A 57150-nucleotide genomic window follows, 5' to 3' on the forward strand; every position below is an offset into this window, starting at 1 on the left:
AGCTCAGTTCGCGGAGGTGGACTCCAGCTGTTGCAACAGCAAGGCGGCCTGGGTGCGAGTGCGCACGCCCAGCTTGCGGAAGATCGCCGTCACGTGGGCCTTGATGGTGGCTTCCGACACGCCGAGTTCGTAGGCGATCTGCTTGTTCAGCAGCCCTTCGCAGACCATGGTGAGTACCCTGAACTGCTGAGGCGTCAAGCTGGCCAGTCCTTCGCTGGCAGCCTTGGCTTCAGCCGAGACGCTAACCGCCTCGAACGCCTGCGGCGGCCACCACACCTCCCCATCCAGCACATCACGCACGGCGGCCTGGATGGTTTCCAGCGGACTCGACTTGGGGATGAAGCCACTGGCACCAAATTCACGCGAGCGCACCATGACCCAGGCGTCCTCCTGGGCCGAGACCATCACCACGGGGATCTGCGGGTACTGTCCACGCAGCAAGACCAGTCCCGAGAAGCCATAGGCGCCTGGCATGTTGAGATCCAACAGCACCAGGTCCCAGTCGGCCTTTTCATCGAGACGCCCCTCGAGCTCGGCAATGCTCGCCACCTCGACCAGACGCACGTCCGCGCCCAGTCCCATGGTCAAGGCCTGGTGCAGCGCACTGCGGAACAGAGGATGGTCGTCGGCGATCAGGATTTCGTAAGTGGCCATCGATCACAGGATTCCAGGAAATGAAGCCGCTCGGACAGTACCGCCCGATTCGGCGCCAAGAATGCCGACCCCGCTCATGGTGGTCAAGCGACTCCACGGCCAGAGTCGACTCGGATTCGACACAGTGCCCGGAATTATAGGTAGTCGGCCAGGAACCGATGCCCCGCATCCGTCTCGTCGACGGGCTCCTGAAATTTCGCCGCCAGGTAGTGTGCACTGAACACATCCAGATAGGCATCCAGCACTCGCGCTGCCGCCTCGTCCCCGGCCAACTCCAGACACAGCGCGGCCACCTCGGCCGTGCAGAAGTGATCATCACGCTTGGAACGGCGCAAGGTGTAGCGCGACAGTTGCTCAGGCGCCAGGCTCAGCACCGGCAGCGAAGCCAGATAGGGGCTCTTGCGGAACATCTTTCGCGCTTCGGTCCAGGTCGCGTCCAGCAGGATGAACAGCGGACGCCGGCCGGGCTGGGGAGTCACGCTGTTCGTCACCCGCTGCGGCTCGACGAATTCTCCGGGAAAGACCAGGTAGGGTTGCCACTGTAGGTCGGCCAGCAGCGCCAGCAACTGTGGGTCGACACCCACCCGTGACCACATGAAGGCATGGGTATCGGCGATCACGTCCGCGATCAGCCAACCGGTATTGCTGGGCTTCATGGGTTCGACGTCATGCATCAGCAGACACATGGCCGATTGCGCATCGACACTGGGGCGCCAGGCGCACAGACAGTACTGGGGAATGACCCGGCAACGCGGGCAGCGCGGCGCACGCGAACCCCTTGCGGTAAATGGCTGGGTACTGCGCGCCAGACGCTCGCTGCGCAGACGGAAAACGGCATGGCTCATTGCAGATCACGCTGGGAACTGGGGCGTGGATTCTAGCAGAGCTGACCGTGGGAGCGATGCCGATGGTGAGCCGACGTGCCGCACCGTATAATCCGCCTACCCTCAGAGGTGGGTGAACGCCTGTACCATCGACAGGTCATACGCCCACTTGTCTTGCCCGGCTTTTTGCCCAGGAGTGTTTCATGCTGCGCTTTATCGCCCCATCCTTCGCCTTGCTGCTTGCCCTGCCGCTGGCCGCCCACGCTGCCTCGTTGAAGGAGATGGAGCTGTCGAAAAACCTGCAGAAAGTCGCTCAGCAAAGCAGTGTGGGTACGCCGCGCGCAATCAACGAGGACATCCTCGATCAAGGTTTTACCGTCGAAGGCAACCAGTTGATCAACCATCTGAGCGTTCGCGAAAGCCAGGCCGAAGAGATGCGCCGTGATCCCAAAACCGTGTACCTGCAGCTGGGTGCCAGCGTGTGTCGCAACAAGGGATTCCGCAACCTGATGGCACAGGGCGCCGTGATGCGCTACGACTTCACCGAATACAAGACCAATCGCACCATCGGCACTCAGTCCTACACCGCCAAGGATTGCGGCAAGTAATACTCTGAGAAAAGTAACGGTGCTCCTCGACGAGCACCGCTGACTCAACGGCGAAAAGGATCAGTCCAGATCCTTGCCGTTGAGTAGACGGGAAATCAGCTCCATCGGGTAGCCCCGATACGCCAGAAAGCGGGTCTGCTGGGCTCGCTCCTTGGCTTCAATGGGAAGCCTGGCGGCGAACTTGCGCTCCCAGACATCACGCAGCTGTACGCCCCAATCGAATCCGCTTTGACGAAGTGCCTCTTCGACATCAGCCCGCTGCAGACCGCGCTGGGTCAGGTCTTCGCGTATCCGCGCAGGCCCGTAGCCCGAGTTGGCTCGGTAGCGAATGAAGCTTTCCAGATAACGCGCTTCGGACAACAAGCCTTCGTCGGTGAGACGATCAAGCTCGGTGTCGATCATGTCGGGGGAGGCGCCGCGCTGACGCAATTTGCGCGTCAGCTCGACTCGACCGTGCTCGCGACGTGCGAGCAGGTCCATGGCAGACCGTCGCACGGCGACGGGTGTATCCAGTACGACAGGTGGCATGGGCTAATCAGAAATCAGCTTCTGCTTCAGCCGTGTCTGCAGCGGGTGCAGTCGCCGCCGATGCCTTGTCTGCTGCCGCCTTGTCGGTACCACCGGTCAGCAGTTTGTCGCGGATCTGTTTCTCGAGAGTGGCCTTGATTTCCGGGTTGTCTTGCAGGAACTTGGCCGAGTTGGCCTTGCCCTGACCGATCTTGCTGCCCTGGTAGCTGTACCAGGCGCCCGACTTCTCCAGCAGACCATTGGCCACACCCAGGTCGACGATTTCGCCGTTCAGGTAGATGCCCTTGCCGTACAGGATCTGGAACTCGGCCTGACGGAATGGCGGTGCCACCTTGTTCTTGACGACCTTGACGCGGGTTTCGCTGCCCACCACTTCGTCGCCTTCCTTGACTGCGCCGGTGCGGCGGATGTCCAGGCGAACCGAGGCGTAGAACTTCAGCGCGTTACCACCGGTGGTGGTTTCCGGGCTGCCGAACATCACGCCGATCTTCATGCGAATCTGGTTGATGAAAATGACCAGGCAGTTGGCGTTCTTGATGTTACCGGTGATCTTGCGCAGCGCCTGGGACATCAGGCGTGCCTGCAGACCCACGTGCATGTCGCCCATCTCGCCTTCGATCTCGGCCTTGGGCACCAGTGCGGCCACGGAGTCGACAATGATCACGTCGACCGCGTTGGAGCGTACCAGCATGTCGGTGATTTCCAGCGCCTGCTCGCCGGTGTCCGGCTGGGAGACCAGCAGGTCATCGACGTTGACGCCCAGCTTGCCAGCGTATTCGGGATCCAGCGCGTGCTCGGCGTCGACGAAGGCGCAGGTTGCACCGGCCTTCTGAGCCTGGGCGATGACCGAAAGCGTCAGCGTGGTCTTACCCGACGATTCCGGGCCGTATATCTCGACGATCCGGCCTTTTGGCAGACCGCCGATACCCAGCGCGATATCCAGACCGAGCGAACCGGTAGAGATGGCCGGGATCGCTTGGCGATCGTGGTCACCCATGCGCATGACGGCGCCCTTACCGAATTGACGTTCGATCTGACCCAGGGCCGCAGCCAAGGCACGCTTCTTGTTGTCGTCCATTGAAGTCCTCACGTAATCAATAAGGCCTGACGGCCAGAACACCTGTATAAGTAGCCAGTATTATTCCACATACCACGCCCCTCGCCTACCCCGGAAACGGTTTTTCTCCAGCGGCAAGGTGTAACAAACCCTGAAGGGCAGCGACCACGGTTTGCCGGCGCACGGCGTCGCGGTCGCCGGCAAATTGCTCGCGCCGGCTGAACACCCGCGTGCCGTCGGCCCAGGCCAACCACACCGTGCCCACCGGCTTGTCCGCGGAGCCACCACCAGGGCCGGCGACGCCACTGACTGCCACGGCAAAGCGTGCTCTGCTGTGCTGCTGAGCACCGCGCACCATGGCTTCGACTACCTCGCGGCTGACGGCACCGACCTGTTCGAACAGCTTGGCCGGAACCTGCAACTGGGCGGTTTTCTGCGCATTGGAATAGGTGATGTAACCCGCTTCGAACCATGCCGAGCTGCCGGCGATTCGTGTGATGGCTTCGGCAATGCCACCGCCTGTGCAGGACTCCGCCGTAGTGACCTGGGCGCCGAGGCCAAGCAGGCGCTCGCCGAGGTCTGCAGAGAGTGAGGTCGAGGCGTCCATAGCAGCTCCTTGATGAGGCGGCCGACGAGGCTACGCCCTCGCGCCATGCAGGTCAAAAGTCGCCGTGGCCTGCCTGAATACGACCGAGCCGACGGGCATTCGTGCGACTGCGTCTGTGCTGCCAACGTCCTACATCGCAAAAAAAATCCCTGTACTATTGGCGACCTGCCTTACGTCCCCCAAGACACCCGCGAGCTAAGTCCTTGAATGTCCGATTTTTCTAACCACACCCCGATGATGCAACAGTACTGGAAGCTGAAAAACCAGCATCCTGAACAGCTGATGTTCTACCGCATGGGCGATTTCTACGAAATCTTCTACGAAGACGCTAAGAAAGCGGCCAAACTGCTCGACATCACCCTGACTGCCCGTGGGCAGTCGGCGGGTCAGTCGATCCCCATGTGTGGTATTCCCTACCATGCGGCCGAGGGTTACCTGGCCAAGCTGGTCAAGCTGGGCGAATCGGTGGTGATCTGCGAGCAGATCGGCGACCCAGCGACGAGCAAGGGGCCGGTCGAGCGGCAAGTGGTTCGCATCATCACCCCGGGTACGGTCAGCGACGAAGCGCTGCTCGACGAGCGTCGCGACAACCTCATCGCGGCCGTACTGGGCGACGAACGTCTGTTCGGTCTGGCGGTATTGGACATCACCAGCGGCAGCTTCATGGTCATGGAGCTGGCGGGCTGGGAAAACCTGCTGGCGGAGCTTGAGCGGATCAATCCGGTCGAGTTGCTGATTCCCGATGACTGGCCCCAGGGGCTGCCTGCCGAGAAGCGCAAGGGCGCTCGCCGCCGCGCCCCATGGGACTTCGAGCGCGACACCGCGCACAAGAGTCTGTGTCAACAGTTCGCCACCCAGGACCTCAAGGGCTTCGGTTGCGAGAAGTTGACCCTGGCCATCGGCGCCGCCGGTTGCCTGCTCGGCTATGCCAAGGAAACCCAGCGCACTGCCCTGCCCCATCTGCGCAGCCTGCGTCACGAACGCCTGGATGACACGGTGGTGCTGGACGGTGCCAGCCGTCGCAACCTGGAGTTGGACACCAACCTGGCCGGCGGGCGCGACAATACCCTGCAATCGGTCATCGACCGCTGCCAGACCGCGATGGGCAGCCGTCTGCTGACGCGCTGGCTCAATCGCCCACTGCGTGACCTCAAGGTGCTGCAGGCACGCCAGGGCTCGATCAGCTGCCTGCTGGAAGGCTACCGCTTCGAAAGTCTGCAGCCCCAGCTCAAGGAAATCGGCGACATCGAGCGAATCCTCGCGCGGATCGGGTTGCGCAATGCCCGGCCGCGGGACCTGGCGCGCCTGCGTGACGCCCTGGCCGCCCTGCCCGAACTGCAGGTGGCGATGGCCGAACTCGAAGCGCCGCATCTGGCGCAGCTGGCGGCCATCGCCGGGACCTATCCGGAGCTGGCCGATCTGTTGGCCAAGGCCATCGTCGACAACCCACCTGCGGTGATCCGCGACGGCGGTGTGCTGAAAACCGGTTATGACAGCGAGCTGGACGAACTGCTGTCGCTCAGCGAGAACGCCGGGCAGTTCCTGATCGATCTCGAAGCGCGCGAAAAGGCGCGTACCGGCCTGTCCCACTTGAAGGTGGGCTACAACCGTGTGCACGGGTACTTCATCGAACTGCCCAGCAAGCAAGCCGAGCAGGCACCGGCGGACTACATCCGGCGGCAGACGCTAAAGGGCGCCGAGCGCTTCATCACTCCAGAGCTCAAGGCCTTCGAAGACAAGGCGCTGTCGGCCAAGAGTCGCGCCCTGGCGCGCGAGAAGTCGTTGTACGAAGCACTGCTGGAAAACCTCATCGGCCATTTGCCACCCTTGCAGGACACTGCAGCAGCGCTGGCCGAACTCGATGTGCTGAGCAACCTGGCCGAGCGGGCCCTGAACCTGGACCTCAATCGTCCGCGCTTCGTGGAAGAGCCGTGCCTGCGCATCGGTCAGGGCCGCCATCCGGTTGTCGAGCAGGTGCTGACCACGCCGTTCGTGGCCAACGACCTGAGCCTGGACGACAGCACTCGCATGCTGGTGATCACCGGTCCGAACATGGGCGGTAAGTCCACCTACATGCGGCAGACCGCCTTGATCGTGTTGCTGGCGCACATCGGCAGCTTCGTGCCGGCGGCCAGTTGCGAGTTGTCGCTGGTCGACCGTATCTTCACCCGAATCGGTTCGAGTGACGATCTGGCCGGCGGTCGGTCGACCTTCATGGTGGAGATGAGCGAGACCGCCAACATCCTGCACAACGCCACCGAGCGCAGCCTGGTGCTGATGGACGAAGTCGGTCGCGGCACAAGCACCTTCGACGGCCTGTCGCTGGCCTGGGCTGCCGCCGAATGCCTGGCCGGACTGCGCGCCTACACGCTGTTCGCCACTCATTACTTCGAGCTGACGGTGCTGCCGGAGAGCCAGCCACTGGTGGCGAACGTGCACCTGAGCGCTACCGAACACAACGAACGCATCGTTTTTCTGCACCATGTGCTCGCCGGTCCCGCCAGCCAGAGTTATGGTCTGGCGGTAGCGCAGTTGGCCGGCGTGCCAGGCGCGGTGATCCAGCGGGCCAAGGAGCACCTGAGCCGCCTGGAAACCACCAGCCTGCCCCACGAGGCCTCGACGCCCGCACCTGGCAAGACGGCAGCGCCGCATCAGGCCGACCTGTTCGCGAGCCTGCCACACCCGGTACTGGAGCAGCTTGCCAAGACCGATATCGATGGACTGACCCCGCGCCAAGCGCTGGAATTGCTCTATGCACTGAAGAACCGGGTCTAACGCTTATTCCTACAAGCTGCTAGAATCCCGCGCGGTTTGGGAATGCCAACGGCTATTAGCCTGGTCTGCGGCTGCCTGTCCCAAACCAAGCGGCCCTGTGAAGGGCTTCGCTGCCGCCGCCTGAGGAGAGAAATAGAAATGACCTTCGTCGTCACCGACAACTGCATCAAGTGCAAGTACACCGACTGCGTGGAAGTCTGTCCGGTGGACTGCTTCTACGAAGGCCCGAATTTTCTGGTGATTCACCCGGATGAGTGCATCGACTGCGCACTGTGCGAACCAGAATGCCCGGCCCAAGCCATCTTCTCGGAAGATGAGGTGCCCGAAGACATGCAGGAGTTCATCCAGCTGAACGTGGAGTTGGCCGAAGTCTGGCCCAACATTACCGAGAAGAAGGATGCACTGCCTGAAGCCGAAGAGTTCGACGGCGTCAAAGGCAAGATCAAGGATCTGGAGCGCTAAGTCGCCCCTGCTGCCCCGCGCCAGCCCCGTTCGGCCGCGATCACCGAGGTGACGCCCGTTCGAGCGGCTGGTGGTTTGCTTCCCACCCAAAAAAAAGACAAAAAAAGGGGCGGTAATGAGCCGCCCACCTTTCCCTGTCCCTTTTATCCCTGTCATCGTCCTGATGAATCGCGTCACTGCGATATCCCTTTTGGGCACTCGATCCTGAGTACCTGTGTCGTCCCTGAACACGCCTTGATATTAACGTATCCAAGAGTTAAGACAACTGCGGTTAATTCTCGCGGGAAGCTGACTTTGTTGTCAGATTATTGAATAAGTTGCGGTGGAACAGACAGTTGCAACCTGCGGGATTTCAGATTACGGAACTTTGACTCGCTTTATAGCCAAAGGCTTACATAACGTCGCCGGAAATACTGACAATCACCTGCAACATTACAGCGGCCAATAAAAAACGCCCCTGCGAAAGGGGCGTATTCATTGGCTATTTCGGCGAGCCTATTGAAACAGCGACTCGCTGGACAGCCCGTTCTTCTCGAGTATCTCGCGCAATCGCTTGAGGCCTTCCACCTGGATCTGGCGTACGCGTTCGCGGGTCAGGCCGATCTCCAGACCGACATCCTCCAACGTACTGCTCTCGTGCCCTCGCAGGCCGAAACGGCGCACCACCACTTCGCGCTGCTTGTCGGTCAGCTCGGACAGCCACTGGTCGATGCTCTGGGACAGATCGTCATCCTGCAGCAGCTCGCACGGGTCAGTGGGCCGGTCGTCGGTAAGGGTGTCGAGCAGGGTCTTGTCCGAATCCGGCCCCAGCGATACGTCCACCGAAGACACACGTTCGTTGAGCCCAAGCATGCGCTTGACCTCGCCCACGGGCTTTTCCAGCAGATTGGCGATTTCTTCGGGGGACGGTTCGTGGTCGAGCTTCTGCGTGAGCTCGCGCGCGGCGCGCAGGTACACGTTGAGTTCCTTGACCACGTGAATCGGCAGGCGGATGGTGCGGGTCTGATTCATGATCGCCCGTTCGATGGTCTGCCGGATCCACCAAGTGGCATAGGTCGAGAAGCGGAAGCCGCGCTCGGGGTCGAATTTCTCGACCGCACGAATCAGCCCCAGGTTGCCCTCCTCGATGAGGTCGAGCAACGACAGGCCGCGATTGACGTAGCGACGGGCTATCTTCACGACCAGGCGCAGGTTGCTTTCGATCATGCGCTTGCGACCGGCTGGGCAGCCGCTCTGGGAAAGTCGTGCGAAGTGAACCTCTTCTTCGGGTGAAAGCAGAGGCGAAAAACCGATTTCATTCAAATACAACTGGGTCGCGTCGAGCGCCCGTGTGTAATCGATGTACTTGTGCTGTTTGAGCGATGTGGAACTGCGGGCCTTGGTGCGAACCGCGGGTGCAGCAGGTTCTTCGTCCGACATCACATCCAATACGATGCCGGGTTCCATAAGGAGCACCTCATCGTCGATGTCAAACCCCGGCGCTTCTTTGCTGAGAGCCATTGTTATAGTCCTTTGCTGAGTTCGACCTCAAGCTCCAGCGGCGCCAATCTCCATGGCAGCGCTTGAGCCCGTCCCCACTACGTGAAGGAACAGGCTGGCAGTGCAAATCAACGACGTGGCAGGAACTGCAGCGGATCTACGGGCTTGCCCTGGCGGCGAATCTCAAAATGCAGCTTCACCCGGTCCGTCCCCGTTGAACCCATTTCGGCAATTGTCTGACCGACCTTGACCTGCTGACCCTCCCGAACCAACAACCTGCGGTTGTGACCGTAGGCACTGACGTAGGTATCGCTGTGTTTGATGATGACCAACTCGCCGTAGCCCCTCAATCCACTCCCGGCGTAAACCACAGCACCATCAGACGCAGCAAAAACAGGCTGTCCCAAATCACCGGCGATATCAATTCCTTTATTCAAACTACCGTTTGAAGCGAATTTGCCGATCAGAACACCATTGGCAGGCCAGGCCCAACCACCCTGTGTGCGCTCCCCAGCGGGTACCGGCGTGGGCGAAGGCACGGGGATGGCAGCGCTGCTGGTGGTCGTGGTCGGCGCCGTGGTCAACGGTCGGCGAGTGACGGTGGTACGGCTCGAGGACGACGCCGAGGCGCCACTCTGGGTGGTAACCACGGTGGTCGCTGGCGTGCCCGAGCTACCGTCGAAGCGAATCACCTGACCGGGGCGAATGGTATAGGGCACGGGAATATTGTTGCGCGCGGCCAGAGCCTTGTAATCCCAACCATAGCGGAAGGCGATGGAAAACAATGTGTCGCCGCGCTTGACCGCGTATTGGCCGGTGGTCACGGGCTGGCGCTGTGCCGCCTTGGCTGCATTGTTGCGATCGACCACGCTGACCTGGCTGGAGGTGCTGGAACAGCCGGACAGAAAGGCTGCGACCGCAACCCCGAGCATCAGGAGCTTGAAGCTCGAACTACCTGCACGCTGCCCAATGATTGTGAGGCTCACCCGCCGCTCCTTTGTTGTGGTGACAAAAAAATATCCAACTTCACTGCTCGCCTTCGACGCGCCTGGATGCAGGCTCTGGCCGTACCTGCGCCACGACCCGCTGTCAGACAGGCGGCGGGCAGCAGAATTCACTCCGCACGGTCACACCGATCACGCCAGCGGACCGTTGAGCAACGGCACGAAACGTACCGCCTCCAGGACATGCCGGGAGAAGCCGTGCTCTTCGCGTACGATCAGCATCAATTGCTGGACATCGCCGGAGCCTACCGGAATCACCAGCCGACCACCGGGCGCGAGTTGATCGAGCAAGGCTTGCGGAACATCGGTCGCCACGGCGGTCACGATGATGCCGTTGTACGGCGCCAGCGCCGGCCAGCCTTCCCAGCCATCGCCCCAGCGGAACACCACATTGCGTTGATCGAGGGCCTGCAGGCGCTCCTTGGCGCGATCCTGCAGGACCTTGATCCGCTCCACGGAGAATACCCGCTCGACCAGTTGGGCCAATACGGCTGTCTGATAGCCCGAACCAGTGCCGATCTCCATGACCTTGTCCAAGGGACCCGCCGCGAGCAACAGCTCGCTCATGCGCGCGACCATATAGGGCTGGGAAATGGTCTGGTTGTGGCCGATGGGCAGCGCCGTGTCCTCATAGGCGCGGTGGGCAAGGGCTTCGTCGACGAACAGGTGGCGAGGCGTGCGGCGCAGCACTTCGAGCACCTGGGTATTGGCCAGGCCTTCGTCGCACAACCGCTGGATCAGGCGCTCGCGGGTGCGTTGCGAGGTCATGCCGATGCCGTGGTGCTGATTGTCTCTATTGCGCATCAACCGAGCCCCTCGAGCCAGCCTTGAACCTGTTCGAAGGCCTGGTTGAAGGTACGGTCCAGCTGCAGCGGGGTGACCGACACGTAGCCCTGCATGACTGCGTGGAAATCGGTACCGGGACCGCCGTCCTCGGCATCACCGGCCACCGCAATCCAGTAGCCAGGCTTGCCGCGCGGGTCGACCATGCGGATCGGTGCGGCGGCTCGGGCCCGATGGCCTAGCCGGGTCAGGACCATGCCACGAATACGCTCGATCGGCAGGTTGGGAATGTTCACGTTGAGCACGGTGCGCGGCGGCAGGTTCAAGTGGTCACGGGCCTCGATGAGCTTGCGCGCATAGTACGCCGCGGTCGGCAGGTGCTCGGGCTGACGCGACAGCAACGAGAAGGCAAACGAGGTGTGCCCCAGGAAGCGCCCTTCGAGGGCGGCGGCCACGGTGCCCGAATACAGCACATCGTCGCCCAGGTTGGCGCCCAGATTGATGCCTGAAACCACCAGATCCGGCTCGAAGGGCAACAGGCCGTTGAGACCCAGGTGCACGCAGTCGGTGGGCGTGCCGTTGACGCTGATGAAGCCGTTGGGCAGGGTCTGCGGGTGCAGCGGCCGATCCAGCGTGAGCGAACTGCTGGCGCCGCTGCGGTCCTGGTCGGGGGCGATCACCGTGCACTGGGCGTAGCCCTGCAACACGTCGTGAAGCGCGGCAAGGCCGGGGGCGGTAACCCCATCATCGTTGGAAATCAGAATACGCATGGACTTTCCGTCTGCCCTGTCGGCACCAGATCGACGAGTTCGCGCACCACGACAGTGGCGAAGCAACCGGCCGGCAGGACGAAGTGCAACTGCAGGATGTCAGGCTCGGGATAATGCCACGTCAGCTCGCCAATGGGCAGCCGCAGAATGCGTCGCTCCTGTTCCAGACCGGCCCGGGCGAGCCAGGCGCAGAGGGCTGGATGCTGACCGGCCACGGTGTTTTCCAGGTCGGCGCACTGGCCGCTGGCGGCCGAAGCGCCCTCGCCCCACAGCGCTGCGGTGGGGTGCAGGTCGAGGATGTCCAGTCGCGGGTCGCTGCATTCGGCTTCACCGGCCACAAAGAAACTGCGGCTGTCGGTGAAGGCCAGCAGATCACCAACCTGGGCACGGTTCCAGGTACCGTCGGCGACGCGCGCGGCGAGTATCTGGTTGAACAGAAAACTGCGCGCCGTGGAGAGCAGGCGCGAACGCACGTTGCGTTGCTCGGGCAGCGCCTGGCGTTCGGCATACTGCCGAGCGTCGTGCAGGTTGCCGCCCTGGAAACCGAAGCGCTGGGTGCCGAAATAATTCGGTACGCCGGCCTGCCGGATTTCTTCAAGGCGCGCATCGAGTGCTGTGCGATCGGCCTTGAGCGCGGTCAAGCGAACGGTGAAGCCGTTGGCCGAGTGGGCGCCGCGCTGCAATTTGCGCGAGTGCCGGGCGTGCTTGAGGATGACCAAGGTGTCGTTCTGCGCAGCACTCAGGTCCGGATCGGCCTTGCCAGGCAGATGCAGGCTGAACCACTGCCGAGTCAGCGCCTGGCGGTCCTTCAGGCCTGCGTAGCTGACGGTGCGCAGCGGTACGCCAGCGGCCTTGGCCAGGCGGCGGGCCGCTTCTTCGGTATTGAGGTTGCGTTTTTCGACCCATAGCCAGAGGTGCTCGCCCTGACCGGACAAGGGGATGTCCAGCACTTCATCGACCTGGAAGTCTTCGGCGCTGGCCTTGAGTACGGCGCTGCCCAGGCTGTCGCCTGAAGCTCGCGGGCCGAGCAGTTCGAGTTCGGTCATGCGCGCAGCAACAAGGCGACCGCATGCACGGCGATACCTTCCTCGCGCCCGGCGAAGCCCAGCTTCTCGGTAGTGGTCGCCTTGACGTTGACCTGGTCCAGCTCCACGCCCAGATCGGCGGCGATCCGTTCCCGCATGGTTTCGATGTGCGGCGCCATCTTGGGTGCCTGAGCCACGATGGTTGCGTCGACGTTCCCGACTTTCCAGCCTTTCTGTGCCACTACCGACACCACATGACGCAGCAGCACACGGCTGTCCGCGCCCTTGAACTGCGGATCGGTGTCCGGAAAGTGCTTGCCGATGTCGCCCAGCGCAGCGGCGCCGAGCAAAGCATCGCTCAAGGCGTGCAGCACGACATCGCCGTCGGAATGAGCCAGCAGGCCGAACTTGTGAGGGATTCGCACGCCGCCCAGGGTAATGAAGTCACCCTCGGCGAATCGATGCACGTCGTAGCCGTGGCCAATACGCATAGAAAAAAACGCCCTGATTGAGTCAGGGCGTGATTCTACCTGCTTTGGCACAGGTTGGGCGGATCAAAACATCTGTCGAAGATGGTGATGGCCCTTTCGCGGGCAGAGGGCTCGCCGCCCGCCCCGCTCCCACAAAGGTCGCGCCGTCCTAAGGACCACTGCATCTCTTGTGGGAGCGGGCTCTGCCCGCGAAAGGGCCCGTCCAGTCACCCCAAGGCCTTGGCATGATGGTGCAAATGGTCATCGATGAAGCTGGCGATGAAGTAATAGCTGTGGTCATAGCCCGGCTGCATGCGCAGCGTCAGTGCATAGCCTGCAGCCTTTGCCGCCTGGCTCAAGGCCTGCGGCTTGAGCTGGTTCTCGAGGAAGTCGTCGCGATCGCCCTGATCCACCAGCAGCGGCAGATGTTCCGCCGCGTCGGCGATCAGCACGCTGGCGTCCCATTCGCGCCAGCGCGAGCGCTCTTCGCCCAGATAATGGGAAAACGCTTTCTGCCCCCACGGACAATCCATCGGATTGCTGATCGGCGAGAACGCCGAGATCGACCGGTAGCGCCCTGGGTTGCGCAGCGCGCAGACCAGCGCACCGTGGCCGCCCATCGAGTGGCCACTGATGGAGCGTTTGTCCGAGGCCGGAAAGTGCGCTTCCACAAGGTCAGGCAACTCATGCACCACATAGTCGTGCATGCGGTAATGCTGCGCCCACGGCTGCTCGGTGGCGTTCAGATAGAACCCGGCACCCAGACCAAAATCCCAGGCTTTCTCCGGATCATCCGGTACGTCGGCACCGCGAGGGCTAGTGTCGGGCGCCACGATGATCAGGCCCAGTTCCGCGGCCAGCTTGAGACCACCGGCCTTCTGCATGAAGTTCTCGTCGGTGCAGGTCAGCCCCGACAGCCAGTACAGCACGGGCAACTTGCCGCCCTCCTCGGCCTGCGGCGGCAGGTACACGGCGAAGGTCATGTCGCAATTCAACGTTTTGGAACGATGCTTGTAACGCTTGTGCCAGCCGCCGAAGCTCTTCTGGCACGACAGGTTTTCCAGGCTCATGGCAGACCTCAGAAATGAATGACCGAGCGGATGCTCTTGCCTTCGTGCATCAGGTCGAACGCTTTGTTGATGTCTTCCAGACCCATGGTGTGGGTGATGAAGGTGTCCAACGGGATTTCGCCGGTCTCGGCCATTTCGACATAGCTGGGCAACTCGGTCCGGCCGCGCACGCCGCCGAACGCCGAACCGCGCCAGACCCGGCCGGTTACCAACTGGAATGGCCGCGTGGCGATTTCCTGGCCGGCGCCGGCCACACCGATGATCACCGATTCGCCCCAGCCCTTGTGGCAGCATTCCAGGGCTGCACGCATCAGTTGCACGTTGCCGATGCACTCGAAGGAAAAGTCCACGCCGCCGTCGGTGAGGTCGACGATGACTTCCTGGATCGGACGGTCATATTCCTTGGGATTGATGCAGTCGGTGGCACCCAACTGACGGGCGATCTCGAATTTGCTCGGGTTGATGTCGATGGCGATGATCCGACCGGCCTTGGCCTTGACCGCACCGATGATGGCCGAAAGGCCGATGCCACCCAGACCAAACACGGCCACGGTGTCGCCTGGCTTGACCTTGGCCGTGTTGAGCACCGCGCCGATACCGGTAGTGACGCCGCAGCCCAGCAGGCAGACCTTTTCCAGCGGCGCCTGCTTGTCGATCTTGGCCACCGAGATCTCCGGCAGCACGGTGTACTCGGAGAACGTCGAAGTCCCCATGTAGTGGAACAGTTCCTTGCCGTTGTACGAGAAGCGCGTGGTGCCATCAGGCATCAGGCCCTTGCCCTGGGTGGCGCGGATGGCCTGGCAGAGGTTGGTCTTGCCCGACTTGCAGAACTTGCACAGACGGCACTCGGGTGTGTACAGCGGAATGACGTGATCACCCACCGCAACTGAGGTGACGCCCTCGCCCACGGCTTCGACGATGGCGCCACCTTCATGGCCCAGTACCGACGGGAAGATACCTTCCGGATCCGCGCCCGACAGGGTGTACGCGTCGGTGTGGCAGACGCCGGACGCGACCACGCGCAGCAGGACTTCACCGGCCTTGGGCATGGCCACGTCGATCTCGACGATTTCCAACGGCTTGTTGGCTTCGAATGCAACGGCGGCGCGGGACTTGATCATCAATGCTGCTCCTGAAATGAACGGGACTGACCACAGTGTAATTCATCGACCAATACGGAATAATCACCCCTTCGGCAAAACATTGATGCTGTACAGGGATAATCGGATGAGTGACAACCGCTGGGAGGGGATCGACGAGTTCGTCGCAGTGGCCGAGTGCGCTCATTTCAGCGCTGCGGCCCAGCGCCTGGGCGTATCGTCGTCCCATGTCAGCCGCCAGATCGCGCGGTTGGAAGAACGCCTGCAGACGCGGCTGCTCTACCGCAGCACGCGGCGCGTAGCGCTGACCGAGGCGGGCCAGACGTTTCTGCAACATTGCCAACGCCTGCAGGATGGCCGCGACGAAGCCTGGCGTGCCATGAGCGATCTGACCGGGGAACCCAAGGGGCTGCTGCGCCTGACCTGTGCCGTGGCCTACGGCGAGCGCTTCATCGTACCGTTGGTCACGCGCTTCATGGGGCTGTACCCGCAACTGCGCGTGGACATCGAACTGAGCAACCGCACCTTGGACCTGCTGCACGAGGGCCTGGATCTGGCCATCCGGCTGGGACGCCTGCAAGACTCACGGCTGGTAGCGACCCGTTTGGCCCCGCGGAGGATGTTCCTCTGCGCCTCACCCTTGTACCTGGCGCGATACGGACGCCCGCACAGCGTGTCGGAATTGGCGCGGCACAATTGCCTGGTGGGCAGCTCGGACATCTGGCCCTTGCAGGTCGATGGCAAGGAGCAGGCGCAGCGGGTACAAGGCAATTGGCGCTGCAACAGCGGTCAGACGGTGCTCGAAGCAGCGTTGCAGGGCGTAGGGCTGTGCCAGTTGCCCGACTACTACGTGCTCGAACATCTGCGCAGCGGTGCGCTGGTGTCGCTGCTGGACGCCCACCAGCCGCCCAATACGGCGGTATGGGGGCTTTATCCGCAACAGCGTCACCTGTCGCCGAAGGTCAGAAAGCTGGTGGACTATCTGCGAACAGGGTTGAGTGAGAGGCCGGAATATCTGTAGGAGCGATCATCGGCCGCAAACAAGGTCAGCGCGCGCCTTCAGCCGCGCATGGCCCAACGCTGACGCAACCACTCGAGATCTTCCGGTCGGGTGACCTTGAGATTGTCCGCCCGCCCTTCGACCAGTTTCGGCGCAAACCCGGCCCACTCGATGGCCGAGGCTTCGTCGGTAACGGCCACGCCGGCCACCAGGCTGTCGGCCAAGGCTCGATGCAGGGCGCCCAGGCGAAACATCTGCGGCGTGAACGCCTGCCAGATCGTGCTGCGATCCACGGTGTGCTGAACGCGCCCGGTCGCATCGGCACGCTTGAGCGTGTCCCGCGCCGGTACGGCCAGCAGCCCGCCCACGCTGTCGTCGGCGAGTTCGGCGAGGAGCTTGTCCAGATCGGCACGGGACAAATTGGGACGCGCCGCATCGTGCACCAGCACCCAATCGCCTTCGTCCGCGCCCTGGGCATGCAAATGCAGCAAGGCGTTGAGCACCGAATCGGCACGCTCCCGGCCGCCGGCCACGCGCTGGATCAACTCGTTGCGGGCGCTGGGCAGTTCGGGCCAGAACGGATCATCGGCAGCGAGGCTGACGATCACGCCCTTGAGCTGCGGATGCCCGAGGAAACAATCGATGCTGTGTTCCAGAATGGTACGACCGCCCAGGCTCAGGTATTGCTTGGGACGGTCTGCCGCCATGCGCGCACCTACGCCCGCAGCCGGAATCACTGCCCAGAAGGCTGGTAGCGAGGTCTTCATTGGGCCAACTGGTAGAGGGTTTCACCCTCCTTGACCATGCCCAGTTCATGGCGAGCGCGTTCTTCCACGGTCTCCATGCCCTTTTTCAATTCGAGTACTTCAGCGTCCATCACGCGATTGCGTTCCAGCAGCCGCTCATTCTCGGCGTGCTGTTCGGCGATCTGCTGTTTCAGCTCGGCTACCTGCTTGAGACTTCCGTTTCCGACCCACAGGCGATACTGCAAACCACCCAGGAGCAGAAGCAAGACGAGAAACAACCAATAAGGACTGCGCATCACATTACCCAGTGGTTAAAAACTTCAACTCTGCGACCAGATAGCACGAAGCCTGGCATCCGCCAGGCTCCGCATGTCGTCTTTCTACCATCTATTGCTTAGCCGCGAAACTCGTCGCGACCACGGTAGATCGCCTTGGCGCCCAATTGCTCTTCGATACGCAGCAGTTGGTTGTACTTGGAAACGCGGTCGGAGCGGCACAGCGAGCCGGTCTTGATCTGCCCGGCAGCGGTACCCACGGCTAGGTCGGCAATGGTCGAATCCTCGGTTTCGCCGGAGCGGTGCGAGATCACCGCGGTGTAACCTGCGGCCTTGGCCATCTGGATGGCTTCCAGGGTTTCGGTCAAGGTGCCGATCTGGTTGAACTTGATCAGGATCGAGTTGGCGATCTTCTTGTCGATGCCTTCCTTGAGGATCTTGGTGTTGGTCACGAACAGGTCGTCACCTACCAGCTGAACTTTCTCGCCGATCTTGTCGGTGAGGATCTTCCAGCCAGCCCAGTCGGACTCGTCCAGGCCGTCTTCGATGGAGATGATCGGGTAGCGCTCGGTGAGGCCCTTGAGGTATTCGGCGAAACCTTCGGCGTCGAACTTGTGGCCTTCACCGGCCAGATCGTAGGTGCCGTTTTCGAAGAATTCGCTGGCAGCGCAGTCCAGTGCCAGGGTCACGTCGGTGCCCAGTTTGTAGCCGGCCTTCTCGACGGCTTCGGCAATGGCGCTCAGAGCGTCTTCGTTGGAGGCCAGGTCAGGGGCGAAGCCACCTTCGTCACCTACCGCAGTGCTCAGGCCGCGAGCCTTCAGTACCGCCTTGAGGTGGTGGAAGATTTCGGTGCCCATGCGCAGGGCGTCGGAAAAGGTCTTGGCGCCAACGGGCTGGACCATGAATTCCTGGATGTCGACATTGTTGTCGGCGTGCTCGCCACCGTTGATGATGTTCATCATCGGCACGGGCATGGAGTAGACGCCCGGGGTGCCATTGAGGTTGGCGATGTGCGCGTAGAGGGGCAGGTCCTGGTCCTGCGCGGCAGCCTTGGCGGCAGCCAGGGACACGGCGAGGATGGCGTTGGCGCCCAGCGATGCCTTGTTCTCGGTTCCGTCCAGGGCAATCATGGCGTGGTCCAGTGCCTTCTGGTCAACCGGGTCCTTGCCCAGCAGCGCATCGCGAATCGGGCCATTGATGTTGGCCACGGCTTTCATAACACCCTTGCCCAGGTAGCGGCTCTTGTCGCCATCGCGCAGCTCCAGCGCTTCACGCGAGCCGGTGGACGCGCCCGACGGTGCACAGGCGGTGCCGATGATGCCGTTTTCCAGAAGCACGTCGGCTTCCACGGTAGGGTTGCCACGGGAGTCGAGAACTTCACGACCTTTGATGTCGACGATTTTTGCCATTGTTATGAACACTCCAAAGTAGACGAGAACGACGCAGCGGGGGTCTTGGTGGCCCATTCGCGGGCAGAGAACCGCTCCCACATGGAGCCCTGTGAGAGCGGGTCTCTGCCCGCGAAGGGTTCACCACAACAAATCGGGCACTACTTTACCGCAATCAGGCCGTTTCGATCGCCGGGAAACCTTTGACCAGTTCGTCGAGCGCCTTGAGCTGGGCCAGGAACGGCTCCAGCTTGTCCAGACGCAGTGCGCACGGGCCGTCGCACTTGGCGTTGTCCGGGTCCGGGTGGGCTTCCAGGAACAGACCTGCCAGGCCCTGGCTCAGGCCTGCCTTGGCCAGGTCGGTGACCTGGGCACGGCGACCACCGGCCGAGTCGCTGCGACCGCCCGGCATCTGCAGGGCATGGGTGACGTCGAAGAACACTGGGTATTGGAACGACTTCATGATGCCGAAGCCGAGCATGTCCACCACCAGGTTGTTGTAGCCGAAGCTCGAACCACGCTCGCAGAGGATCAACTGGTCGTTACCGGCTTCCTCGCACTTGGTCAGGATGTGCTTCATTTCCTGCGGAGCCAGGAACTGGGCCTTCTTGATGTTGATGACCGCACCGGTCTTGGCCATGGCGACCACTAGGTCGGTCTGACGCGACAGGAAGGCCGGCAGCTGAATGATGTCGCAGACTTCGGCGACCACGGCAGCCTGCGCAGGCTCATGGACGTCGGTGATCAGCGGCACATTGAAGGTCTGCTTGATCTCTTCGAAGATGCGCATGCCCTCTTCCAGGCCAGGGCCGCGGTAGGAGGTCACGGAAGAACGGTTGGCCTTGTCGAAGCTGGCCTTGAACACGTAGGGAATGCCGAGCTTGTCGGTCACGCGCACGTATTCTTCACAGACCTTGAGGGCCATGTCGCGCGATTCCAGCACGTTCATGCCGCCGAACAGGACGAATGGCTTGTCGTTGGCGATCTCGATGTCGCCAACGCGGATGATCTTTTGCGCCATGAGGGTCAGGCCTTCTTCTGATGTTGAGCCAATGCAGCCTTGACGAAACCGCTGAACAGCGGGTGACCGTCACGCGGCGTCGAGGTGAACTCGGGGTGGAACTGGCAGGCCACGAACCATGGGTGATCCTTGGACTCGACCACTTCGACCAGCGCACCATCGCCCGAACGACCGGAAACCACCAGGCCGGCGTCGACCAGTTGCGGCAGCAGGTTGTTGTTCACTTCGTAGCGATGACGATGACGCTCGACGATCACATCGCGGGCGTAGCAATCGTGCACCTTGGAACCGCTGATCAGCTGGCAGTCCTGCGCACCCAGGCGCATGGTGCCGCCCAGATCGGAAGCTTCGGTACGGGTTTCCACGGCACCGGTGGCGTCTTCCCACTCGGTGATCAGACCGACCACCGGGTGGCCGCTGGCGCGATCGAATTCGGTGGAGTTGGCGTCTTTCCAGCCCATCACGTTACGAGCGAATTCGATGACGGCCACCTGCATGCCCAGGCAGATACCCAGGTACGGCACCTTGTTCTCGCGGGCGTACTGCACGGCGGTGATCTTGCCTTCCACACCGCGCAGACCGAAGCCGCCGGGAACCAGGATGGCGTCCACGCCTTCGAGCAGCGCAGTGCCCTGATTCTCGATGTCTTCGGAGTCGATGTAGCGCAGGTTGACCTTGGTGCGATTGCTGATACCGGCATGGCTCATCGCTTCGATCAGCGATTTGTAGGCATCGAGCAGTTCCATGTACTTGCCGACCATGGCGATGGTCACTTCGTGTTCCGGGTTCAGCTTGGCATCGACCACCGCGTCCCACTCGGACAGGTCGGCGCTGCCGCACTGCAGACCGAAGCGCTCGACGACGAAATCGTCCAGGCCCTGGGAGTGCAGGATGCCCGGGATCTTGTAGATGGTGTCGGCGTCTTCCAGGGCGATGACCGCGCGCTCTTCGACGTTGGTGAACTGCGCGATCTTGCGACGCGACGAGGTGTCGATCGGGTGATCGGAGCGGCACACCAGCACATCGGGCTGCAGGCCGATGGAGCGCAGTTCCTTGACCGAATGCTGGGTCGGCTTGGTCTTGGTCTCGCCGGCAGTGGCGATGTACGGGACCAGCGTCAGGTGCATCAGCATCGCGCGCTTGGCGCCGACTTCGAAGCGCAGCTGGCGGATCGCCTCCAGGAACGGTTGCGATTCGATGTCGCCCACGGTGCCGCCGATCTCGACCATGGCCACGTCGGCATCGCCGGCGCCCTTGATGATGCGGCGCTTGATCTCGTCGGTGATGTGCGGGATGACCTGGATGGTCGCGCCCAGGTAGTCACCACGACGCTCCTTGCGCAACACGTGCTCGTAGACGCGGCCGGTGGTGAAGTTGTTGTTCTGGGTCATGGTCGTGCGGATGAACCGCTCGTAGTGCCCCAGGTCCAGGTCGGTCTCGGCGCCGTCGTGGGTGACGAACACTTCACCGTGCTGGAACGGGCTCATGGTGCCCGGGTCGACGTTGATGTACGGGTCAAGCTTGAGCATGGTGACTTTGAGCCCCCGCGCCTCCAGGATGGCCGCCAATGAAGCCGAGGCAATGCCTTTCCCCAATGAAGAAACAACACCGCCCGTGACGAAGATGTAGCGCGTCATGAAAAACCCTAGAAGTCTGCGTTAAAGCGGCAGAAGCCGCCGGGGAAAGCGAAGGAAGGCCGAAGCCCCCGACGGCCAAAAACGGTTTGGCAATCGGCAACGTCCGTGAATCCGGTGGGCTCACAGAAGCTGTATCAAGAAGGGAGCGTAGTCTACCGGATTCCCCCTTTCATCTCAAACTCTGCTCGCCGGTCGGCGGCGACCACGACAGTTGGCCATCGACACTGGACAGCGGCAGGTTGGCCACGGCCACCAACTGGTCGTCGACGAACAGCAGGGGCAGGCGATCACGCACGAAGCCTGGCAGGCGGCTTTCATTGAGCAGGCGTTTGAGGTCTCGCTGCCCGCGAGCGGGCAAGCGCAGGCCTTCGCCGCCCTGGCGGTAGCGAATCTGCGCCTGACCGGACGGCGGACCGCCCTGCCATCGCACCTCACCGTTACCCGGCAGCTGCAAGGCCTGCTCAAGACGCGGCCATGTTTGAACCGCAGGCTGAGCCTGCGACCATTGGCCACTGACCCACCAGATCCGTCCGTGGGCCCTGTGCAGCTCGCCGTCGGTCAGTCGCCAGACGGGCGTGGCTGCGGCATCGGCGTCGCGCAAAGATGTCCATCCGACCCAGTGCTGGGTGTCGGGCAGGCGCGTCAGGCGTGCCAGCCAGAACTGCAGAGCATTGCGCTGACGGCTGTCGGACAGCGCTTGCAGCGGCGCCAGGGCCAGGCTCGGTACGGACAGCCAGGAATGCTCGACCGATGCGCGCGCAGGCTCCAGGTCCGCTTCGGCCAGTTCCTCCAGCAACTGCGCTGCCTCGCCCAGATGGGCCGCGGCCCTGGCAATGCTGCCGGCCGCGTGGGGCCAGCGCGCCGTGATCACGGGCAGCACGTCTCGGCGCAGGTAATTGCGCGAAAAACGGGTATCGGTGTTGGAGGGGTCGTCGATCCAGTCCAGGCCCTCCGCACCAGCGTACGCGACCAGTTCGCTGCGAGGCTCATCGAGCAGCGGCCTGGCCAAGACCCCCTGCCCTTGAGGTCGCTGCTGTGGCATCGCCGCAAGTCCCCGTACGCCAGCGCCGCGCAGCAGACGAAACAGCAGGGTTTCGGCCTGATCATCCTGGTGCTGGGCGGCGAACAGGACATCGCCGACTCCGAGCACCGCATCGAAAGCACGGTAGCGTGCCTGACGCGCGGCTTGTTCCAGGCTGGGGCCGTTCTCGACCTGCACCCGGATAATGCGCAACGGCACACCGAGCTGATCGCACAGGGATTGGCAGTGTGCGGGCCAGGTATCGGCGACCGATTGCAGACCGTGATGGATATGAAGAGCAGTCAGCGGCGGACGCTGGGGCAGACCGGCCAACAGGTGCAGCAGGACGGTGGAGTCGAGGCCACCGGAGAAGGCGACGTACCAGGCAGGGGCTGAGAGGTAGGGTTGCAACCGGGCCTGTAATCGTTGCATCAAGACTGAGGATTCACGCATAAGGTGCGGCCCTCACTGGGCAAGGCGAGGTATGAGCGGTGCGCCCTTCGCGGGCAGAGCCCGCTCCCACAGTGGACGGAGTGAACCCATACCTGTGGGAGCGGGGCGGGCGGCTGAGCCCTCTGCCCGCCAAGGGCGCGCCGCGGTCTCGAACCTTACAACCCGTAGCTCATCAACCGGTCATACCGGCGGCTGAGCAACGTCTCGGTGTCGAAACCCTTGAGCATGTCCAGTTGGCTGGTCAGCTCGGCGCGGATCAGGGACGAGGCGGCGACCGGATCGCGATGGGCGCCACCCAGTGGCTCGTCGATAACTTTGTCGACAATGCCCAGGTGGTTCAAGCGCTCGGCCGTGATGCCCATGGCTTCGGCGGCATCCGGCGCCTTTTCGGCCGTCTTCCACAGAATCGACGCGCAACCTTCCGGCGAAATCACCGCATAGGTCGAATACTGCAACATGTTCAGTTGATCGCAGACACCGATGGCCAATGCACCACCCGAACCGCCTTCACCGATCACCGTGGCGATGATCGGCGTTTTCAGGCGTGCCATCACGCGCAGGTTCCAGGCGATCGCTTCGCTCTGGTTGCGCTCTTCGGCATCGATGCCCGGGTACGCGCCCGGCGTGTCGATGAAGGTGAGGATCGGCATCTTGAAGCGCTCGGCCATTTCCATCAGGCGGCACGCCTTGCGGTAGCCTTCCGGACGCGGCATGCCGAAGTTGCGACGGACCTTCTCGCGCACTTCGCGGCCTTTCTGGTGGCCAATGATCATCACCGGCTGCTCGTCGAGACGAGCGACACCGCCAACGATGGCGGCGTCGTCGGAGAAATGACGGTCGCCGTGCAGCTCATCGAACTCGGTGAAGATGTGCTGAATGTAGTCCAGGGTGTACGGGCGGCGCGGGTGACGCGCCAGCCGGGCAATCTGCCAGCTGGTCAGGTTGCCGAAGATGCTTTCGGTCAGCGTGCTGCTCTTGTCTTGCAGGCGAGAGATCTCGTCGCCGATGTTCAACGAATTGTCGTTGCCTACCAGGCGCAGCTCTTCGATCTTGGCTTGCAGGTCAGCGATCGGCTGTTCGAAATCAAGAAAATTCGGGTTCATAGGCATCCGTCTTGGGTCGACGGCCAAGCGGCCGGCCGGTTGATCCGTTTGGCGCCATACCTTAAAGGAAACGGCGCGTTCAGGTCGAGTTTATTAATTGTGGTCGAGCCCGGCCCGCGGGGCCAGCTCAACGGTCAGGTTCAACGATATTGCAGAAAGACGTTCTCGCGACCGAACTGGTCACGCAACGCTTGAATCAAGCTGTCGGCCGGGTCGATCCGCCAGCCTTCGCCGAACTGCAGCGTCGCCTTGGCGTCGTTGCTGGTGTATTCCATGGTGATCGGGCAGGCGCCGCGGTGCTGACGGCACAATTCGCCCAGCCAGCCGAGCCGATCGCCACCCAGCCCGTCGGCGTGCACCTTCAGACGCAAGCTTTCGGCCAGGTTGGTGCGCGCATCTTCCATGCTCATCACGCGCTTGACGCGCAGGCGCAGGCCACCGGAGAAATCATCGTTGCTGACCTCCCCTTCCACCACCACCATCGCGTCGGTCTGCAACAGCGATTGCGCGGACATGAAGGCATCGGCGAACAGTGAGGCCTCGATGCGCGCCGAGCGGTCGTCGAGGGTGATGAAGCCCATCTTGTCGCCCTTCTTGTTCTTCATCACCCGCAACGCGATGACCATGCCGGCCACGGTCTGGGTTTCGCGCGAAGGCTTGAGGTCGATGATGCGCTGCCGAGCGAAGCGGCGGATCTCGCCTTCGTATTCGTCGATCGGGTGCCCGGTGAGGTACAGCCCCAGAGTTTCCTTCTCGCCGCGCAGCCGCTCCTTGAGGGTCAGCTCCTTGGCCTTGCGATGGTCGGCATAGACATCGGCGTCCGCTTCGACGAACACACCGCCGAAGAGGTCGTCGTGGCCGCTGTCGTGGGTGCGTGCGGTCTGCTCCGCCGCCTTGATCGCGCCCTCCATGGCCGACAACAGTACCGCGCGATTGCGGTCGATGTTGGCTTGATAGGCCTTGGGCTCATCGTGGAAATACGGGCCCAGGCGGTCGATCGCACCGCTGCGGATCAGACCGTCGAGTGTGCGTTTGTTGATGCGCTTGAGATCGACGCGCTCGCAGAAGTCGAACAGGTCCTTGAACGGGCCGGCCTGACGGGCTTCGATGATCGCCTCCACCGGTCCCTCACCCACGCCTTTGATCGCGCCCAGCCCATAGACGATGCGGCCATCGTCGTTGACCGTGAACTTGAACTCGGAGTTGTTCACGTCCGGCGCGTCCAGGCGCAGCTTCATGGTGCGCACTTCTTCGATCAAGGTCACGACCTTGTCGGTGTTGTGCATGTCCGCCGAGAGCACTGCGGCCATGAACGGCGCCGGGTAGTGAGCCTTGAGCCAGGCGGTCTGGTAGGACACCAGGCCATAGGCGGCGGAGTGGGACTTGTTGAAACCGTAGCCGGCGAATTTTTCCACCAGGTCGAAGATGTTGCCCGCCAGGTCCGGGTCGATGTTGTTGGTGGCGCAGCCTTCGATGAAGCCGCCACGCTGCTTGGCCATCTCTTCTGGTTTCTTCTTGCCCATGGCGCGACGCAGCATGTCGGCGCCGCCGAGGGTGTAGCCTGCCATCACCTGAGCGATCTGCATCACCTGTTCCTGATACAGGATGATGCCGTAGGTGGGCGCCAGCACCGGTTTCAGTCCTTCGTACTGGTAGTCCGAATGCGGGTAGGCCAGCTCGGCGCGACCGTGCTTGCGGTTGATGAAGTCGTCCACCATGCCCGATTGCAGCGGGCCTGGCCGGAACAACGCCACCAGTGCAATGAGGTCTTCCAGGCAGTCGGGCTTGAGCTTCTTGATCAGCTCCTTCATGCCGCGAGATTCGAGCTGGAAGACGGCAGTGGTCTCGGCCTTCTGCAGCAACTGGTAGGTCGGTTTGTCGTCGAGCGGAATGAAGGCGATGTCCAGCGGCGCCTCGTTGACCTTGGCCCGGTCGCGGTTGATGGTCTTCAGCGCCCAGTCGATGATGGTCAGGGTACGCAGGCCGAGAAAGTCGAACTTGACCAGACCTGCCGCTTCCACGTCATCCTTGTCGAACTGGGTCACCAGGCCGTCACCGGCCTCGTCGCAATAGATCGGCGCGAAGTCGGTCAGCTTGGTCGGCGCGATCACCACACCACCGGCGTGCTTGCCGACGTTACGCACCACGCCTTCGAGCTTGCGCGCCATTTCCCAGATTTCTGCCGCCTCTTCATCGACCTTGATGAAGTCGCGCAGGATTTCTTCCTGCTCGTAGGCCTTTTCCAGGGTCATGCCGACTTCGAAGGGAATCATCTTGGACAGGCGATCAGCCAGGCCGTAGGACTTGCCCTGTACCCGCGCCACGTCGCGCACCACCGCCTTGGCCGCCATGGAGCCGAAAGTGATGATCTGGCTGACCGCGTTGCGGCCGTACTTGTCGGCCACGTAGTCGATGACCCGGTCGCGACCGTCCATGCAGAAGTCGACGTCGAAGTCGGGCATGGACACCCGCTCGGGGTTGAGGAAGCGTTCGAACAGCAGGTCGTATTCCAGTGGATCGAGGTCGGTGATCTTCTGTACGTAAGCCACCAGGGAGCCTGCGCCCGACCCCCGGCCTGGGCCCACCGGCACGCCGTTGCTCTTGGCCCACTGGATGAAGTCCATCACGATCAGGAAGTAACCGGGAAAGCCCATCTGGATGATGATGTCGAGCTCGAAATTCAGCCGGTCGACATACACCTGCCGACGCGCTTCGTAGTTCTCGGTGGTGTCCTTGGGCAGCAGCACGGCCAGGCGCTCTTCCAGGCCGTCGAACGAGACCTTGCGGAAATATTCATCGATGGTCATGCCATCGGGAATCGGGTAATCGGGCAGGAAGTGCTTGCCCAGCTTGACGTCGATGTTGCAGCGCTTGGCGATCTCGACGGTGTTTTCCAGCGCCTCGGGCAGGTCGCTGAACAACTCGGCCATCTCCTCGGCGCTCTTGAGGTACTGCTGGTCGCTGTAGTTCTTGTTGCGGCGCGGGTCGTCCAGCGCCCGGCCTTCACCAATGCACACGCGAGTCTCGTGGGCCTCGAAGTCTTCCTGCTTGATGAAGCGCACATCGTTGGTGGCCACCAAGGGCGCGCCCAGGCGGTCGGCCAAGGCGACGGCGGCGTGCAGGTACTCCTCGTCGTTGGTGCGGTTGGTCCGCTGCACCTCGACGTAGAAGCGCTCGGGGAACACCGCCATCCACTCGCGCAGCAGGTTGTCGGCATCGCCCGGGTAGCCGCCCAGCAGGGCCATGCCGATCTCGCCCTCCTTGGCCGCCGACAGGCAGATCACCCCTTCGCTGGCTTCTGCGACCCACTGTCGCTCAACGATCACCTGACCATTGCGCTGGCCATCGATGAAACCGCGAGAAATCAGCTCGGTGATGTTGCGATAGCCGACCGCATTCATCGCCAGCAGGCTGATGCGGCTCAGGGGCCCGTCGGGGTCGCGATTGGCCAGCCACAGGTCGGCACCACAGATCGGCTTGATGCCGGCGCCCATGGCCGCCTTGTAGAACTTCACCAGCGAACACATGTTGTTCTGGTCGGTCACCGCCACCGCAGGCATGTTCATGCCAGCCAGCGCCTTGACCAGCGGCTTGATCCGCACCAGGCCGTCGACCAGCGAGTATTCGGTGTGCAGGCGAAGATGAACGAAGGAAACCGACATGTTGATCCTATGGTGACGGGTAGAACGACAAGGCCCGGATTGTACCGGGCCCTGATCAAAACATCAGCCTGCTAGACCCAGGCGGGGGTTTGATCGATGCTTTCGCGAGCCTGCCACGCCGCGCGGACCGGCGCGAACGATCGCCGATGAATGGGCGTCGGCCCCAGGCGGGTCAAGGCTTCCAGATGCACCGGCGTGGGGTAGCCCTTGTGCCCGCCCATGCCGTAGCCAGGATAGATCAATTCGAAAGCGGACATTTCCCGGTCGCGACTGACCTTGGCCAGAATCGAAGCAGCGGCGATGGCCGGGACTTTCGCGTCGCCCTGGATCACTGGGGCGCTTGGCACATCCAGTTGCGGGCAGCGGTTGCCGTCGATCAGCGCCAGTTTTGGCGTGATGCTCAGGCCTTGGACCGCCCGCTGCATGGCCAACATGGTCGCGTGCAGAATGTTCAGGCGGTCGATCTCTTCGACCTCGGCACGGGCGATACACCAGGCCAGCGCTTTCTCGCAGATTTCGTCGTAGAGCAGTTCGCGACGCGCTTCGGTGAGTTTCTTCGAATCGTTGAGGCCCAGGATCGGCCGACGCGGATCGAGGATCACCGCCGCCGTCACCACCGCGCCACACAACGGGCCACGGCCGACTTCATCGACACCGGCGACCAGCTCTTCGACCAGATCGAAATCCAGGCCCATTTGCAGTTGCCTGCTTGTCTGTAGAGGCTTAGCCATCGTTCCTGCCTATCAGTTGCAGCACGGCGTCGGCCGCCTGGTTGGAGGCGTCGCGGCGCAGCGTGCGATGAATCGCGTCGAAACCACTGGTCTGTTCTTCGCCACCGGCCAGCAACGGCAGCAAGCGCTCGACCAGCGCCTGGGGCGTTGCGTCATCCTGCAGCAGCTCGGGCACCAGCATGCGTTGAGCCAGCAGGTTGGGCAACGACACGTAGGGGCTCTTGACCATACGCTTGAGAATCCAGTACGTCAGGGGCGCCAGTCGGTACGCGACCACCATCGGGCGCTTGTACAGCAGCGCTTCCAGTGTGGCCGTGCCGGAAGCGATCAGCACCGCATCACAGGCAGCCAGCGCCGTGTGCGAGTCGCCGTCGAGCAAGGTCACCGGCAGCGTGCGGCCCGCAAGCATCTGCTCCAGTTGCGCCCGCCGCTGTGGGTTGGCACAGGGAATCACGAAGCGTGCATCCGGTTTCGACTGCAACAGCAACTGGGCACTATCGAGGAACAGCTCGCCCAGGCGGCCGACTTCCCCACCGCGACTGCCGGGCATCAACGCCACCAGCGGGAACTCGCCGGCCAGGCCCAGCTGGGTGCGGGCCTGGCTACGGTCCGCCTGCAGGGCGATGGTATCGGCCAACGGGTGACCGACGAAACGCACCGGCACGCCCTGTTCCTCGTAGAAGCGAGCCTCGAAGGGCAGCAACGTGAGCATAAGGTCGCAACCCTGGCGAATCTTCAATACACGCTTCTGCCGCCATGCCCAGACCGAGGGGCTCACGTAGTGCACGGTCTTGATCCCGGCCTGGCGCAGCTTGAGTTCGATGTTCAGGGTGAAGTCGGGTGCGTCGATGCCGATGAACACGTCCGGCTTGCAGGCAATCAGCTCGGCAATCAGCTGCTTGCGCCGCGCCAGCAGTTCGCGCAGACGACCCAGCACTTCGACCAGGCCCATCACTGCCAGGCGCTCCATGGGGAAGCGACTGACCAGCCCTTCGGCTTCCATCAGCGGGCCGCCGACGCCGATGAACTCGACATGCGGATGGCGCGCCTTGAGCGCGCGCATCAGCCCGGAACCCAGGATATCGCCACTGGCTTCGCCTGCCACCAGTGCCACGGTCAGCGGTGCGGGGTGAGACATCAGCGGGTGATGCCGCGAGTCGAGGACTGGATCGACTTGAGGAACACGTCGACTTCAGGGTGCAGCCGCGCAGGCTCTTCCAGATCGAGCAGGGCCTGCTCGACGGTCAGGCCACGGCGGTAGACCGTCTTGTAGGCACGGCGCAGCGCGTGGATCGCTTCGTCGCTGAAACCGCGGCGGCGCATGCCTTCGAAATTCATGCTGCGAGCTTCGGCCGGGTTGCCGAACACCGTGACATAGGCCGGCACATCCTTGCCGATGGCGGTACCCATGCCCGAAAAGCTGTGGGCGCCAATGTGGCAGTACTGGTGAACCAAGGTGAAGCCGGAGAGGATTGCCCAGTCGTGAACATGCACATGGCCAGCCAGGGCCGTGTTGTTGACCAGAATGCAGTGGTTGCCGATCACGCTGTCGTGCCCGATATGGGCATAGGCCATGATCAGGTTGTGGTCGCCCAAGGTGGTTTCGGCGCGGTCCTGCACGGTGCCACGGTGGATGGTCACGCCTTCGCGGATGACGTTGTGGTCACCGATGACCAGGCGAGTTTCCTCGCCTTTGTACTTGAGGTCCGGCGTGTCTTCCCCGATGGAGGAAAACTGGTAGATGCGATTGTGCCTGCCGATGCGGGTCGGCCCCTTGAGAATGACGTGAGGACCGATCACGGTGCCCTCGCCGATTTCCACGCCCGCACCAACGATCGACCAAGGGCCGACTTCGACGCCATCTGCCAATACGGCGGACGGATCGATGATGGCGCGAGGGTCAATCAAACTCATAGCTTGCGTTCCGCACAGATGATCTCGGCCGAGCAGACCGGCTTGCCATCGACCGAAGCCTTGCAGTCGAACTTCCAGATCTGGCGCTTGCAACTGATGAACTTGGCTTCCAGGATCAACTGATCACCCGGCAGCACAGGCTGGCGGAAACGCAGCTTGTCCGAACCCACGAAGTAGTACAGCGTGCCGTCGGCCGGTTTCACGTCGAGCATCTTGAAACCGAGAATACCGGCGGCCTGGGCCATGGCCTCGATGATCAGCACGCCCGGCATGATCGGGTGCGCGGGAAAGTGACCATTGAAGAACGGCTCGTTGATGCTGACATTCTTGTAGGCGCGAATGCTCTGGCTTTCGACGTCCAGCTCCACGACCCGATCCACCAACAGGAAAGGATAGCGGTGCGGCAGGTATTCGCGAATCTCGTTGATGTCCATCATTTCGGGGGGAAGCCTGTAGTAAAGATAGGGAGCGCGCGGCTGACGCGCGACACTCCTATTGCAAATCAAGGGGCAGTCTAGCGGCTGGGCACACTTGATATGGAAAAGGTATCAGCCATCAGATGACGCTTTACCGCCTTGGGTCACTGCCTCGACATGCTTTTCCACCTGCTTGAGGCGCCGAGCCATGTCATCCAGATGCCGCAATCGCGCAGCGCTCTTGCGCCACTCGGCTGCCGGCTGCATCGCCGTACCCGAGGAATAGGCACCCGGCTCGGTGATCGAATGGGTCACCATGGTCATGCCAGTGATGAATACCCCATCGCAGATCTCGATGTGCCCGACCAGGCCTACACCGCCTGCGAGCATGCAATTCTTGCCGATCTTGCTGCTTCCCGAAATGCCGACGCAGGCCGCCATGGCGGTGTTGTCGCCAATCTGCACGTTGTGGGCAATCTGGATCTGGTTATCGAGCTTCACGCCGTTGCCGATCACGGTATCGGCCAGTGCACCCCGGTCGATGGCGGTATTTACACCGATCTCGCAGTCGTCGCCGATGCTGACGCCGCCGATCTGGGCGATCTTCTGCCAGACGCCTTTCTCGTTGGCAAAGCCGAAGCCCTCGCCACCCAGCACGGCACCGGATTGGATGACTACTCGCTTACCGATGCGCACGTCGTGATAGAGCGTGACCCGGGGCGCCAACCAGCCGCCCTCGCCGATCTCGCAGCGTGCACCGATGAAACAGTGCGCACCGACGGTCACACCGGCCGCGATCCTGGCCCCGCTCTCCACAACCGCGAACGGCCCGACACTGGCAGCAGCATCGACCTGGGCATCGGCAGCGATGACCGCAGTAGGATGCACGCCAGTGCTGGCGCGGGGCTTGGGATCGAACAGGTGGGAGATGCGCGCATAGGCCAGATATGGGTCGGGAACGATCAGCGCGTCGCCCTTGAACCCTTCGGCATCAGCGGCCTTGAGCAGTACGGCCCCGGCATGGCTGTCGGGCAGAAACTTGCGGTACTGCGGATTGGCCAGAAAGCTCAGCTGAGCTGGGCCGGCCTCCTGCAAGGTGGCCAGCCCAGTGATGATCTTCTCCGGGTCGCCACTGACCGTGGCGCCCAGGAACTCGGCCAGCTGACCGAGCTTCATGGTCGCTGTCATATCAGCGCGACTGATTCATGCGCTCGATGACCTGGCGAGTGATGTCGAACTGAGGTTTGACATCAATCACCGCACCGCGCTCCAGCACCAGGTCGAAGGCACCTTTCTTGATGACTTCTTCGACGGCGCCGTCAAGCTTGGGCTTGAGCTGCTTGAGCATTTCGCGGTCGGCAACGGCCTTGGCTTCGTTCAGTTCCTTGGACTGGAACTGGAAGTCGCGGGCTTTCTGCTTGAATTCGAGTTCCAGGCGCTCGCGCTCGGGCTGGGCCATCTTGTCGCCACCGGCGACCAGACGGTCCTGAATGCTCTTGGCGCTGCTTTCCAGGGTCTTGAGCTTGCTCAACTGCGGACCGAATTTCTTCTCGGCATCGACAGCGTATTTCTTGGCCGCGTCAGACTCGAGCAGTGCCATCTGATAGTTCAGAACGGCGATTTTCATGTCGGCGAAAGCCGGAGTGGCACCCAGCGAGGCGGCGAGGGTCGCGGCCAGAACAACCATTTGAGTCAACTTGCGCACAATAAACTCCTACAAAATCCGTTGTTGTTGCCAAGGAGCAGACCTTAGAAGGTCTGACCCAGAGAGAATTGGAAGACTTGGGTTTCGGCGTTGTCAGGTTTCTTGACCGGCATTGCCAGGCTGAAGCTCAACGGGCCCAGGGCGGTGATCCAGGTCACACCCAGACCGGCGGAGACGGCCATGTTGGCGATGTCGATGTCGTTGCAGCGGACGGTTTCACCGGTTGCGGTTTTGCTGTCGTTGCAATTGGTATCGAATACGTTACCGACGTCGACGAACAGCGAGGTACGCAATGAACGCTGATCCTTCACGAACGGCAGCGGGAACAGAACTTCGGCACCACCGGTGATCTGTACGTTGCCACCGAAGGCCAGTGGATCCTGATCCGGGTCTGCGAGGGTGCCGCGACGAGGGTTGTCCTGGCTTGGCGTACTACGTGGACCCAACGTACTGTCCTTGAAACCACGTACCGAGTTGAAACCACCGGCATAGTAGTTCTCGTAGAACGGCAGGCCGTCGGTCGAGCCGTAACCGTCACCGTAGCCCAGCTCGGTGTGGAAGCGCATGGTGTAGTTTTCGGTAACCGGCACGAACGCCTGGTTGCGATAGTCGATCTTGAAGAACGACAGGTCGCTGCCTGGAATGGTGATTTCACCGGTCAAGCTTTGCGAGGCACCGCGGGTCGGCAGTACACCCTTGTTCAGCGTTGACGAAGACCAGCCGGCCGAAGCCTTGAAGTTGGTGAAGTTCTCACCTTCCTTCTCGATGAAGTCGAAAATCTCTTCAACGGTGTATTTACCGGTCTTGATCTTGTCGTTCTGCACGCTCAGGCCAAAGGTCAGGCGCGAGGTTTCACTGATCGGGTAACCGAAGTTCATGCCGGCGCCCAGGCTGTCCACCGCGTAGCTGGCCACGTCGACGTCGAGGTCATCGTAGTCGGTGGTGCGGTAGAACGCGTTGTAGCCCAGGCTGACGCCGTCCGGTGTGTAGTAGGGGTCGGTGTAGCTGAAGTTGTAGCGGCTCTGGTACTCGCTGCGGGTCAAGCCGATCGACACGCGGTTACCGGTACCCAGGAAGTTGTTCTGGCTGATCGAACCACCCAGGATCAGACCGGCGCTCTGGGCGAAGCCGACGCTGGCGGTGATCGAACCCGACGCCTGCTCTTCCACGGCGTAGTTGACGTCGACCTGGTCATCGGTACCCGGCACGGCCGGCGTTTCGACGTTCACTTCCTTGAAGAAGCCGAGGCGCTCGAGGCGGGTCTTGGATTGATCGATCAGGTAGGTCGACGCCCAGCCGCCTTCCATCTGGCGCATTTCACGGCGCAGCACTTCGTCTTCCGACTTGGTGTTGCCACGGAAGTTGATGCGGTTGACGTAGGCACGCTTGCCCGGATCGACGACGAAGGTGATGTCCACGGTGTGGTCTTCGTCGTGCGGCTGAGGCACGCCGTTGACGTTGGCGAAGGTGTAGCCGTCGTTACCCAGGCGGCGGGTGATCAACTCGGAAGTCGAGGTCATGACCTTGCGCGAGAACACCTGGCCCTTCTTCACCAGCATCAGCTGCTGGACTTGATCTTCAGGCACTTTCAGGTCACCGCTGAGCTTGACGTCACGAACGGTGTACTTTTCACCTTCGTTGACGTTGACGGTGATGTAGACGTGCTTCTTGTCCGGCGTGATCGACACTTGTGTGGAAGCGATGTCCATGTTGATGTAGCCGCGGTCCAGGTAGTAGGAGCGCAGACGCTCCAGGTCACCGGACAGCTTTTCGCGCGCGTACTTGTCGTCGTTGCGGAAGAACGACAGCCAGTTGGATGTCTTGAGTTCGAACAGGTCGGTCAGGTCTTCCTCGGGGAACACCGAGTTGCCCACCACGTTGATGTGCTGGATGGCCGCGACCGTGCCTTCGTTGATGTTGATCTTCAGGGCCACACGGTTGCGCGGCTGGGTGACCACTTCGGTGTCGACCGACGCCGAGTAGCGACCCTGGGCGACGTACTGGCGCTGCAGCTCGTTGCGCACGCCTTCGAGGGTCGCACGCTGGAAGATCTCGCCTTCGGCCAGGCCGGACTGCTTGAGGCCCTTCATCAGGTCTTCGGTGGAGATGGCCTTGTTGCCTTCGATGTCGATACTGGCCACCGAAGGTCGTTCGACCACGGTGATCACCAGGACATTACCGTCCCGGCCCAGCTGGATATCCTGGAAGAACCCGGTTTTAAAGAGTGCACGGGTCGATTCCACCAGGCGACCGTCGTCGGCCTGGTCACCTACGTTCAACGGCAACGCGCCAAACACGCTGCCGGCGGAAACCCGCTGCAGACCGTTGACACGAATATCGGAGATGGTGAAGGACGCGGCGTGAACTTCAGCGATCATCAGTACGGCAAGAACCGCAGTTAGCAGCAGACGTTTCATGAAGTCCTTTCTTATTCCAACTGGCAATAAACAAACTGCCGCAAAAGCGGCAGGTTCGCGAACGAGCGAAGCGTTACAGTCGACCCAGATCGTTTATCAGGGCAAGTAACATGACCCCAACCACCAGACTGATGCCGATCTGGATTCCCCAACCCTGTACCCGATCGGACACTGGGCGACCACGCACCCATTCGATCAGATAGAACAGCAGATGCCCCCCATCCAGTACTGGAATGGGCAGCAAATTGAGAACTCCGAGGCTTATGCTCAGGTAGGCGAGGAAATTCAGGAAATCCCCAAAACCCGACTGGGCCGAAGCGCCCGCCACTTTAGCAATGGTTATCGGTCCACTCAAGTTTTTTACCGACAGCTCGCCGAACAGCATTTTCTTCAGCGAATCAAGGGTCAGCACGCTCATGGTCCAGGTACGCCTGGCGCCTTCGACCACGGCATCGAGCGGCCCGTAGCTGACTTCGCGCAGCATCTGTGGTGGCCACTCGACCGGTTTCACCCCGGCGCCCAGGTACCCCGTGGCTTTACCCTCGCCCTTTGAGACCAGGTTTACCGGTACGTCCAGTTGGGCATTGTCACGCTCCACGCGCAATACGATTCGACTGTCCGGGCGCTGGCGCACCAGGTCCACGACCTGCTGCCAATCGCCCAGTGGCTGGCCGTCCAGTGCCAACAGACGGTCCCCGTTGCGCAGCCCAGCGGATTGGGCCGGACCGTTCGGATCGAGTTCGGCCAGGATCGGCTCCAGCGCTGGGCGCCACGGACGGATGCCCAGCGAGCGAATCGGATCAGGTTCTTCGGAACCCTGCAGCCACTGGCTCAGGGCCAGCGAACGAGTGGTCTCGGCACCGGAACCCGGCTCGCGTACGGTCAGTTGCAAGGACCCGGTTTCACCCAGTCGACGGACCATCTGCAGGTTCACCGCTGCCCAACCTGCAGTGCTCTCGCCATCTACCGCAACAATTTCTTCGCCCGCCATCAGACCGGCGGTTGCTGCAATGCTGCCCGGCTCGACCGATCCGACCACCGGCTTGAGTTGCTGGGTACCCAGCATCGCCAGCAGCCAGAAGAACACCAAGGCCAGAAGAAAGTTGGCCGCCGGTCCGGCAGCGACGATGGCGATGCGCTGACGCACACTCTTGCGATTGAAGGACTGGTCAGCCTGGTCGACCGGCACCTCGCCCTCACGCTCGTCGAGCATCTTGACGTAGCCGCCCAAGGGAATGGCCGCAACGACGAACTCGGTGCCCTGGCGGTCGTGCCAGCGCAGCAGCGGCGTGCCGAAGCCTACCGAAAAACGCAGCACCTTGACGCCACAGCGCCGTGCGACCCAGAAGTGGCCAAACTCGTGAAAGGTAACCAGCACCCCCAATGCCACCAGGGTGCCGATAATCATGTAGAGCGCACTCATAACTCTCTCCGAACGACGGCCATACGGGTGTCAGTTCCCGTGCTGGTTCAACCACTGCTGGGCCAGATCCCGCGCGCGGGCGTCCGCGGCGAACACCGTGTCGAGCGTATCCAGCGCAACGACAGGCTCCTGGTTCAAGACGTCTTCGATCATACGCGGGATCTGCGGATAGCGTATGCGACGCTCGAGGAACGCCGCCACCGCAATTTCGTTCGCCGCGTTGAGCATGGCCGGGGCGCTGTCGCCCGCCTCCGCCGCCTGCCGCGCAAGACGCAGGCAGGGAAACCGCTGCTCGTCCGGCGCCTCGAAATCCAGCCGGGCGATGGCGAACAGGTCCAGAGGTGCCACGCCGGAGTCCACACGTTTAGGCCAGGCCATGGCATGGGCGATTGGCGTGCGCATGTCGGGGTTGCCCAACTGCGCCAGCACCGAGCCGTCGACATAATCGACCAGGGAATGGATCACGCTCTGCGGATGGACCACGACCTCGATCTGGGCTGGACGCGCATCGAACAGCCAGCAGGCCTCGATCAGCTCCAGCCCCTTGTTCATCATGCTCGCCGAATCGACGGAGATCTTGCGCCCCATCGACCAGTTCGGATGGGCGCAAGCCTGCTCTGGGGTGACCTGTTCCAACTGCTCAAGGGGGGTCTGCCGAAACGGACCGCCCGATGCCGTCAGCAGAATCCGGCGCACACCGACGTTGCTCAGGCCACGCTCGAAGTCACCGGGCATGCACTGGAAAATCGCGTTGTGTTCACTGTCGATCGGCAGCACGACCGCGCCGCTGTCGCGCACGGCCTGCATGAACAAGGCGCCTGACATCACCAGCGCTTCCTTGTTGGCCAGCAGCACTTTCTTGCCCGCACGGACGGCGGCCAGCGTGGGGCGCAGGCCGGCTGCGCCGACGATGGCAGCCATGACCGCATCCACTTCCGGCGCCGCCGCCACCTGGCACAAGCCCTCCTCGCCCACCAACACTTCAGTGCGAGACCCGGCCTGAAGGAGCGCCTGCTGCAAGTCGCTGGCACGCGCCGCAGTAGGCACCACGGCGAACACCGGACGGTGCACCAGGCACAGCGCCAACAGTTCGTCCATGCGCGAGAAGCCGGTCAGGGCGAATGCGGCATAGCGGTCCGGATGCCGGGCGATGACGTCGAGCGTGCTCAGACCAATGGAGCCGGTTGCGCCCAGTACGGTAATACGCTGCACGCCGCTCACATCACGCCCCAGCCAGCGGCCCACAGCAGTACGGCGAACACCGGTACCGCTGCGGTCAGGCTGTCGATGCGATCGAGCACGCCGCCATGGCCGGGCAGCAGGTTGCTGCTGTCCTTGATGCCGGAACGACGCTTGAACATGCTTTCGGTGAGGTCACCCACGACCGAAATGGCCACCACGATCGCGGCGCCGAGCAGGCCCGCGAGCATCTGGCCCACGCCCCAGTCACGCACCAGGCCAATGGCCAAGGTGATCAACAGGCTGGTCACCAGGCCACCGTAGAAACCTTCCCAGCTTTTGCCAGGACTGACCTGAGGTGCCAGCTTGCGCTTGCCCAGAGCCTTGCCGGTGAAGTAGGCGCCGATGTCGGCACCCCAGACCAGCACCATGACAGTCATGATCAGCCAGTTGCCCAGTGGCCAACCCTTGAGCAACACCAGGCCTTGCCAGGCAGGCAGCAGAATCAGCAGGCCGATGAGCAGCTTGCAGGCAAGGCTGGCCCAATGCTCGCTGGTGCGCGGGTACGTCAGCACCAGAAAGGTGGCCAGACACCACCACAGCACTGCGGCACCGAGCACGAACGGCGCCAGACCGGGCGTCAGGTAAAGGAAGAACAACAGGCCCGCGACCACCGCCGCGAAGGCGATGCGCGCGGACTGCTTTTCGAAGCCGGCCAGACGCGCCCACTCCCAGGCGCCCAAGGTGACCACCACGCCGATGAACAGGGCGAAACCTGCTCCTTCGAGCAGGAAAAAACCGCACAGGGCAATCGGCAGCAGGATCAGCGCAGTGATGATGCGTTGTTTAAGCATTAAGCACGGGCTCCGGCTTCGACCTGCTCGCTCGTTTTACCGAACCGGCGCTGGCGCGAAGCGAAATCGGCCAGCGCCGTGCGCATGGCTTCGTGTTTGAAATCCGGCCAGAACAGGTCGGAAAAATACAGCTCGGCATACGCCAGCTGCCATAGCAGGAAGTTGCTGATGCGATGCTCGCCGCCGGTGCGGATGCACAGGTCCGGCAAGGGCAGGTCACCCGTGGCCAGGCAGGTCTGCAGCAGATCGGGGGTGATGTCTTCCGGCTTCAGGTGGCCGGCCTGGACTTCCCGCGCCAGACGCTGGGCCGCCTGAGCGATGTCCCACTGACCGCCGTAGTTGGCGGCGATCTGCAGGACAAAGCGGTCGTTGCCGGCAGTGGCCGCTTCGGCTTCACGCATGGCCGCCTGCAGTTCGGGGTGGAACCGCGAGCGGTCACCGATGATCCGCAGGCTGATGCGGTTGTCGTTCAGCCGACGCGCTTCGCGACGCAACGCGCTGAAGAACAACTCCATCAACGCCCCGACCTCGTCGGCCGGGCGCTGCCAGTTCTCGCTGGAAAAGGCGAACAAGGTCAGTACCTCGACCTTGGCCTCGGCACACACCTCGATGACCGCGCGCACGGCATCCACACCGGCCTTGTGCCCAGCGACACCGGGCAACAAACGTTTCTTGGCCCAGCGATTGTTGCCATCCATGATGATCGCAACATGCCGCGGTACCGTGGAAGGTACAGCCAACTTGGTCTTTTCCATGAGACGGACTAATTCCTTAAACGGCCATCAGGTCCGCTTCTTTCTGCTTCACGGCCGTTTCGATGTCCGCGACGAACTTGTCGGTCAGCTTCTGGATATCATCGGCGGCACGACGTTCTTCGTCTTCGCTGATTTCCTTTTCCTTGACCAGATCCTTGTACTGGCTCAAGGCATCACGACGGATGTTGCGCACGGCCACGCGGGCATCTTCGGCAGCGTCGCGGGCCTGCTTGGTGAAGCCCTTGCGGGTCTCTTCAGTCAGCGCCGGCATCGAGATCAGCAGCAGCTCGCCCAGGTTGGTCGGGTTGAGGTTGAGGCCGGCAGCACCGATGGCCTTGTCGACCGCAGCGAGCATGTTGCGCTCGAACGCAACCACCTGCAGGGTACGCGAGTCCTTCACGGTGATGCTGGCGACCTGGTTGATCGGGGTGTCGGCACCGTAGTAGGGAACCTGGACGCCTTCCAGGATGCTTGGGTGCGCCTTGCCGGTACGGATACGACCGAACGCGTGCTGCAGCGACTCCAGGGATTTCTGCATGCGCGCCTGCGCATCCTTCTTGATTTCGTTGATCATACTTCGCCTTCCTCGATCAGAGTTCCTTCGGCGCCGCCCACTACGATGTTCAGCAGAGCGCCAGGCTTGTTCATGTTGAATACCCGCAACGGCATCTTGTGGTCACGGCACAGGCAGATGGCGGTCAGGTCCATCACGCCCAGTTTGCGATCCAGTACTTCATCGTACGTCAGGCGGTCGAATTTCTCAGCATGCGGATCCTTGAACGGATCGGCCGTGTAGACACCGTCCACCTTGGTCGCCTTGAGGACCACGTCGGCATCGATCTCGATGGCGCGCAGGCACGCTGCGGAGTCGGTGGTGAAGAACGGGTTGCCGGTACCGGCGGCGAAAATTACCACATCGCCGGAATTGAGGTGACGAATACCCTTGCGACGATCGTAATGGTCGGTCACGCCGACCATCGAGATGGCCGACATGACGATGGCGGCAATGTTGGAGCGCTCCAGCGCATCGCGCATCGCCAGGGCGTTCATGACCGTGGCCAGCATGCCCATGTGGTCGCCGGTGACACGGTCCATGCCGGCCGCGCTGAGGGCGGCACCGCGGAACAGGTTACCCCCGCCGATGACCAGGCCTACCTGAACGCCGATGCCAACCAGCTGGCCTACTTCGAGGGCCATGCGGTCCAGCACTTTCGGGTCGATCCCGAAGTCTTCGGAGCCCATCAGGGCCTCGCCGCTAAGTTTGAGCAAAATGCGTTTATAGCGAGGTTGACGACCACTCACCTGCTGAGCCATTGCGTGTCTCTCCTGCGGCGTTTAATAAATTCTGGACGGGCCGGTGTACGGCGCGCCTAACTCTAGCTTGCGGCACTGCGACAGTACCACCGGACCTGCGCCTTGTAAGCGGCTAAATCCGGATGCCAACTTTGAAAAAGAGGCTGCGCGCGTTAGCGGGCAGCCTCTTTGGGGCAACAGGACGAATCCGTCTTATTGCTTGCTGGCAGCGGCCACTTGTGCGGCAACTTCGTCAGCGAAGTTGTCGACAGGCTTCTCGATGCCTTCGCCTACCTTGAAGTAGGTGAACGAAACGATTTCAGCACCGGCTTTCTTGGCCAGGTCACCGACCTTGACTTCAGGGTTCTTGACGAACGCCTGCTCGACCAGGCTGGCTTCGGCGAGGAACTTGCTGATACGACCAGCAACCATCTTCTCGACGATTTCGGCTGGCTTGCCCTTGATCTTGTCTTCGTTCAGGCTCATGAAGACGCCCTTCTCACGCTCGATCGCTTCGGCCGAAACCTGCGATGGCAGCAGGAATTCCGGGTTGCTGGCAGCCACGTGCATGGCGATGTCGCGAGCCAGTTCGGCGTTGCCGCCGTTCAGGGCGACGATAACGCCGATCTTGTTGCCGTGCAGGTAGGCATCGACTACGTCGCCTTCTACACGCACCAGGCGGCGGATGTTGACGTTTTCGCCAACCTTGGCAACCAGCGCTTCACGAGCCGGCTCTTGAGCGGCGATCAGTGGAGCGGCGTCGGTCAGCTTGTCGGCGAAAGCCTTTTCAACGCTGGCGGCGACGAAGTTCTTGAAGTCGTCCTGCAGAGCCAGGAAGTCGGTCTGCGAGTTGACTTCCAGGATGACTGCGGACTTGTTGTCAGCGGCAACCTTGACGGCGATGGCGCCTTCGGCAGCAATGTTGCCGGCTTTCTTGGCGGCCTTGATGGCACCGGAAGCACGCATGTCGTCGATGGCTTTTTCGATGTCGCCGCCGGCCTTGGTCAAGGCCTTTTTGCAATCCATCATGCCTTCGCCGGTACGCTCGCGCAGTTCTTTGACCAACGCTGCAGTAATCTCTGCCATTTCAAATTCCTCTTGGATAGGTGTCTAACCATTCCACCCGTTAACGGGCGCTCAATTCTTGACCTTGCCAGCGGCTCTTTACAATTCGAGCGATGACGATGCCGGCAATGGTTCTCGAGGTGGCAAAAAGGGGGCCTAGCCCCCTTTTTGCGTACCGAGTAAACGCTGGGCGTCTAGACTCAGCCTTCTACCGCTGCGGCAGGTGCGTCCTGAACGTATTCTTCAGTACCGCCAGCCACGTGGTTGCGACCACGGATGACCGCGTCAGCCATCGAACCCATGTACAGCTGGATGGCGCGGATGGCGTCATCGTTGCCTGGGATGATGTAGTCAACGCCTTCAGGGCTGCTGTTGGTGTCGACGACGCCGATGACCGGGATACCCAGCTTGTTGGCTTCGGTGATCGCGATGCGCTCGTGGTCGACGTCGATGACGAACAGTGCGTCAGGCAGGCCGCCCATGTCCTTGATACCACCCAGGCTGCGATCCAGTTTTTCCAGATCACGGGTGCGCATCAAAGCTTCTTTCTTGGTCAGCTTGGTGAAGGTGCCATCTTCGGCCTGGGTTTCCAGGTCGCGCAGACGCTTGATCGAAGCACGGATGGTCTTGAAGTTGGTCAGCATGCCGCCCAACCAGCGATGGTCGACGTACGGCGAGCCGCAACGTGCTGCTTCCTCGGCCACGATCTTGCCGGCGGAACGCTTGGTACCGACGAACAGGATCTTGTTCTTGCCCTGGGCCAGGCGCTCTACGAAGGTCAGCGCTTCGTTGAACATCGGCAGGGTTTTTTCGAGGTTGATGATGTGGATCTTGTTACGCGCGCCGAAAATGTACTTACCCATTTTCGGATTCCAGTAACGGGTTTGGTGACCGAAGTGCACACCGGCCTTCAGCATATCGCGCATGTTGACTTGGGACATGATAGTTCCTTGATAAGTCGGGTTAAGCCTCCACGTATCCCAATGACCAACCCGTGGCAGAACCACCGGCACCCAGGTCATCGTGTCGACACGTGTGTGGGTTTGGTTGCTCCCGGGGCATCCCCGGAAAGCGGCGCATTTTATACCATAGCCGCCTCGATATAGAAACCTGAAATAGCGTCGATGCACAACGGCTTTTGCGCCGCTGCCGGATTCGCGCGACAATGGCGCCCATCACCTCTTATATAGAGGCGTCGTCAGCGCCGCGCGGTAGTCCGCGGTGGCTCTGGTAGAATCGCCTCGATTTCCAGCCTGCGAATGCGCGCAAGCGCTCAGAGAGCCCCGAATGACCGTGACCATCAAGACCCCCGAAGACATCGAGAAGATGCGAATTGCCGGCCGCCTGGCGGCCGAGGTGCTGGAGATGATCGCGCCTCACGTCAAGCCCGGCGTCACCACCGAAGAACTCGACCGCCTGTGCCACGACTATATCGTCAACGAGCAGCAGGCCATCCCTGCCCCGCTCAACTATAAAGGCTACCCCAAGTCGATCTGCACCTCGATCAACCATGTGGTCTGCCACGGCATCCCCAACGACAAGCCGCTCAAGAACGGTGACGTGCTGAACATCGACGTCACCGTGATCAAGGATGGCTACCACGGCGACACCAGCCGCATGTTCCACGTCGGCACCGTGCCAGTATGGGCCGAGCGTCTGTCGCAAGTGACCCAGGAATGCCTGTACAAGGCCATCGAACTGGTCAAGCCAGGCTGCCGCCTGGGCGACATCGGTGAAGTCATCCAGAAGCACGCCGAGAAGAACGGTTTTTCCGTGGTCCGCGAATTCTGCGGCCACGGCATCGGCAAGGTGTTCCACGAAGAACCCCAGGTGCTGCACTACGGGCGTGCCGGGACCGGTATGGAGCTCAAGGAAGGCATGACTTTCACCATCGAGCCGATGATCAACCAGGGCAAGGCCGACACCAAGGTGCTGGGCGATGGCTGGACGGCGATCACCAAGGACCGCAAGCTATCGGCGCAGTGGGAGCACACCCTGGTGGTGACGGCTACCGGCTACGAGATCTTCACCTTGCGCAGCGACGACACCATCGCCCGCGTTTCGGCGTGATGCCGCGCAGGCGGGCGAACCGTTCAGGCCACTAATCTCTTCAGGAATACGACATGCCGCAGGTGGATCCGGAGTTGTTCGATCGCGGCCAGTTCCAGGCCGAACTGGCATTGAAGGCAAGCCCCATCGCGGCTTTCAAGAAGGCGATTCGCCAGGCTCACGACGTGCTCGACGAGCGCTTTCGCAACGGCCGCGACATTCGTCGGCTGATCGAAGACCGTGCCTGGTTCGTCGACAATATCCTGGAACGGGCGTGGAACCAGTTCGACTGGAGCGAGGATGCCGACATCGCCCTGGTCGCCGTGGGCGGCTACGGTCGCGGCGAACTGCACCCCTACTCCGACATCGACCTGATGATCCTGCTCGAAAGCCCCGACTACGAGGTTTTTCGCGATTCGATCGAGCGCTTTCTCACCTTGTTGTGGGACATTGGCCTGGAAGTGGGCCAGAGCGTGCGCTCCATCGATGAGTGCGCCGAGCAGGCGCGTGCCGACATCACGGTCATCACCAACCTGATGGAAAGCCGCACCATCGCCGGGCCCGAGCGGCTGCGCAAGCGCATGCTCGAGGTCACCAGTACCGAGCGCATGTGGCCCAGCCGCGAGTTCTTCCTGGCCAAGCGCGCCGAACAGTCCGCCCGTCATCACAAGTACAACGACACCGAGTACAACCTGGAGCCCAACGTCAAGGGCTCCCCCGGCGGCCTGCGCGATATCCAGACCCTGCTGTGGGTGGCGCGCCGCCAGTTCGGCACGCTGAACCTGCACGCGCTGGCCGGGGAAGGTTTCCTGGTGGAAAGCGAAAACAACCTGCTGGCCTCTTCCCAGGAGTTCCTGTGGAAGGTCCGCTATGCCCTGCACATGCTCGCCGGGCGTGCCGAAGACCGCCTGCTGTTCGATCACCAGCGTTCCATCGCCGGCCTGCTGGGTTACAAGGACAGCGACGCGAAGCTGGCGATCGAGCGGTTCATGCAGAAGTATTACCGCGTGGTCATGAGCATCGCCGAGCTCAGCGACCTGATCATCCAGCATTTCGAGGAAGTGATTCTCGGCGACCCCGATGCCGGTTCCACGGTACCGATCAACTCGCGCTTCCAGCTGCATGATGGCTATATCGAGGCGACCCATACCCAGGTGTTCAAGCGAACTCCGTTCGCGATGCTGGAAATCTTCGTGCTGATGGCGCAGAACCCGGAGATCAAGGGCGTACGCGCGGACACCATCCGCCTGCTGCGTGAGCACCGCCACCTGATCGACGATACGTTCCGCAACGATATCCGCAACACCAGCCTGTTCATCGAGCTGTTCAAGTGCGAAGTGGGCATTCACCGCAACCTGCGTCGCATGAACCGCTACGGCATCCTCGGCCGCTACCTGCCCGAGTTCGGCCATATCGTCGGGCAGATGCAACACGACCTGTTCCACATTTATACGGTGGATGCGCACACGCTCAACCTGATCAAGCACCTGCGCAAGCTGCAGTACACCCAGGTCTCGGAGAAGTTTCCACTGGCCAGCAAGGTCATGGGCCGCCTGCCCAAGCCAGAGCTGATCTACCTGGCCGGGCTGTACCACGACATCGGCAAGGGGCGTAACGGTGACCACTCCGAGCTGGGTGCGGTGGATGCCGAGCACTTCTGCCAGCGTCACCAGTTGCCGGCCTGGGACAGTCGCCTGATCGTCTGGCTGGTGCAGAACCATCTGGTGATGTCGACTACCGCGCAGCGCAAGGACCTTTCCGACCCGCAGGTGATCCACGATTTCGCCCAGCAGGTCGGTGACGAGGTGCACCTGGATTACCTCTACGTGCTGACGGTGGCCGACATCAACGCGACCAACCCCAGCCTGTGGAATTCCTGGCGAGCCAGCCTGCTGCGCCAGCTTTATACCGAGACCAAGCGCGCGCTGCGTCGGGGCCTGGAAAACCCGCTGGACCGGGAGGAGCAGATTCGTCGCACGCAGAGCGCGGCCCTGGAAATACTGGTACGCGGCGGCACCGATCAGGACGACATCGAACAGCTCTGGTCCCAATTGGGCGACGACTATTTCCTGCGCCATAACGCCGGCGACGTGGCTTGGCACACTGACGCCATCCTCCAGCAGCCCGCCAACGGCGACCCGTTGGTGCTGATCAAGGAAACCACCCAGCGCGAGTTCGAGGGCGGCACGCAGATCTTCATCTATGCGCCCGACCAGCACGACTTCTTCGCGGTGACGGTCGCGGCCATGGATCAGCTCAACCTGAACATCCACGACGCACGCATCATCACTTCCAGCAGCCAGTTCACCCTCGACACCTACATCGTGCTGGACAACGACGGCGGCTCGATCGGCAACGACCCGCGCCGCGTCGCGCAGATTCGCCAGGGCCTGAGCGATGCGCTGCGCAATCCCGATGACTACCCCAACATCATCCATCGCCGCGTGCCGCGCCAGCTAAAGCATTTCGCCTTCCCGCCGCAGGTGACCATCCAGAACGATGCCCAGCGCCCGGTCACCATCCTGGAGCTGAGCGCGCCTGACAGGCCTGGCCTGCTGGCCCGCATCGGCAAGATCTTCCTGGAGTTCGATTTGTCGTTGCAGAACGCCAAGGTATCCACACTGGGCGAACGCGTAGAGGACGTGTTCTTCATCACCGATGCGCACAATCTGCCCCTGTCCGACCCGCAGCTGTGCAGTCGGCTGCAGGCCACTATCGTCGACCAACTCAGTGTCAGCCAGGCGCAAGGCGTCGAGCTGTCCCGTTTGAGCATTTGATATGAACCATGCGTTGAACCAGTTGCAGCCCTACCCTTTCGAGAAGTTGCGTGCCTTGCTCAGTGGCGTCACCGCCGCTGCGGATAAGCGTGCGATCGCCCTGTCCATCGGCGAACCCAAGCACAGCTCGCCAGCCTTCGTGAAGCAGGCACTGGCCGACAATCTCGACCAGATGGCCGTGTACCCGACGACCCAGGGTATTGCGGCCCTGCGCGAAGCCATCGCACGGTGGTGCGAGCGACGCTTCCAGGTCCCGGCGGGTTGGCTCGATCCGGCGCGCCACGTACTGCCGGTCAATGGCACCCGTGAGGCGCTGTTCGCCTTCACCCAGACCGTTGCCCAGCGCGACGTCGACGGGCTGGTGGTCAGTCCCAATCCGTTCTATCAGATCTACGAGGGCGCAGCGCTGCTGGCGGGCACCAAGCCGCACTACCTGCCCTGCCTGGACCAGAACGGCTTCAACCCGGATTTCGACGCGGTCTCGGCCGATGTCTGGCAGCGCTGCCAGATCCTGTTCCTGTGCTCGCCCGGCAACCCGACCGGTGCCCTAGTGCCGCTGGCGACCTTGAAAAAACTCATCGCCTTGGCCGACGAGTACGACTTCGTGATCGCCGCGGACGAGTGCTACAGCGAGCTGTACTTCGACGAAGACGCACCGCCGCCTGGTCTGCTGACGGCCTGTGCCGAGCTGGGTCGCAGCGATTTCAAGCGTTGCGTGGTGTTCCACAGTCTGTCCAAGCGCTCCAACCTGCCGGGCTTGCGCTCGGGGTTCGTGGCGGGCGATGCGGATATCCTCAAGGCGTTCCTGCTGTACCGCACCTATCATGGCTGCGCCATGCCCGTACAAACTCAACTGGCCAGCATCGCCGCCTGGCAGGACGAAGCTCACGTACGGGCCAACCGCGATCTGTACCGGGAAAAATTCGATGCCGTGCTGGACATCCTGACGCCGGTACTGGACGTTAAGCGCCCCGATGGCAGCTTCTACCTCTGGGCCAAGGTACCGATGGACGATGCCCAATTCTGCCGCGAGCTGTTCGAGCAGGAGCATGTCACGGTGGTGCCCGGATCCTACCTGTCCCGCGAAGTAGACGGGCTCAACCCGGGTGCCGGACGCGTACGCATGGCGCTGGTCGCACCGTTGAGCGAGTGTGTCGAAGCCGCCCAGCGCATTCGCCACTTTCTCGAGCGTCGATAACACATAGCTACGCCTTTGCCGGGCGTTTGATCGCCATCATCGGTGGCTCTTTTTCAGGAGCCATTGATGATGTGCGATCTACTGTTCTGCAAACCCCTTCCTGCCTTGGACGTCGCGGCTTCACGCCGCGTGGCCCTGGCCGAGCGCCCGACCAATGCGTTGAGCGCCTCTTCCTCCGGGCGTTCAAAACGCGCTCTGGGCCAGTTCTCCAAATTCTGGGCACCCGGCCGCACGCTGACCGTCGGTTTTTTCAATGAAACCCCAGTCGAGCACCAGGCAGCCATCGAGAAGGTGGCGCGGCAGTGGCTGTGCTGGGCCAACCTGAAGTTCGACTTCGTCGACAGCCCGTTCGCCGACATCCGCATCTATACCGGTGGCGAAGACAACTACAGCCAAGTCGGCACCGATGCGCTGCTGGCCAGCCCGATGGATGCGACCATGGCCCTGAGCGTCAAGCCAGATGATCCAATGTTCGGGCGAACCGTGCTGCACGAGTTCGGTCACGTGCTGGGGCTGCTGCACGAACATCAACACCCCAACGCGGATATTCCGTGGGACGTCCCCAAGCTGTATGCGTATTTTGCAGCCAAGGGCATCGACCAGCAGACCGTCGACATCAACCTGCTGGACAAGATCGACAAGGCACTGACCAAGGGCACGGCGTATGACCGTACCTCGATCATGCATTACTCGGTGCTGCAGGAGCAGACCGTGGGCGACTGGGAAGTGGGCATCAATCACACCTTGAGCCGCCGCGACCGCAAGTTCGTGCGGCGCATATACCCTGAGGTGGTCGCCTAGCGGGCTCGGCCGAGGCTGGCTTGATCGAGGTCGAACTCGACCAGCGCTTCGTTCACAGCCGCAGCGTTGGTCAAGTGCTGTCGGCGCACGACGTAGCGTGGAAGCTGTTCGTATTCCTGCTCCACCCACACCTGTTGGCGAGAGGTCCGCTCGAAATCGGGCCACTCACCGATGACGAGGAAAATCACCTGGGGTATGAGCGCGATTGCCAGCATCAGGTTGAGGTCGACCAACCCCAACCCACCGAGCGCCGAGCCAACCACCACAGGTATGGCGCTACCAACGGCCGTCCACAGTTTGGATAATCTGCGCATGGGGTATGACCTCACATGGGTTACTGTATGTTTATACAGTAACCCAGTCTGGGCTGTGTGATCAATCCCTGAGAGGTTCCCGCTCGGCGGATCAGCTGACGCCCAAGGCGTGCGGCCCATCCTGCGTGCTTTACAGGGTTCAGTCGGGTGAGCCGAACATGGCGGTCACTGCCTGTTCCCCCAACGCTGGGCCGACACTCATGCCGACCCCACTGTGCATCAGCGTTGCACTCAACCCCGGCGCGATGTCCAACCGCGAAAAGGGATTGGGTCCCTTGGCGCCATAGACACCTTGCCAGCGTTCCACGACTTGGATCTTGCAACCCAGGGTGTCCTCTGCGAGCGCCAGCATCCACTGGTCCACCTGCTCGGAGTTGAACGGTGAAGCGTCCATGGCGTAATCATGGGAATCACCGATGATCAGATCCCCATACGGTGTGGGGCTGACCAACAGGTGAATGCCGTGTTCTTCCAGATGAGGATAATTGCGTTGGATTTCGGCGCGCACGGCGGCGGCCTCAGGCAGATCTGCAAAGGCTGCGTAATGAACACAGCTCAGTCCGGTCAGTACAGAATGCTGCAGATCCAGATTTGAGTCGGGCCGCCCCCGCAGCATCTGCAAGCGGCACACCCTGGGATTCAGTGCCGCCATGGGCTCGGCGAGCAGCGTCAGATAGTCATGCCCTGAACACACCACCACCTGCCGACCGCGAAAGCTACCGGCAGTGCTCTGCAGGTGCCCAGGTTCGACTCCGCTGACCAAGGTCGAAAAATGAAACTCGACACCCAGTTCGCGCTGCAGATAGCCGATCAGTTTCGGTATGGCCTCGCGGGAATACAGCTGCTGATCATCGAAGCCGTGCAAGGCAGCTCGATGATGGTTGAATCGACCGCCATACAAATCGCTTAGTTGTGCGCGGCTCAACAGTTCTACCCGATAATCGTGTTGCTGGGCTCGCCCGGCGCAAAAGGCGGCGAGCAGTGTTTCTTCCGCTTCGGTGCGCGCGAACAGCAACGAGCCATTGCGCTTGAGCTCGAAGCCTGCGGCTACGCTCCAATTGGCCCAGAGCCCGCGGCTGGCTTTGGCCAATTCGAGCATGACGCCGGGCGGTTGCCCGGTGACCAACGCTTGGCCGAAGTTGCGTACCGAGGCGCCCACGGGAGTGGCTGAACGCTCGAACACACGCACCTTCAGTCCTCGCCTGGCAGCCGCATAGGCGTGGGAAAGCCCGAGAACTCCCGCGCCTACCACCAGCAGGTCGCTTGCAAACCGATCCATTTCAACCTCCTCCCTATTGCTTGGCCGATTTACCGTCGTAGCGTTTGCGCCACTCGGCCAGAATGTTGTCGCGCTCTCTCGAGGCCCAGGCGAAGTCATTCTTGATCAGGCGCTGCTCATAGTCGGCCGGTAGCTCGGTGGGCGGCTTGGCCAAGCCTGCCTGGGCCAGCACTGCAAAGTTTTCCTGGTACAGCGCCATGCCCGCGGCACTCGCCGAGAAGTCAGCCAGACGCTTGGCAGCCTCGGGGTGAGCGGTGCCCTTGATCACGGCTGTTGCCTCGATCTCCCAGCCCAGGCCCTCTTTGGGCAGGATGATATCCAGCGGAGCCCCTTGGCGTTTGAGCTGTACTGCGGGGTACTCGAACGAAATACCGATAGGGAACTCGCCCGCTGCAGCCATCTTGCAAGGCTTGGAACCGGAGTGGACGTACTGACCGATGTTGCGATGCAAATCGTCCATGTAGGCCCAGCCCTGCGCTTCGCCAAAAGTCTGCAGCCAGGCGCTTACGTCCAGGAACCCGGTACCGGACGAGGCCGGGTTGGGCATCACGATCTTGCCGCGATAGACCGGGTTGGTCAGGTCTTGCCAACTGACAGGGCGCGGCAGGTTCTGCTTCTCGGCTTCGACGGTGTTGAAGCACAGGGTGGCGGCCCAGACATCCATGCCGACCCACGCAGGCGGGTTGGCCGGATCGCGGTACTGGGCGCCAATCTTGGGCAGATCCTTGGGCGCGTAGGCGTCGAGTAGGCCTTGTTGATCGAGGATGGCCAGACTCGAGGCTGCCAGCCCCCAAACGGCATCAGCTTGCGGACGGGCCTTTTCCGCGAGCAGCTTGGCCGTGATGATTCCAGTCGAGTCCCTCACCCATTTGATATCGATATCCGGATTGGCTTTCTCGAAAGCTTTTTCGTAGGTCTGCAGTTGCTCGGCTTCCAGGGCGGTATACACCGTAAGTTCCGTGGCGGCCTGGACGTGGAGGCTGAAGCCTGCGAGCACTGCGGCAAGGGCGAGGGGCTTGAACATGAAGTGATCCTGAGAGGTTCGCGAAGAAGTTGTCGGTCAGTCAGACGCTTGATCATGGACTGCAGGGTGTTTCACCCCTGGCCATACGTAGGTTGATCTCATCGATGAGCGCTGGCAGATCAGCGATGGTGTCTGCCAGGTAATGCGGGCGTGCCGGGGTGAACAGCGCATCGATGCGCTGTCGATGCTGCTCGAGCTCGGAGGGGGTGAGCGCCTCGAAGGCCGGGTAATCCAGACCGAGGAAATTACCGGAGAAGCGCAGCCCGACCGTCCACATTCCGGCACTGCGGCCTTCGAGAATACCCGGCAGGGTGTCATCGACTTTCACACAGGCGGCGACGTCGCCGATGCCCAGCGCGATCACATTGGCCAGCGCCTGGGCTGGGCCAGGTCGCCCAGTGAGCAGGTCATCGGCCGCGACCACATGATCGGGCTGATAGCCGGCCACAGCGGCCATGGCCACGACATGATCCATCACCTGCCGGGGATATCCCGAAGTGGTACCGATTTTAAGTCCGGCCTGGCGCAGGTGCTCGATTGCGGCGAGTGCACCGGGAATGAGGGCGCTGTGCTTGCCGACATTGGCGATCTGCAACGGCATGAACCGCTCGTAGATGGCTGTCACGTCGGCATCGCTGGGTCTTCGCGCGAAGCGTTGCTCGAAACGCGCAGCGATCTGTGGCTGATTGCACAGGCTGCGGATGTGGTCCCACTTGCCCATGCCCATGGGGCCACGGGCTTCTTCGAGGCTCAGCTCGATATCGAATGTGGCGAAGGCCTCGACAAAGATTCGAGTAGGCGCGAACGAGCCGAAATCGACGACGGTGCCAGCCCAGTCGAGAATGGCCGCCTGCAGCCGTATGGGGGATCGATAGTGCATCAGGGTCTCCGCAGATCAGTGGGATGGGGTGCTCTGGCGCCAGGCTTGTGAACGTCGCAACAGCCCTCGAGACGTCCAGGCGAGCAACAGTGAAACGGCCGCCGAGGTGAACAGAATCAGCGTCGACATGGCGGCTGCGCCGCCGACATTGCCTGCGTCGTCCATGTTGAGTACCGCCACGGCAGCGAGAATGCTGTCTGGCGAGTACAGGAAAATGGCTGCGGAAACGGTGGTCATCGCCGAGACGAACAAGTAACGGACGATGTCCAGCACTGCAGGTAGGCAAATCGGCAAGGTGACCCGCAGGTAGTGCCGATGCAAAGGGACCTTGAGCGAAAGCGCCGCCGCTTCGAACTCGGTGTCCAACTGGCGCAAGGCAGTGGTCGCGGTCATGTGCGCAGTGGTCAGGTAATGGGCAATGGTGCAGATCACCAGCAACGCCATGCTGCCGTATAGGCTGTGCAACGGGTTGTCGGGCAGATTGAAGAAAAAGACATAGCCAAGCCCGAGCACCAGCCCCGGCACGGCCATGGGTATGAAGGTGAGTATGCGCAGGGCCAGATCAAGGCCAGCCTGCCCACGGGTTTTCTCCATCAGATAGGCACCGGTGAAGATCAACGCGCTGCCGATCACCGCACTGCAGCTCGCCAGTACCAGGCTGTTGCGATAGGCCAGCCATCCACCGCCTGCGTTTTCATTGAACAGGTAGTGCTTGAGCGACAACGACAGGTTGTAGGGCCAGAACTTGACCAGAGAGGAAAACACCGCCATCCCCAATACGGCCAGCAAAGCTGTGCAGATGAGTACGACGATCACCAGATAACCGCCATCTCGCCATGTCGAAGGCTGTGGCATGAATACCTGCGCACGGCCACTCATGAACGAACGTTGGCGCCGGCGCAACCAGGCATCCATGGAAAAGCTGATCAGCGCGGGCACCAGCAAGACCATACCGATGAGAGCTCCACGACCGAATTGTTGCTGCCCCACCACAGCCTTGTAGGCCTCGATGGCCAATACCTGATAGTCGCCACCGACAATCACCGGCACGCCGAAGTCGGTGATGGTCAGCGTGAAGACCAGGCAGAACGCGGCAAACACGGCTTGTCGAGAGGCGGGCCAGGTGATGCTGTGGAAAGACCGCCAGGCGCTTGCACCCATGCTCGATGCCGCGTCGAACAGACGCGCGTCACTCAGCGAGAGGGCCGAAAGCAGAATCATCAGCGCGTGGGGAAACGTGTAGATCACCTCGCCGATCACGATGCCCCAAAAACCATAGATATTGTCTGCAAAAAGGCCGCGCAGCAGTCCCTGGTTACCGAACAGGTAGATCAACGCAATGGCGGGCAGCATCGATGGCGCCAACAGCGGCAGCAGGGATATTGCGCGCCACAGGCCCTTGGCGGGAATCAACGTGCGTTGCAGCGCGTAGGCGAACACATAGGCCAGAGGCACCACAATGATCGCGACAGTCAAGGAGACACGCAGGCTGTTACCCAGCAACCAATGGAAATGCTCGCTGGCCAGCAATTGCCGAGCTGCGGCAAATCCGCCGCCCTGCCCCATGTCGTTGCTGAAGCCGCGCCAGAAGATTGCCAGCAGGGGCAGAAGCAGCGCCATCGCCAGAACGGCGAGAAACAGTACTTTCCCGCCGAATACGAATAGTCGGTCGGCCCAACCGGAGCGTTCGATCCGGCGGACCTGGACCCGGTCGCCAACCGGCATGTTCACGTCAAGCATATTAGGCAAACACCTGCAGGCTACTTGGCGGCAGGGCTACCTGGATATTCCGCGTCCCCGGAGATGGCAACTGACGCGCACTGATTTCGGCGGTCAGTGATTGACCCGGCAATGCGTCGAATTCGAAACTCACTCGGCATCTGTTGCCAAGGAAGGTCACGTCCCTCATCTGCGCAGCGAAAAGGTTTTCCTCCCCCTGCAGGGGATTCACGCAGATTGCCTCGGGACGACAAAAAAGCCGCCCAGCGGCGCGAGGCGCGACTCCACCGGCCAGTCGCAATTGCAGTGCCCCGACTTGCGCGTGACCGCTGCCATTGCCTTCGAAACTCAACCAGTTGCCCTGGCCAACAAAATTGGCCACGAATGGCGTCTGCGGATGTTCATAGATCGATTGCGGGCTGGCGTACTGCTCGATGCATCCCTGGTTCATCACTGCAATCCGATCAGCCATCAGCATGGCTTCTTCCTGATTGTGCGTGACCATCAACGTGGTGATGCCCAGGCGCTGCTGCAGGCTGCGCAACTCCATACAGAGGTGTTCGCGCACCTGCGCATCAAGCGCCGACATGGGCTCATCCAGCAGCAGCAACGACGGTGCGGGTGCCAGTGCGCGAGCCAGTGCCACGCGCTGCTGCTGACCGCCGGACAGCTGGCCGGGATACTTCTTCTCGCTTCCGGTCAGCCCTACCAGCTCAAGCATGTCGCCAACCCGCTGACGAACGATGTCACGGGCGCTGCCGGTGAGCCCGTAGCCAATGTTCTGCTCGACGTTGAGATTCGGAAACAAGGCATACGACTGGAACACAATGCCGTAGTCCCGGGCCTGGGGCGGTAGATTGGATACATCCCTGCCCCCCAGATAGATGGTGCCCCGGTTCTGGCGCTCCAATCCGGCAATGCATCGCAGTAAGGTGGTTTTGCCGCACCCCGATGGCCCCAGCAGGCAGACCAGCTCGCCAGGCGAGACGGCCAATGACACATTATCCAATGCCTTGAAGGCGCCGAAGCTCTTCTGCAAGTCAGCGATCCGAACCTGTACGCTCGGGGAGGCTTCAGCGGTGGGAAGGGAACAGAGCATGGATGCACCTCATCAAATGGAGCACGAGCCGCGTGTGCAACGCGGCATTCGTGTCGATGAGGCAATGCTAGGGTGCTATTGCGACGGCGATGTGGCAGATAGCCAAAAGCTGGCGATAGTCCTATCGGCAAATTTGTTAAGCATCTACCGCTCAAGACTGTCGCGAGCCACGTCGAGAAAGGCGGCGGGCAAGCGTGCCTGCCTGCGATCCTTGAGGCAATACAGATACTCGGCGATCTGCGGCGCGCCTTCTACCGCGATGGTTCGCAGATCCGGATTGACGGGTACCTCCTGGCGGGCAATGAGACTCACACCGATATTGCGCAGAACGGCCTCGCGAATGGATTCGCGGCTGCCGATTTCCAGTTCGATAACAGGGCGAACCTGATGGGTGCTCAAGAAGGTCTCGGTCAACGTTCGGGTGGTGGAACCGTGTTCACGCATCAACAGGCATTGCCCGGCCAGCGCGCTGGGCGGCACGCAATCATGCATGGCCAGCGGGTGCTGCTTGTGGACGGCCAGCACCAAGGGATCGGTGCCCAGCACCAGGTGCATCAAACGCGGATCCTCCAGCCATTGCGAGGACGCCGCCAGGTCTACCCGGTACTCTTCCAGCGCCTCGAGGACGTCCTGAGAGTTGCCTATTTCCACTGACACGTCGATGTGGGGCAAACGTTCGCGAAATGCCTTGACCAGATCGAGTATGTAATAAGGCGCCGTCGCACCTATTCTGAGTGCCCCCCTGCCCTGGCCGCAGTTTCGCAGGTGGAACTCGATATCGGCTTCATGCTGAAGCAGGACTTTCACCTTGGGCAACAGCCTAGCCCCCTCATCGCTGACGGTCAGACGACGCCCGCCTCGATAGAACAACTCGACCGCGTAGCGGCTTTCCAGCTGCCGAATCTGCGTAGTGACCGTCGGCTGGCTCAAGCCAAGCTTCTTGGCCGCCTGGGTGACACTACCCAAAAGGGCGACGGTGTAGAACGCCTTCAGCTCTGCACTCAGCATGATTCAACAGGCTCCTCAAGATCGCTGGCGTGGTTGCGGAACACCCACCGGCGCAATAATGGTTTAATCCGTACACCGGGGTGCCATCAGGGGCTTCATGACAACGGATCCGTCTTCATGCGCCTGTCAGGGGCATGTGGACGTCACCTCGAGCGCTGAAGCGGGCACCGTGTTTGCCGTCGAGATTCCCACGGGTGCCGCTGATCTACCTTCTTCCACAGACGCGCAACGCTGATCATCCCGCGCGGCGCCCGTTCTGCGGGAGCTCCATTGCCGGCCCGCCGCAGACCGCTTTCAAGCCCGCGGCCAAGGCTCAGCGCCCGTGGCCGAGGTTGGCTTCGCTCATGTCCAGCTCTGCCAGCACCTCGCGCACGGCATCGTCCCCGATCCGGCGTTCGCGGCGCATTTCATAGAGTGCCAGGCGTTGCGCGCGCAGTGCCTTGATCCGCAGGTGGCGTTCGAGTTGATCCATTTGCCGCGCCAGCGCCTGGGCCTCGGCGGAATCCTCGAACGCGTCCAACTGCTGGCGGTACTCGGACATGATCCGCGCCTTGAGCTCGGTCGCCAAGGCCGCCTGACTGGCGTCCTGCTCGGTGGCTTTTTGCGTCGGATCTTCCTCTTCGAGCGAGCGAATGGCCGACTCGGCGGTGTGGCGCCAGGCATCCCGCACTTCCTGGCGAGCGCCCTGATCATCGCTGGTGGCCACGCCGCGCAGCAATAGCGGCAAGGCGATGCAGGCCACGACCAGCGACAGCAGGATGACACCGGCGGCAATGAAGATGAGCAGGTCCCGCTGGGGGAAGTCCTGACCGGGTGCCATCAACAGCGGCACCGACATGACGCCGGCCAGGGTTACCGCGCCGCGCACACCGCCCAGGGTCAGCAGGGCGCAGGAGCGGGCATCGGGCAGCCGCGTGATGGTGGCCTTGCCGCGCAGGCGGCGTATCCACGTCATCGCGCGCCAAGTGCTTTGCACCCAGACGAAACGCAGCACCAGCAAGACGCCGAAGATCGCCAGCACCTCCAGACAGCGCCACGACAACGCAGGCCACAACGTCGGCTCGTGGCTCAGCACTGCCTTGACGATATCCGGCAACTGCAAGCCGAGCAGGAGGAAGATCAAGCCGTTGAAGGCAAATTCCAGAAGCGCCCAGACGCTGCGGTTGAGGATGCGCGTGCGGGTCTGCCGGGGCAGCAGGTCCAGCCAGCTCTGCATCATGCCGGCAGCCACCGCGCTGAGGATGCCCGAGGCACCCAGGCGCTCGGCCAGCACATAGGCGGCAAACGGCAGCAACAGCATGAACACCACATGGGTCGCCGGATCGTCCCAGCCGCGCGCGATCATCCAGACACGCAGGCGCCCCACCACCCAGCTCAGCAGCACGCCCAATGCCAGGCCGCCGACCGCCACCAGGACGAACGTGACACTGGCGTCGGCCAGGGAGAACACTCCGGTGATCGCTGCCGCCAGGGCGAACTTGAAGGTCACCAGGCCCGAGGCATCGTTCATCAGCGCTTCGCCCTGAAGGATGCGCATCAGCGGGGTCGGCAAGCGGTCCTGGGCAATCGCCGACACCGCTACGGCGTCGGTCGGCGACAGTACCGCCGACAGGGCGAAGGCCACCGGCAGCGGAATGTCGGGCAGCAGCCAGTGAATGAAGTACCCCGCCCCCAATACCGTGAACAGCACCAGGCCCACCGCCAGCATCAGCACGGGGCCGCGGTAAT

At 62.0% G+C, this 57150-nt stretch carries 52 protein-coding genes (1 of these 52 cut by a window edge); 8 read left to right on the forward strand and 44 right to left on the reverse strand.

Annotated elements, in window-relative coordinates; genetic code table 11:
* Window positions 1–3: 3 nt before the first annotated feature.
* Window positions 4–654 carry a response regulator transcription factor ErdR gene (gene erdR, locus QMX89_RS00525; protein WP_049862258.1) on the reverse strand — a complete coding sequence of 217 codons (651 nt, stop codon included), beginning with the start codon at window positions 652–654 and terminating at the stop codon, window positions 4–6.
* 134 nt (window positions 655–788) lie between these two features.
* Window positions 789–1499 (reverse strand): tRNA-uridine aminocarboxypropyltransferase, encoded by a 711-nt coding sequence (locus QMX89_RS00530; RefSeq protein ID WP_282345803.1) that lies wholly within the window; start codon window positions 1497–1499, stop codon window positions 789–791.
* Window positions 1500–1681: 182 nt separating this feature from the next.
* Between QMX89_RS00530 and QMX89_RS00535 the strand changes: the two genes are divergently transcribed.
* Window positions 1682–2086 carry a PA3611 family quorum-sensing-regulated virulence factor gene (locus QMX89_RS00535; RefSeq protein ID WP_049862260.1) on the forward strand — a complete coding sequence of 135 codons (405 nt, stop codon included), beginning with the start codon at window positions 1682–1684 and terminating at the stop codon, window positions 2084–2086.
* A 60-nt stretch (window positions 2087–2146) separates the two neighbouring features.
* On the opposite strand, the gene recX is transcribed toward QMX89_RS00535, so the two are convergent.
* The 3 genes from recX to QMX89_RS00550 all read right to left on the reverse strand — a co-directional run bounded on the left by recX (window position 2147) and on the right by QMX89_RS00550 (window position 4278).
* The gene (gene recX / locus QMX89_RS00540) at window positions 2147–2614 is read right to left on the reverse strand and encodes a recombination regulator RecX (protein WP_282345806.1); all 468 of its coding nucleotides are present in this window, start codon (window positions 2612–2614) and stop codon (window positions 2147–2149) included.
* Between the two features lie 7 nt (window positions 2615–2621).
* The gene (gene recA, locus QMX89_RS00545; protein ID WP_043185156.1) at window positions 2622–3692 is read right to left on the reverse strand and encodes a recombinase RecA; all 1071 of its coding nucleotides are present in this window, start codon (window positions 3690–3692) and stop codon (window positions 2622–2624) included.
* Window positions 3693–3777: 85 nt separating this feature from the next.
* Complete coding sequence (locus tag QMX89_RS00550; RefSeq protein WP_282345811.1) at window positions 3778–4278, reverse strand: CinA family protein; 501 nt, start codon at window positions 4276–4278, stop codon at window positions 3778–3780.
* Between the two features lie 207 nt (window positions 4279–4485).
* Between QMX89_RS00550 and mutS the strand changes: the two genes are divergently transcribed.
* Complete coding sequence (gene mutS / locus QMX89_RS00555) at window positions 4486–7053, forward strand: DNA mismatch repair protein MutS (protein WP_282345813.1); 2568 nt, start codon at window positions 4486–4488, stop codon at window positions 7051–7053.
* Between the two features lie 138 nt (window positions 7054–7191).
* Window positions 7192–7515 (forward strand): ferredoxin FdxA, encoded by a 324-nt coding sequence (gene fdxA / locus QMX89_RS00560; RefSeq protein WP_043185148.1) that lies wholly within the window; start codon window positions 7192–7194, stop codon window positions 7513–7515.
* Between the two features lie 495 nt (window positions 7516–8010).
* Here fdxA and rpoS read toward each other — a convergent pair whose 3' ends face one another.
* From rpoS to QMX89_RS00600, 8 genes are all read right to left on the reverse strand, one after another.
* Window positions 8011–9015: an RNA polymerase sigma factor RpoS gene (rpoS, locus tag QMX89_RS00565; RefSeq protein ID WP_049862264.1), complete on the reverse strand. Its 1005-nt coding sequence runs from the start codon at window positions 9013–9015 to the stop codon at window positions 8011–8013.
* Window positions 9016–9122: 107 nt separating this feature from the next.
* Window positions 9123–9980: a peptidoglycan DD-metalloendopeptidase family protein gene (locus QMX89_RS00570; protein WP_122743730.1), complete on the reverse strand. Its 858-nt coding sequence runs from the start codon at window positions 9978–9980 to the stop codon at window positions 9123–9125.
* Between the two features lie 150 nt (window positions 9981–10130).
* Entirely contained in the window at window positions 10131–10766 is a 636-nt protein-coding gene (locus QMX89_RS00575; protein ID WP_161804308.1) for a protein-L-isoaspartate(D-aspartate) O-methyltransferase, read from the reverse strand.
* A 35-nt stretch (window positions 10767–10801) separates the two neighbouring features.
* Complete coding sequence (gene surE / locus QMX89_RS00580; protein WP_282345819.1) at window positions 10802–11551, reverse strand: 5'/3'-nucleotidase SurE; 750 nt, start codon at window positions 11549–11551, stop codon at window positions 10802–10804.
* Window positions 11539–12597 (reverse strand): tRNA pseudouridine(13) synthase TruD, encoded by a 1059-nt coding sequence (truD, locus tag QMX89_RS00585; protein ID WP_282345820.1) that lies wholly within the window; start codon window positions 12595–12597, stop codon window positions 11539–11541. The genes surE and truD overlap by 13 nt, the downstream gene beginning before the upstream one ends.
* Window positions 12594–13067: a 2-C-methyl-D-erythritol 2,4-cyclodiphosphate synthase gene (gene ispF / locus QMX89_RS00590; RefSeq protein WP_049862269.1), complete on the reverse strand. Its 474-nt coding sequence runs from the start codon at window positions 13065–13067 to the stop codon at window positions 12594–12596. The genes truD and ispF overlap by 4 nt, the downstream gene beginning before the upstream one ends.
* Window positions 13068–13273: 206 nt before the next feature.
* The gene (gene fghA, locus QMX89_RS00595; protein WP_282345823.1) at window positions 13274–14116 is read right to left on the reverse strand and encodes an S-formylglutathione hydrolase; all 843 of its coding nucleotides are present in this window, start codon (window positions 14114–14116) and stop codon (window positions 13274–13276) included.
* A gap of 8 nt (window positions 14117–14124) precedes the next feature.
* A complete protein-coding gene (locus QMX89_RS00600; RefSeq protein WP_282345825.1) occupies window positions 14125–15237 on the reverse strand; it encodes an S-(hydroxymethyl)glutathione dehydrogenase/class III alcohol dehydrogenase in 1113 nt (370 codons plus the stop codon).
* A 106-nt stretch (window positions 15238–15343) separates the two neighbouring features.
* Between QMX89_RS00600 and QMX89_RS00605 the strand changes: the two genes are divergently transcribed.
* Window positions 15344–16237 carry a LysR family transcriptional regulator gene (locus QMX89_RS00605; protein WP_282345827.1) on the forward strand — a complete coding sequence of 298 codons (894 nt, stop codon included), beginning with the start codon at window positions 15344–15346 and terminating at the stop codon, window positions 16235–16237.
* A 38-nt stretch (window positions 16238–16275) separates the two neighbouring features.
* Here QMX89_RS00605 and ispD read toward each other — a convergent pair whose 3' ends face one another.
* The 23 genes from ispD to rpsB all read right to left on the reverse strand — a co-directional run bounded on the left by ispD (window position 16276) and on the right by rpsB (window position 42215).
* On the reverse strand, window positions 16276–16983 hold the full coding sequence (gene ispD, locus QMX89_RS00610) for a 2-C-methyl-D-erythritol 4-phosphate cytidylyltransferase (RefSeq protein ID WP_049862272.1): 708 nt from the start codon (window positions 16981–16983) through the stop codon (window positions 16276–16278).
* Window positions 16980–17258: a cell division protein FtsB gene (ftsB, locus tag QMX89_RS00615; RefSeq protein WP_043185120.1), complete on the reverse strand. Its 279-nt coding sequence runs from the start codon at window positions 17256–17258 to the stop codon at window positions 16980–16982. The genes ispD and ftsB overlap by 4 nt, the downstream gene beginning before the upstream one ends.
* A gap of 98 nt (window positions 17259–17356) precedes the next feature.
* Window positions 17357–18646, reverse strand: a complete 1290-nt coding sequence (gene eno / locus QMX89_RS00620) for a phosphopyruvate hydratase (protein ID WP_282345833.1) — start codon at window positions 18644–18646, stop codon at window positions 17357–17359.
* 154 nt (window positions 18647–18800) lie between these two features.
* The gene (kdsA, locus tag QMX89_RS00625; RefSeq protein ID WP_049862274.1) at window positions 18801–19646 is read right to left on the reverse strand and encodes a 3-deoxy-8-phosphooctulonate synthase; all 846 of its coding nucleotides are present in this window, start codon (window positions 19644–19646) and stop codon (window positions 18801–18803) included.
* Window positions 19647–19651: 5 nt separating this feature from the next.
* On the reverse strand, window positions 19652–21283 hold the full coding sequence (locus QMX89_RS00630) for a CTP synthase (RefSeq protein ID WP_049862275.1): 1632 nt from the start codon (window positions 21281–21283) through the stop codon (window positions 19652–19654).
* Window positions 21284–21452: 169 nt separating this feature from the next.
* On the reverse strand, window positions 21453–22757 hold the full coding sequence (tilS, locus tag QMX89_RS00635; RefSeq protein WP_282345837.1) for a tRNA lysidine(34) synthetase TilS: 1305 nt from the start codon (window positions 22755–22757) through the stop codon (window positions 21453–21455).
* Window positions 22758–22912: 155 nt separating this feature from the next.
* Window positions 22913–23860, reverse strand: a complete 948-nt coding sequence (locus QMX89_RS00640) for an acetyl-CoA carboxylase carboxyltransferase subunit alpha (protein WP_282345839.1) — start codon at window positions 23858–23860, stop codon at window positions 22913–22915.
* 140 nt (window positions 23861–24000) lie between these two features.
* A complete protein-coding gene (gene dnaE / locus QMX89_RS00645) occupies window positions 24001–27522 on the reverse strand; it encodes a DNA polymerase III subunit alpha (protein ID WP_282345841.1) in 3522 nt (1173 codons plus the stop codon).
* Window positions 27523–27593: 71 nt separating this feature from the next.
* The gene (gene rnhB, locus QMX89_RS00650) at window positions 27594–28223 is read right to left on the reverse strand and encodes a ribonuclease HII (RefSeq protein WP_282345990.1); all 630 of its coding nucleotides are present in this window, start codon (window positions 28221–28223) and stop codon (window positions 27594–27596) included.
* A gap of 22 nt (window positions 28224–28245) precedes the next feature.
* A complete protein-coding gene (lpxB, locus tag QMX89_RS00655) occupies window positions 28246–29391 on the reverse strand; it encodes a lipid-A-disaccharide synthase (RefSeq protein ID WP_282345843.1) in 1146 nt (381 codons plus the stop codon).
* Entirely contained in the window at window positions 29391–30167 is a 777-nt protein-coding gene (lpxA, locus tag QMX89_RS00660; protein ID WP_043185103.1) for an acyl-ACP--UDP-N-acetylglucosamine O-acyltransferase, read from the reverse strand. The genes lpxB and lpxA overlap by 1 nt, the downstream gene beginning before the upstream one ends.
* Entirely contained in the window at window positions 30164–30604 is a 441-nt protein-coding gene (gene fabZ / locus QMX89_RS00665) for a 3-hydroxyacyl-ACP dehydratase FabZ (protein WP_043185101.1), read from the reverse strand. The genes lpxA and fabZ overlap by 4 nt, the downstream gene beginning before the upstream one ends.
* Before the next feature lie 111 nt (window positions 30605–30715).
* The gene (gene lpxD / locus QMX89_RS00670) at window positions 30716–31771 is read right to left on the reverse strand and encodes a UDP-3-O-(3-hydroxymyristoyl)glucosamine N-acyltransferase (protein WP_056843850.1); all 1056 of its coding nucleotides are present in this window, start codon (window positions 31769–31771) and stop codon (window positions 30716–30718) included.
* A gap of 1 nt (window position 31772) precedes the next feature.
* A complete protein-coding gene (locus tag QMX89_RS00675) occupies window positions 31773–32288 on the reverse strand; it encodes an OmpH family outer membrane protein (RefSeq protein WP_049862282.1) in 516 nt (171 codons plus the stop codon).
* A gap of 44 nt (window positions 32289–32332) precedes the next feature.
* Window positions 32333–34705 carry an outer membrane protein assembly factor BamA gene (gene bamA, locus QMX89_RS00680; RefSeq protein ID WP_282345851.1) on the reverse strand — a complete coding sequence of 791 codons (2373 nt, stop codon included), beginning with the start codon at window positions 34703–34705 and terminating at the stop codon, window positions 32333–32335.
* Between the two features lie 73 nt (window positions 34706–34778).
* Complete coding sequence (gene rseP / locus QMX89_RS00685) at window positions 34779–36128, reverse strand: sigma E protease regulator RseP (RefSeq protein ID WP_282345853.1); 1350 nt, start codon at window positions 36126–36128, stop codon at window positions 34779–34781.
* 30 nt (window positions 36129–36158) lie between these two features.
* On the reverse strand, window positions 36159–37349 hold the full coding sequence (ispC, locus tag QMX89_RS00690; protein ID WP_282345854.1) for a 1-deoxy-D-xylulose-5-phosphate reductoisomerase: 1191 nt from the start codon (window positions 37347–37349) through the stop codon (window positions 36159–36161).
* Window positions 37346–38161: a phosphatidate cytidylyltransferase gene (locus QMX89_RS00695; protein WP_049862285.1), complete on the reverse strand. Its 816-nt coding sequence runs from the start codon at window positions 38159–38161 to the stop codon at window positions 37346–37348. The genes ispC and QMX89_RS00695 overlap by 4 nt, the downstream gene beginning before the upstream one ends.
* Window positions 38161–38916, reverse strand: a complete 756-nt coding sequence (uppS, locus tag QMX89_RS00700) for a polyprenyl diphosphate synthase (RefSeq protein ID WP_043185089.1) — start codon at window positions 38914–38916, stop codon at window positions 38161–38163. Before uppS ends, QMX89_RS00695 begins: the two co-directional genes overlap by 1 nt.
* 16 nt (window positions 38917–38932) lie before the next feature.
* Window positions 38933–39490: a ribosome recycling factor gene (frr, locus tag QMX89_RS00705; RefSeq protein WP_049862286.1), complete on the reverse strand. Its 558-nt coding sequence runs from the start codon at window positions 39488–39490 to the stop codon at window positions 38933–38935.
* Window positions 39487–40230 carry a UMP kinase gene (gene pyrH, locus QMX89_RS00710; protein ID WP_049862287.1) on the reverse strand — a complete coding sequence of 248 codons (744 nt, stop codon included), beginning with the start codon at window positions 40228–40230 and terminating at the stop codon, window positions 39487–39489. The genes frr and pyrH overlap by 4 nt, the downstream gene beginning before the upstream one ends.
* A 192-nt stretch (window positions 40231–40422) precedes the next feature.
* Entirely contained in the window at window positions 40423–41295 is an 873-nt protein-coding gene (gene tsf / locus QMX89_RS00715) for a translation elongation factor Ts (RefSeq protein WP_049862288.1), read from the reverse strand.
* A gap of 179 nt (window positions 41296–41474) precedes the next feature.
* Window positions 41475–42215 (reverse strand): 30S ribosomal protein S2, encoded by a 741-nt coding sequence (rpsB, locus tag QMX89_RS00720; protein ID WP_049862289.1) that lies wholly within the window; start codon window positions 42213–42215, stop codon window positions 41475–41477.
* A gap of 346 nt (window positions 42216–42561) precedes the next feature.
* Between rpsB and map the strand changes: the two genes are divergently transcribed.
* The 4 genes from map (at window position 42562) to QMX89_RS00740 (ending at window position 48099) form a co-directional block, all read left to right on the forward strand.
* Window positions 42562–43344, forward strand: coding sequence for a type I methionyl aminopeptidase (gene map / locus QMX89_RS00725; RefSeq protein ID WP_049862290.1), 783 nt, complete (start codon window positions 42562–42564; stop codon window positions 43342–43344).
* 53 nt (window positions 43345–43397) lie between these two features.
* On the forward strand, window positions 43398–46100 hold the full coding sequence (locus QMX89_RS00730; RefSeq protein WP_282345868.1) for a [protein-PII] uridylyltransferase: 2703 nt from the start codon (window positions 43398–43400) through the stop codon (window positions 46098–46100).
* Window position 46101: 1 nt separating this feature from the next.
* Window positions 46102–47298, forward strand: coding sequence for a succinyldiaminopimelate transaminase (gene dapC / locus QMX89_RS00735; RefSeq protein WP_282345870.1), 1197 nt, complete (start codon window positions 46102–46104; stop codon window positions 47296–47298).
* A gap of 66 nt (window positions 47299–47364) precedes the next feature.
* Window positions 47365–48099, forward strand: a complete 735-nt coding sequence (locus QMX89_RS00740) for a M12 family metallopeptidase (RefSeq protein WP_282345872.1) — start codon at window positions 47365–47367, stop codon at window positions 48097–48099.
* On the opposite strand, the gene QMX89_RS00745 is transcribed toward QMX89_RS00740, so the two are convergent.
* The 8 genes from QMX89_RS00745 to QMX89_RS00780 all read right to left on the reverse strand — a co-directional run.
* A complete protein-coding gene (locus QMX89_RS00745; protein WP_282345874.1) occupies window positions 48096–48413 on the reverse strand; it encodes a hypothetical protein in 318 nt (105 codons plus the stop codon). The genes QMX89_RS00740 and QMX89_RS00745 overlap by 4 nt on opposite strands.
* A 139-nt stretch (window positions 48414–48552) precedes the next feature.
* Window positions 48553–49692, reverse strand: coding sequence for a TIGR03364 family FAD-dependent oxidoreductase (locus tag QMX89_RS00750; protein ID WP_282345876.1), 1140 nt, complete (start codon window positions 49690–49692; stop codon window positions 48553–48555).
* Between the two features lie 13 nt (window positions 49693–49705).
* The gene (locus tag QMX89_RS00755) at window positions 49706–50716 is read right to left on the reverse strand and encodes a putative 2-aminoethylphosphonate ABC transporter substrate-binding protein (protein WP_282345878.1); all 1011 of its coding nucleotides are present in this window, start codon (window positions 50714–50716) and stop codon (window positions 49706–49708) included.
* A gap of 52 nt (window positions 50717–50768) precedes the next feature.
* Window positions 50769–51596, reverse strand: a complete 828-nt coding sequence (gene phnX / locus QMX89_RS00760) for a phosphonoacetaldehyde hydrolase (RefSeq protein WP_049862298.1) — start codon at window positions 51594–51596, stop codon at window positions 50769–50771.
* A 15-nt stretch (window positions 51597–51611) separates the two neighbouring features.
* A complete protein-coding gene (locus QMX89_RS00765; protein WP_282345879.1) occupies window positions 51612–53336 on the reverse strand; it encodes a putative 2-aminoethylphosphonate ABC transporter permease subunit in 1725 nt (574 codons plus the stop codon).
* Window position 53337: 1 nt separating this feature from the next.
* Entirely contained in the window at window positions 53338–54414 is a 1077-nt protein-coding gene (locus QMX89_RS00770; RefSeq protein WP_049862300.1) for a putative 2-aminoethylphosphonate ABC transporter ATP-binding protein, read from the reverse strand.
* A 144-nt stretch (window positions 54415–54558) separates the two neighbouring features.
* Entirely contained in the window at window positions 54559–55422 is an 864-nt protein-coding gene (locus QMX89_RS00775) for a LysR substrate-binding domain-containing protein (RefSeq protein WP_282345881.1), read from the reverse strand.
* 313 nt (window positions 55423–55735) lie between these two features.
* Window positions 55736–57150 carry the 3' portion of a Na+/H+ antiporter gene (locus QMX89_RS00780; protein ID WP_282345882.1) on the reverse strand. It continues 232 nt past the right edge of the window, so the window shows 1415 of its 1647 coding nt (coding positions 233–1647); its start codon lies beyond the right edge, outside the window; it ends in the stop codon at window positions 55736–55738.

Source organism: Pseudomonas sp. PS01301, assembly GCF_029960215.1.
In the GTDB taxonomy this organism is placed as follows: domain Bacteria; phylum Pseudomonadota; class Gammaproteobacteria; order Pseudomonadales; family Pseudomonadaceae; genus Aquipseudomonas; species Aquipseudomonas coleopterorum.

What these genes read in the sequence shown, in the direction of transcription:
- dnaE (WP_282345841.1), bottom strand. Translation starts at nt 27,522, where the DNA reads ATGTCGGTTTCCTTCGTTCATCTTCGCCTGCACACCGAATACTCGCTG.
- fabZ (WP_043185101.1), bottom strand. Translation starts at nt 30,604, where the DNA reads ATGATGGACATCAACGAGATTCGCGAATACCTGCCGCACCGCTATCCT.
- uppS (WP_043185089.1), bottom strand. Translation starts at nt 38,916, where the DNA reads ATGGAAAAGACCAAGTTGGCTGTACCTTCCACGGTACCGCGGCATGTT.
- QMX89_RS00730 (WP_282345868.1), top strand. Translation starts at nt 43,398, where the DNA reads ATGCCGCAGGTGGATCCGGAGTTGTTCGATCGCGGCCAGTTCCAGGCC.
- rseP (WP_282345853.1), bottom strand. Translation starts at nt 36,128, where the DNA reads ATGAGTGCGCTCTACATGATTATCGGCACCCTGGTGGCATTGGGGGTG.
- fghA (WP_282345823.1), bottom strand. Translation starts at nt 14,116, where the DNA reads ATGAGCCTGGAAAACCTGTCGTGCCAGAAGAGCTTCGGCGGCTGGCAC.
- QMX89_RS00600 (WP_282345825.1), bottom strand. Translation starts at nt 15,237, where the DNA reads ATGATCAAGTCCCGCGCCGCCGTTGCATTCGAAGCCAACAAGCCGTTG.
- phnX (WP_049862298.1), bottom strand. Translation starts at nt 51,596, where the DNA reads ATGCACTATCGATCCCCCATACGGCTGCAGGCGGCCATTCTCGACTGG.
- rpoS (WP_049862264.1), bottom strand. Translation starts at nt 9,015, where the DNA reads ATGGCTCTCAGCAAAGAAGCGCCGGGGTTTGACATCGACGATGAGGTG.
- QMX89_RS00775 (WP_282345881.1), bottom strand. Translation starts at nt 55,422, where the DNA reads ATGCTGAGTGCAGAGCTGAAGGCGTTCTACACCGTCGCCCTTTTGGGT.
- fdxA (WP_043185148.1), top strand. Translation starts at nt 7,192, where the DNA reads ATGACCTTCGTCGTCACCGACAACTGCATCAAGTGCAAGTACACCGAC.
- pyrH (WP_049862287.1), bottom strand. Translation starts at nt 40,230, where the DNA reads ATGGCTCAGCAGGTGAGTGGTCGTCAACCTCGCTATAAACGCATTTTG.
- lpxB (WP_282345843.1), bottom strand. Translation starts at nt 29,391, where the DNA reads ATGTCTCACCCCGCACCGCTGACCGTGGCACTGGTGGCAGGCGAAGCC.
- dapC (WP_282345870.1), top strand. Translation starts at nt 46,102, where the DNA reads ATGAACCATGCGTTGAACCAGTTGCAGCCCTACCCTTTCGAGAAGTTG.
- lpxA (WP_043185103.1), bottom strand. Translation starts at nt 30,167, where the DNA reads ATGAGTTTGATTGACCCTCGCGCCATCATCGATCCGTCCGCCGTATTG.
- QMX89_RS00630 (WP_049862275.1), bottom strand. Translation starts at nt 21,283, where the DNA reads ATGACGCGCTACATCTTCGTCACGGGCGGTGTTGTTTCTTCATTGGGG.
- QMX89_RS00640 (WP_282345839.1), bottom strand. Translation starts at nt 23,860, where the DNA reads ATGAACCCGAATTTTCTTGATTTCGAACAGCCGATCGCTGACCTGCAA.
- bamA (WP_282345851.1), bottom strand. Translation starts at nt 34,705, where the DNA reads ATGAAACGTCTGCTGCTAACTGCGGTTCTTGCCGTACTGATGATCGCT.
- truD (WP_282345820.1), bottom strand. Translation starts at nt 12,597, where the DNA reads ATGACCGAACTCGAACTGCTCGGCCCGCGAGCTTCAGGCGACAGCCTG.
- frr (WP_049862286.1), bottom strand. Translation starts at nt 39,490, where the DNA reads ATGATCAACGAAATCAAGAAGGATGCGCAGGCGCGCATGCAGAAATCC.
- QMX89_RS00750 (WP_282345876.1), bottom strand. Translation starts at nt 49,692, where the DNA reads ATGGATCGGTTTGCAAGCGACCTGCTGGTGGTAGGCGCGGGAGTTCTC.
- QMX89_RS00755 (WP_282345878.1), bottom strand. Translation starts at nt 50,716, where the DNA reads ATGTTCAAGCCCCTCGCCCTTGCCGCAGTGCTCGCAGGCTTCAGCCTC.
- tilS (WP_282345837.1), bottom strand. Translation starts at nt 22,757, where the DNA reads ATGCGTGAATCCTCAGTCTTGATGCAACGATTACAGGCCCGGTTGCAA.
- ftsB (WP_043185120.1), bottom strand. Translation starts at nt 17,258, where the DNA reads ATGCGCAGTCCTTATTGGTTGTTTCTCGTCTTGCTTCTGCTCCTGGGT.
- kdsA (WP_049862274.1), bottom strand. Translation starts at nt 19,646, where the DNA reads ATGGCGCAAAAGATCATCCGCGTTGGCGACATCGAGATCGCCAACGAC.
- map (WP_049862290.1), top strand. Translation starts at nt 42,562, where the DNA reads ATGACCGTGACCATCAAGACCCCCGAAGACATCGAGAAGATGCGAATT.
- QMX89_RS00770 (WP_049862300.1), bottom strand. Translation starts at nt 54,414, where the DNA reads ATGCTCTGTTCCCTTCCCACCGCTGAAGCCTCCCCGAGCGTACAGGTT.
- eno (WP_282345833.1), bottom strand. Translation starts at nt 18,646, where the DNA reads ATGGCAAAAATCGTCGACATCAAAGGTCGTGAAGTTCTCGACTCCCGT.
- recA (WP_043185156.1), bottom strand. Translation starts at nt 3,692, where the DNA reads ATGGACGACAACAAGAAGCGTGCCTTGGCTGCGGCCCTGGGTCAGATC.
- surE (WP_282345819.1), bottom strand. Translation starts at nt 11,551, where the DNA reads ATGCGTATTCTGATTTCCAACGATGATGGGGTTACCGCCCCCGGCCTT.
- QMX89_RS00605 (WP_282345827.1), top strand. Translation starts at nt 15,344, where the DNA reads ATGAGTGACAACCGCTGGGAGGGGATCGACGAGTTCGTCGCAGTGGCC.
- QMX89_RS00740 (WP_282345872.1), top strand. Translation starts at nt 47,365, where the DNA reads ATGATGTGCGATCTACTGTTCTGCAAACCCCTTCCTGCCTTGGACGTC.
- QMX89_RS00695 (WP_049862285.1), bottom strand. Translation starts at nt 38,161, where the DNA reads ATGCTTAAACAACGCATCATCACTGCGCTGATCCTGCTGCCGATTGCC.
- QMX89_RS00765 (WP_282345879.1), bottom strand. Translation starts at nt 53,336, where the DNA reads ATGCTTGACGTGAACATGCCGGTTGGCGACCGGGTCCAGGTCCGCCGG.
- ispD (WP_049862272.1), bottom strand. Translation starts at nt 16,983, where the DNA reads ATGAAGACCTCGCTACCAGCCTTCTGGGCAGTGATTCCGGCTGCGGGC.
- QMX89_RS00530 (WP_282345803.1), bottom strand. Translation starts at nt 1,499, where the DNA reads ATGAGCCATGCCGTTTTCCGTCTGCGCAGCGAGCGTCTGGCGCGCAGT.
- QMX89_RS00575 (WP_161804308.1), bottom strand. Translation starts at nt 10,766, where the DNA reads ATGACCTCGCAACGCACCCGCGAGCGCCTGATCCAGCGGTTGTGCGAC.
- ispF (WP_049862269.1), bottom strand. Translation starts at nt 13,067, where the DNA reads ATGCGTATTGGCCACGGCTACGACGTGCATCGATTCGCCGAGGGTGAC.
- erdR (WP_049862258.1), bottom strand. Translation starts at nt 654, where the DNA reads ATGGCCACTTACGAAATCCTGATCGCCGACGACCATCCTCTGTTCCGC.
- rpsB (WP_049862289.1), bottom strand. Translation starts at nt 42,215, where the DNA reads ATGTCCCAAGTCAACATGCGCGATATGCTGAAGGCCGGTGTGCACTTC.
- QMX89_RS00535 (WP_049862260.1), top strand. Translation starts at nt 1,682, where the DNA reads ATGCTGCGCTTTATCGCCCCATCCTTCGCCTTGCTGCTTGCCCTGCCG.
- lpxD (WP_056843850.1), bottom strand. Translation starts at nt 31,771, where the DNA reads ATGACAGCGACCATGAAGCTCGGTCAGCTGGCCGAGTTCCTGGGCGCC.
- QMX89_RS00745 (WP_282345874.1), bottom strand. Translation starts at nt 48,413, where the DNA reads ATGCGCAGATTATCCAAACTGTGGACGGCCGTTGGTAGCGCCATACCT.
- recX (WP_282345806.1), bottom strand. Translation starts at nt 2,614, where the DNA reads ATGCCACCTGTCGTACTGGATACACCCGTCGCCGTGCGACGGTCTGCC.
- mutS (WP_282345813.1), top strand. Translation starts at nt 4,486, where the DNA reads ATGTCCGATTTTTCTAACCACACCCCGATGATGCAACAGTACTGGAAG.
- tsf (WP_049862288.1), bottom strand. Translation starts at nt 41,295, where the DNA reads ATGGCAGAGATTACTGCAGCGTTGGTCAAAGAACTGCGCGAGCGTACC.
- QMX89_RS00550 (WP_282345811.1), bottom strand. Translation starts at nt 4,278, where the DNA reads ATGGACGCCTCGACCTCACTCTCTGCAGACCTCGGCGAGCGCCTGCTT.